This window comes from Roseinatronobacter sp. NSM, from assembly GCF_052379845.1.
In the GTDB taxonomy this organism is placed as follows: domain Bacteria; phylum Pseudomonadota; class Alphaproteobacteria; order Rhodobacterales; family Rhodobacteraceae; genus Roseinatronobacter.
Window position 1 is genome coordinate 1 of record NZ_JBQTCF010000015.1, and the last position, 56,141, is coordinate 56,141.

Annotated in this window: 55 protein-coding genes and 2 pseudogenes (1 of these 57 running past the window's edge); 23 read left to right on the forward strand and 34 right to left on the reverse strand. The window is 59.8% G+C overall.

All coding sequences use genetic code 11. The features are described 5' to 3' along the window. Positions 1-70: 70 nt before the first annotated feature. From tnpC to ACTZWY_RS09705, 3 genes and pseudogenes are all read right to left on the reverse strand, one after another. Positions 71-1,238: pseudogene (gene tnpC / locus ACTZWY_RS09695) on the reverse strand (IS66 family transposase); the annotation flags it as partial. Between the two features lie 281 nt (positions 1,239-1,519). Beyond that, positions 1,520-2,083 (reverse strand): transposase, encoded by a 564-nt coding sequence (locus ACTZWY_RS09700; RefSeq protein WP_444790503.1) that lies wholly within the window; start codon positions 2,081-2,083, stop codon positions 1,520-1,522. 178 nt (positions 2,084-2,261) lie between these two features. Continuing rightward, the gene (locus ACTZWY_RS09705) at positions 2,262-2,585 is read right to left on the reverse strand and encodes a hypothetical protein (RefSeq protein ID WP_444790504.1); all 324 of its coding nucleotides are present in this window, start codon (positions 2,583-2,585) and stop codon (positions 2,262-2,264) included. 595 nt (positions 2,586-3,180) lie between these two features. Here ACTZWY_RS09705 and ACTZWY_RS09710 point away from each other — a divergent pair. From ACTZWY_RS09710 to phnE, 6 genes are all read left to right on the forward strand, one after another. Beyond that, entirely contained in the window at positions 3,181-3,738 is a 558-nt protein-coding gene (locus ACTZWY_RS09710) for a TetR/AcrR family transcriptional regulator (protein ID WP_444790505.1), read from the forward strand. Next, entirely contained in the window at positions 3,735-4,802 is a 1,068-nt protein-coding gene (locus tag ACTZWY_RS09715) for an efflux RND transporter periplasmic adaptor subunit (protein WP_444790506.1), read from the forward strand. Before ACTZWY_RS09710 ends, ACTZWY_RS09715 begins: the two co-directional genes overlap by 4 nt. A gap of 13 nt (positions 4,803-4,815) precedes the next feature. Continuing rightward, on the forward strand, positions 4,816-7,893 hold the full coding sequence (locus ACTZWY_RS09720; RefSeq protein WP_444790507.1) for an efflux RND transporter permease subunit: 3,078 nt from the start codon (positions 4,816-4,818) through the stop codon (positions 7,891-7,893). 128 nt (positions 7,894-8,021) lie between these two features. Continuing rightward, the gene (locus tag ACTZWY_RS09725; protein WP_444790508.1) at positions 8,022-8,906 is read left to right on the forward strand and encodes a phosphate/phosphite/phosphonate ABC transporter substrate-binding protein; all 885 of its coding nucleotides are present in this window, start codon (positions 8,022-8,024) and stop codon (positions 8,904-8,906) included. Positions 8,907-8,993: 87 nt separating this feature from the next. After that, positions 8,994-9,779, forward strand: a complete 786-nt coding sequence (locus ACTZWY_RS09730; RefSeq protein WP_444790509.1) for a phosphonate ABC transporter ATP-binding protein — start codon at positions 8,994-8,996, stop codon at positions 9,777-9,779. After that, positions 9,776-10,567: a phosphonate ABC transporter, permease protein PhnE gene (phnE, locus tag ACTZWY_RS09735; RefSeq protein ID WP_444790510.1), complete on the forward strand. Its 792-nt coding sequence runs from the start codon at positions 9,776-9,778 to the stop codon at positions 10,565-10,567. The genes ACTZWY_RS09730 and phnE overlap by 4 nt, the downstream gene beginning before the upstream one ends. Before the next feature lie 163 nt (positions 10,568-10,730). Here the strand turns inward: phnE and ACTZWY_RS09740 are convergent, their stop codons facing one another. From ACTZWY_RS09740 to ACTZWY_RS09750, 3 genes are read right to left on the reverse strand one after another with little or no spacing between them, the layout of a single operon-like run. After that, positions 10,731-11,678: a GNAT family N-acetyltransferase gene (locus ACTZWY_RS09740; protein WP_444790511.1), complete on the reverse strand. Its 948-nt coding sequence runs from the start codon at positions 11,676-11,678 to the stop codon at positions 10,731-10,733. Beyond that, entirely contained in the window at positions 11,675-12,604 is a 930-nt protein-coding gene (locus ACTZWY_RS09745) for a hypothetical protein (protein WP_444790512.1), read from the reverse strand. Before ACTZWY_RS09745 ends, ACTZWY_RS09740 begins: the two co-directional genes overlap by 4 nt. Then, complete coding sequence (locus tag ACTZWY_RS09750) at positions 12,601-13,278, reverse strand: acetyltransferase (RefSeq protein WP_444790513.1); 678 nt, start codon at positions 13,276-13,278, stop codon at positions 12,601-12,603. Before ACTZWY_RS09750 ends, ACTZWY_RS09745 begins: the two co-directional genes overlap by 4 nt. 65 nt (positions 13,279-13,343) lie before the next feature. Here ACTZWY_RS09750 and ACTZWY_RS09755 point away from each other — a divergent pair, with 65 nt between their 5' ends. The 3 genes from ACTZWY_RS09755 to ACTZWY_RS09765 all read left to right on the forward strand — a co-directional run bounded on the left by ACTZWY_RS09755 (position 13,344) and on the right by ACTZWY_RS09765 (position 16,149). Next, positions 13,344-13,781, forward strand: a complete 438-nt coding sequence (locus tag ACTZWY_RS09755) for a sugar 3,4-ketoisomerase (RefSeq protein WP_444790514.1) — start codon at positions 13,344-13,346, stop codon at positions 13,779-13,781. Between the two features lies 1 nt (position 13,782). Further along, positions 13,783-14,880: a DegT/DnrJ/EryC1/StrS family aminotransferase gene (locus tag ACTZWY_RS09760; protein ID WP_444790515.1), complete on the forward strand. Its 1,098-nt coding sequence runs from the start codon at positions 13,783-13,785 to the stop codon at positions 14,878-14,880. A gap of 309 nt (positions 14,881-15,189) precedes the next feature. After that, positions 15,190-16,149 carry a glycosyltransferase family 2 protein gene (locus ACTZWY_RS09765; protein ID WP_444790587.1) on the forward strand — a complete coding sequence of 320 codons (960 nt, stop codon included), beginning with the start codon at positions 15,190-15,192 and terminating at the stop codon, positions 16,147-16,149. A 199-nt stretch (positions 16,150-16,348) separates the two neighbouring features. On the opposite strand, the gene ACTZWY_RS09770 is transcribed toward ACTZWY_RS09765, so the two are convergent. Next, entirely contained in the window at positions 16,349-16,591 is a 243-nt protein-coding gene (locus ACTZWY_RS09770; RefSeq protein WP_444790590.1) for a hypothetical protein, read from the reverse strand. Continuing rightward, positions 16,552-17,124: an IS4/Tn5 family transposase DNA-binding protein gene (locus ACTZWY_RS09775; protein ID WP_444790516.1), complete on the reverse strand. Its 573-nt coding sequence runs from the start codon at positions 17,122-17,124 to the stop codon at positions 16,552-16,554. The genes ACTZWY_RS09770 and ACTZWY_RS09775 overlap by 40 nt, the downstream gene beginning before the upstream one ends. 235 nt (positions 17,125-17,359) lie before the next feature. Between ACTZWY_RS09775 and ACTZWY_RS09780 the strand changes: the two are divergent. Further along, a pseudogene (locus ACTZWY_RS09780) lies at positions 17,360-17,659 on the forward strand (IS21 family transposase); the annotation flags it as partial. Continuing rightward, positions 17,622-18,038: an ATP-binding protein gene (locus ACTZWY_RS09785; RefSeq protein WP_444790588.1), complete on the forward strand. Its 417-nt coding sequence runs from the start codon at positions 17,622-17,624 to the stop codon at positions 18,036-18,038. The pseudogene ACTZWY_RS09780 and the gene ACTZWY_RS09785, both read left to right, overlap by 38 nt. 452 nt (positions 18,039-18,490) lie before the next feature. Here ACTZWY_RS09785 and ACTZWY_RS09790 read toward each other — a convergent pair whose 3' ends face one another. Genes ACTZWY_RS09790 through ACTZWY_RS09810 form a run of 5 tightly spaced genes read right to left on the reverse strand, consistent with a single transcriptional unit; the run spans position 18,491 to position 22,504 of the window. After that, positions 18,491-19,675, reverse strand: a complete 1,185-nt coding sequence (locus ACTZWY_RS09790) for a vWA domain-containing protein (protein WP_444790517.1) — start codon at positions 19,673-19,675, stop codon at positions 18,491-18,493. A gap of 4 nt (positions 19,676-19,679) precedes the next feature. Next, positions 19,680-19,844 carry a hypothetical protein gene (locus ACTZWY_RS09795; protein WP_444790518.1) on the reverse strand — a complete coding sequence of 55 codons (165 nt, stop codon included), beginning with the start codon at positions 19,842-19,844 and terminating at the stop codon, positions 19,680-19,682. Between the two features lie 20 nt (positions 19,845-19,864). Then, on the reverse strand, positions 19,865-21,211 hold the full coding sequence (locus ACTZWY_RS09800) for a DUF2927 domain-containing protein (RefSeq protein ID WP_444790519.1): 1,347 nt from the start codon (positions 21,209-21,211) through the stop codon (positions 19,865-19,867). Between the two features lie 8 nt (positions 21,212-21,219). Further along, complete coding sequence (locus ACTZWY_RS09805) at positions 21,220-21,660, reverse strand: GNAT family N-acetyltransferase (protein WP_444790520.1); 441 nt, start codon at positions 21,658-21,660, stop codon at positions 21,220-21,222. A gap of 1 nt (position 21,661) precedes the next feature. Next, positions 21,662-22,504 (reverse strand): AAA family ATPase, encoded by an 843-nt coding sequence (locus ACTZWY_RS09810; protein WP_444790521.1) that lies wholly within the window; start codon positions 22,502-22,504, stop codon positions 21,662-21,664. Between the two features lie 211 nt (positions 22,505-22,715). On the opposite strand from ACTZWY_RS09810, the gene dksA reads away from it, so the two are divergent. The 6 genes from dksA (at position 22,716) to ACTZWY_RS09840 (ending at position 27,786) form a co-directional block, all read left to right on the forward strand. Further along, the gene (gene dksA / locus ACTZWY_RS09815) at positions 22,716-23,138 is read left to right on the forward strand and encodes an RNA polymerase-binding protein DksA (RefSeq protein ID WP_444790589.1); all 423 of its coding nucleotides are present in this window, start codon (positions 22,716-22,718) and stop codon (positions 23,136-23,138) included. Positions 23,139-23,235: 97 nt separating this feature from the next. Next, positions 23,236-24,399 carry an FAD-dependent monooxygenase gene (locus ACTZWY_RS09820; RefSeq protein WP_444790522.1) on the forward strand — a complete coding sequence of 388 codons (1,164 nt, stop codon included), beginning with the start codon at positions 23,236-23,238 and terminating at the stop codon, positions 24,397-24,399. A gap of 62 nt (positions 24,400-24,461) precedes the next feature. Then, the gene (locus tag ACTZWY_RS09825; protein ID WP_444790523.1) at positions 24,462-25,046 is read left to right on the forward strand and encodes a retropepsin-like aspartic protease family protein; all 585 of its coding nucleotides are present in this window, start codon (positions 24,462-24,464) and stop codon (positions 25,044-25,046) included. A gap of 70 nt (positions 25,047-25,116) precedes the next feature. Further along, positions 25,117-26,343 (forward strand): tryptophan synthase subunit beta, encoded by a 1,227-nt coding sequence (gene trpB / locus ACTZWY_RS09830; protein ID WP_444790524.1) that lies wholly within the window; start codon positions 25,117-25,119, stop codon positions 26,341-26,343. Positions 26,344-26,849: 506 nt separating this feature from the next. Then, positions 26,850-27,221, forward strand: coding sequence for a hypothetical protein (locus tag ACTZWY_RS09835; RefSeq protein ID WP_444790525.1), 372 nt, complete (start codon positions 26,850-26,852; stop codon positions 27,219-27,221). Between the two features lie 55 nt (positions 27,222-27,276). Then, complete coding sequence (locus ACTZWY_RS09840; protein WP_444790526.1) at positions 27,277-27,786, forward strand: helix-turn-helix transcriptional regulator; 510 nt, start codon at positions 27,277-27,279, stop codon at positions 27,784-27,786. A 70-nt stretch (positions 27,787-27,856) separates the two neighbouring features. Here the strand turns inward: ACTZWY_RS09840 and ACTZWY_RS09845 are convergent, their stop codons facing one another. The 6 genes from ACTZWY_RS09845 to ACTZWY_RS09870 all read right to left on the reverse strand — a co-directional run bounded on the left by ACTZWY_RS09845 (position 27,857) and on the right by ACTZWY_RS09870 (position 32,928). Further along, positions 27,857-28,240: a DUF2237 family protein gene (locus ACTZWY_RS09845; RefSeq protein ID WP_444790527.1), complete on the reverse strand. Its 384-nt coding sequence runs from the start codon at positions 28,238-28,240 to the stop codon at positions 27,857-27,859. Positions 28,241-28,307: 67 nt separating this feature from the next. Continuing rightward, positions 28,308-29,351, reverse strand: a complete 1,044-nt coding sequence (locus ACTZWY_RS09850; protein ID WP_444790528.1) for a DUF2332 domain-containing protein — start codon at positions 29,349-29,351, stop codon at positions 28,308-28,310. Then, entirely contained in the window at positions 29,348-30,052 is a 705-nt protein-coding gene (gene pth / locus ACTZWY_RS09855; protein WP_444790529.1) for an aminoacyl-tRNA hydrolase, read from the reverse strand. The genes ACTZWY_RS09850 and pth overlap by 4 nt, the downstream gene beginning before the upstream one ends. 316 nt (positions 30,053-30,368) lie before the next feature. Continuing rightward, on the reverse strand, positions 30,369-30,983 hold the full coding sequence (locus tag ACTZWY_RS09860; RefSeq protein WP_444790530.1) for a 50S ribosomal protein L25/general stress protein Ctc: 615 nt from the start codon (positions 30,981-30,983) through the stop codon (positions 30,369-30,371). A gap of 172 nt (positions 30,984-31,155) precedes the next feature. Next, a complete protein-coding gene (locus tag ACTZWY_RS09865) occupies positions 31,156-32,325 on the reverse strand; it encodes an alpha-hydroxy acid oxidase (protein ID WP_444790531.1) in 1,170 nt (389 codons plus the stop codon). A gap of 78 nt (positions 32,326-32,403) precedes the next feature. Beyond that, positions 32,404-32,928, reverse strand: a complete 525-nt coding sequence (locus ACTZWY_RS09870) for a CoxG family protein (protein WP_444790532.1) — start codon at positions 32,926-32,928, stop codon at positions 32,404-32,406. 155 nt (positions 32,929-33,083) lie between these two features. Here ACTZWY_RS09870 and ACTZWY_RS09875 point away from each other — a divergent pair, with 155 nt between their 5' ends. Beyond that, entirely contained in the window at positions 33,084-33,749 is a 666-nt protein-coding gene (locus ACTZWY_RS09875) for a GntR family transcriptional regulator (protein ID WP_444790533.1), read from the forward strand. A 384-nt stretch (positions 33,750-34,133) separates the two neighbouring features. Here ACTZWY_RS09875 and ftsH read toward each other — a convergent pair whose 3' ends face one another. The 12 genes from ftsH to ACTZWY_RS09935 form a co-directional block, all read right to left on the reverse strand. Then, on the reverse strand, positions 34,134-36,053 hold the full coding sequence (gene ftsH, locus ACTZWY_RS09880) for an ATP-dependent zinc metalloprotease FtsH (protein WP_444790534.1): 1,920 nt from the start codon (positions 36,051-36,053) through the stop codon (positions 34,134-34,136). Positions 36,054-36,206: 153 nt separating this feature from the next. After that, positions 36,207-37,481, reverse strand: coding sequence for a tRNA lysidine(34) synthetase TilS (tilS, locus tag ACTZWY_RS09885; RefSeq protein ID WP_444790535.1), 1,275 nt, complete (start codon positions 37,479-37,481; stop codon positions 36,207-36,209). Then, entirely contained in the window at positions 37,472-38,305 is an 834-nt protein-coding gene (locus tag ACTZWY_RS09890) for a tetratricopeptide repeat protein (RefSeq protein WP_444790536.1), read from the reverse strand. Before ACTZWY_RS09890 ends, tilS begins: the two co-directional genes overlap by 10 nt. A gap of 4 nt (positions 38,306-38,309) precedes the next feature. Continuing rightward, a complete protein-coding gene (gene pal, locus ACTZWY_RS09895; protein WP_444790537.1) occupies positions 38,310-38,849 on the reverse strand; it encodes a peptidoglycan-associated lipoprotein Pal in 540 nt (179 codons plus the stop codon). 57 nt (positions 38,850-38,906) lie between these two features. Beyond that, entirely contained in the window at positions 38,907-40,232 is a 1,326-nt protein-coding gene (gene tolB / locus ACTZWY_RS09900) for a Tol-Pal system beta propeller repeat protein TolB (protein ID WP_444790538.1), read from the reverse strand. After that, positions 40,229-41,389: a cell envelope biogenesis protein TolA gene (locus tag ACTZWY_RS09905; RefSeq protein ID WP_444790539.1), complete on the reverse strand. Its 1,161-nt coding sequence runs from the start codon at positions 41,387-41,389 to the stop codon at positions 40,229-40,231. Before ACTZWY_RS09905 ends, tolB begins: the two co-directional genes overlap by 4 nt. A gap of 22 nt (positions 41,390-41,411) precedes the next feature. Beyond that, on the reverse strand, positions 41,412-41,882 hold the full coding sequence (gene tolR / locus ACTZWY_RS09910; protein ID WP_444790540.1) for a protein TolR: 471 nt from the start codon (positions 41,880-41,882) through the stop codon (positions 41,412-41,414). Between the two features lie 3 nt (positions 41,883-41,885). Next, entirely contained in the window at positions 41,886-42,584 is a 699-nt protein-coding gene (gene tolQ / locus ACTZWY_RS09915) for a protein TolQ (RefSeq protein WP_444790541.1), read from the reverse strand. 103 nt (positions 42,585-42,687) lie between these two features. Next, complete coding sequence (ybgC, locus tag ACTZWY_RS09920) at positions 42,688-43,092, reverse strand: tol-pal system-associated acyl-CoA thioesterase (RefSeq protein WP_444790542.1); 405 nt, start codon at positions 43,090-43,092, stop codon at positions 42,688-42,690. Between the two features lie 27 nt (positions 43,093-43,119). Further along, the gene (locus ACTZWY_RS09925) at positions 43,120-43,791 is read right to left on the reverse strand and encodes an orotate phosphoribosyltransferase (protein WP_444790543.1); all 672 of its coding nucleotides are present in this window, start codon (positions 43,789-43,791) and stop codon (positions 43,120-43,122) included. 9 nt (positions 43,792-43,800) lie between these two features. Then, the gene (gene pyrC, locus ACTZWY_RS09930; RefSeq protein ID WP_444790544.1) at positions 43,801-44,838 is read right to left on the reverse strand and encodes a dihydroorotase; all 1,038 of its coding nucleotides are present in this window, start codon (positions 44,836-44,838) and stop codon (positions 43,801-43,803) included. Between the two features lie 90 nt (positions 44,839-44,928). Continuing rightward, positions 44,929-45,936: a hypothetical protein gene (locus ACTZWY_RS09935; protein WP_444790545.1), complete on the reverse strand. Its 1,008-nt coding sequence runs from the start codon at positions 45,934-45,936 to the stop codon at positions 44,929-44,931. A 475-nt stretch (positions 45,937-46,411) separates the two neighbouring features. Between ACTZWY_RS09935 and ACTZWY_RS09940 the strand changes: the two genes are divergently transcribed. After that, positions 46,412-47,422, forward strand: coding sequence for a hypothetical protein (locus tag ACTZWY_RS09940; RefSeq protein ID WP_444790546.1), 1,011 nt, complete (start codon positions 46,412-46,414; stop codon positions 47,420-47,422). A 55-nt stretch (positions 47,423-47,477) separates the two neighbouring features. Here ACTZWY_RS09940 and rsmA read toward each other — a convergent pair whose 3' ends face one another. The 3 genes from rsmA to mnmA all read right to left on the reverse strand — a co-directional run bounded on the left by rsmA (position 47,478) and on the right by mnmA (position 50,557). Further along, on the reverse strand, positions 47,478-48,338 hold the full coding sequence (gene rsmA, locus ACTZWY_RS09945) for a 16S rRNA (adenine(1518)-N(6)/adenine(1519)-N(6))-dimethyltransferase RsmA (protein ID WP_444790547.1): 861 nt from the start codon (positions 48,336-48,338) through the stop codon (positions 47,478-47,480). Continuing rightward, entirely contained in the window at positions 48,335-49,300 is a 966-nt protein-coding gene (pdxA, locus tag ACTZWY_RS09950; protein WP_444790548.1) for a 4-hydroxythreonine-4-phosphate dehydrogenase PdxA, read from the reverse strand. Before pdxA ends, rsmA begins: the two co-directional genes overlap by 4 nt. A gap of 117 nt (positions 49,301-49,417) precedes the next feature. Further along, positions 49,418-50,557 carry a tRNA 2-thiouridine(34) synthase MnmA gene (mnmA, locus tag ACTZWY_RS09955; protein ID WP_444790549.1) on the reverse strand — a complete coding sequence of 380 codons (1,140 nt, stop codon included), beginning with the start codon at positions 50,555-50,557 and terminating at the stop codon, positions 49,418-49,420. Positions 50,558-50,698: 141 nt separating this feature from the next. Between mnmA and sciP the strand changes: the two genes are divergently transcribed. The 4 genes from sciP to recG all read left to right on the forward strand — a co-directional run. After that, positions 50,699-50,977, forward strand: coding sequence for a CtrA inhibitor SciP (sciP, locus tag ACTZWY_RS09960; RefSeq protein ID WP_444790550.1), 279 nt, complete (start codon positions 50,699-50,701; stop codon positions 50,975-50,977). 87 nt (positions 50,978-51,064) lie between these two features. Beyond that, on the forward strand, positions 51,065-51,781 hold the full coding sequence (gene ctrA, locus ACTZWY_RS09965; protein ID WP_444790551.1) for a response regulator transcription factor CtrA: 717 nt from the start codon (positions 51,065-51,067) through the stop codon (positions 51,779-51,781). Between the two features lie 329 nt (positions 51,782-52,110). Next, positions 52,111-54,231, forward strand: coding sequence for an NAD-dependent DNA ligase LigA (ligA, locus tag ACTZWY_RS09970; protein ID WP_444790552.1), 2,121 nt, complete (start codon positions 52,111-52,113; stop codon positions 54,229-54,231). Position 54,232: 1 nt separating this feature from the next. Continuing rightward, on the forward strand, positions 54,233-56,141 hold the 5' portion of the coding sequence (gene recG / locus ACTZWY_RS09975) for an ATP-dependent DNA helicase RecG (RefSeq protein WP_444790553.1). It continues 182 nt past the right edge of the window; 1,909 of the gene's 2,091 nt are visible here — the first part of the coding sequence; it begins with the start codon at positions 54,233-54,235; the stop codon falls past the right edge of the window.

Consider the following 56,141-nt stretch of genomic DNA (forward strand, 5'->3'; position numbering starts at 1 on the left):
TGCGTGTTGCGTTCATTAGCATTCACGCGATCCACTTAAACCGTAACCGCATGATTGTGCTCGCAGTAGATTAGGTGGCCTCGGCATTTGGGGCCGCGAGGGGCGACCAGTTCCATGGCAGCCGTTCGCCCAGTCGGTTGATCTTGTGATCGTGGATGCGGGCGAGGATGTCAGCCAATTAGGCCTGTGGATCAAGGCCGTTCATTTTGGCGGTTTCGATCACGGTCATTGCCCGGGCCAGCGTTTCCGCACCTGTGTCTGCCCCGGCGAATAACCAATTCTTTCTTCCGATTCCAATGGGTCTGAGGGCGCGTTCCGCCGGATTGTTATCAATCGCCACCCGACCGTCTTCGAGGAACAGGCTGAACGCGGCGCGTCGGCTGAGGCCATAGCGGAAGGCCTTGGCCAGATCACCCTTGCCGGGGATCAACGCAAGCTGGCTTTCGGCCCAAGCGAAGAAGGCGTCGACCTTGGGGGCGCTGTGTTTCTGGCGTGCAGCAAGGCGGATATCCGCGGGCTGACCAGTGATTTCACGCTCGATATCGTAGAGCGTGCCGATGCGGTCCAGTGCCTCGTGGGCGATGGCGGATTTGGTTTTGGTCCATTCGTCATGGAAATCACGGCGCAGATGCGCCCAGCACGCGTTCGTTGGGCGGGCCTTCCCCCGGAAGGCCCGCTGATCCTCCTCACCACGCAGCCGGGGTGTTCCGTCAGGGTCCGGATCATAGAGTTTGGCATACCCCTTGTAGGCATCAGCTTGCAGGATGCCGCGCGTGTTGGCCAGATAGCGATGGACGTGTTCTTCTTTCCAATCCAGCGCAAAGGTGTAGACCGCCCCGGGGGGCGCGGTGCCCGCCCAAGGGCGCTGGTCGCGGATATAGGCCCAGATCCGGCCCTTCTTCACGCCCTTACCGAGGCCTCGATCGCGCAAGGATTTGTCCAGAACGCGGATCGGGGTGTCATCGGCATGCAGCAGGTCGCTGGCCATGACATCGGCCTCGATCCGCTCGATCAGCGGGGCCAGCACCTTCATCGCGCGCCCGCATCAATCGCCCAACGTGCTGTCGGGAATGTCATTCGCCATTGTTCTTGAACCAATGGCGCACAATGGCGCATCCCATGCGGGCGAAGATTTCGTTCAGGCGATACAGGGGAAGGTGGTCATCGTATTTCGAGACCAAGATGTAGGCCAGCAGCGCCGCGCTTGCTATGCTGCCGGGGTTGGGTCTGCTGGGCGCGTGTGGATGCCCCCTGTTTGGCAAGCATTATCTTCGATTTTCGGCGGGGTCTGCGATCGGACCTGTGTCAGGCCTTTTAGTGTGGCCTTCTATGACGCCACGAGTGGGTCATGCTGTTCGGCAGGCTGGGGTCACATCGGTTCACAGAGCGTGCCGGGCGCTCGAGGCTCGGGTCTGAATTTCCCTGCCTTGACCTTCGAAGTCCGTATCGCGTGCTCTTCGTCGGTCGCTTACGCTGGCCTTGCGGCCATGTCGTGCCTTTCTCCTTTCGTGGGATCAGGTCACGCCATTCGATAATTCTTCTGCTTTGTCGAAAGCGCCCAGATCATGCGCGCCGTTCGCGATGCGCTTGAACCCGTGGCGCTGCACCGCTCACTGTTCGCCAAGGCAACGGCCGCCACCATCTTCGGTTTGCGCGCCACGAGCGCGGCCAGCCAGCGGTTCGCACTCCCGCCCTTGCGGACCACCCAGCGGAACGCGCGCCTTTGGCGCGACGCGCCGACGATCAGCAATCGACGGATGTCAGTCTGCCCCATCTTGGCGCGACTGATCCCAGTCTGGCCTTTCCGCCCGTCGACCTTTGTCGCGGCAGTGCGGGCCGGAACGCGATCCGTCCGAGTGACGGACCCCACACCCAGCCAGGCGGCGAAGTTGCGGCCGCTGTCAAATGTATCAATATCAGGGGCGAATGCCGCGACAGCGCCTGCGGTGACAGGGCCGATGCCTGGGATGGTGCAAAGCCTGCGCAATTGCTCATCTGTCTTTGATGAGGTTTCCAGCTCACCTGCAAGCCGGTCAATGACTTCGGTGAGATGCGCTATCTGCTCAACATAGATCGATCCCATGTGTCGGACCGGCTCGGGCAAGTCTGTGGTCTCGTCAGCAAGGGCATTCTCAAGCAGCCTGAGACTTGCGGGCCCTTTGGGGGCGACCAGCCCGAACTCAGCCAAATGGCCGCGCAATGCGTTGATCAGCTGCGTGTGCTGTCGCACCCTGCATTGATGCGTGCGGAATGGCCGTTCATCAGGGTGCCATCGGTTCAAGCCCGATGGACGGCGCACGGCCTTGGGTTGCCGCGCTCTTTTCTGCCTCACTCTGGCGCTTTACAAACGGCTTCATGTAAGCAGCCGGCACAAGCCGAACCTCATGACCACGGCTTTGCGCAAATCTTCCCCAGTGATGCGAGGTGGCACAAGCCTCCATTGCCACAATGCAGGCCGGGTGGTCAGCCAACCGAGTACGCGTCATAGCGCGGTTGAATACAACCACCCCATCTGGCCCAACTGCACAGACCTGAAAGCGGCCTTTGGCCAAGTCGATCGCCAAAATACTGATCTTTGATGTCATCGATGTGCACTTCACTAAGCGAATATAGAACCGTCATGGTAAACGATGCCGGCGGGTGGGGGCATCCACCGCATCAGTTCACAATGGCGACGGCGAGATCAGTCTTTTTGGGCAAAATGACTTGACGGGGACAGGCCCGTTACCGAAGGCTGGGGCCTAGCCAAACCGCTCGGAACCGGTGACCGTGTTGAACATCCAAGCTGCCAGTTCACGACCTATCTGGCCGCAGACAACAACCCGCCATCTCCCCCGAAATAATTCTAGAAACAGATGCTTCGAACTGGGCAAGAGTTCACGAATAATCCCCGTGCGTAAACCTTCATAAGCGATCTTATCCGGTCAACCGCCCGCTGATGTTATAGCCCCACGGGGTTTATGCACCGCTTACGGTTACTCGGCCAATAGTCAAGCCAAGGGTACCGCGAATTCCATCTGGCATGAACTGACAGATGCGCGCCCCCGTCTGCAACCGGGGCCCGCGCATAAGCTTCGCACCCCCGACACGGGCATTAAGGCCATACCAATGGTGATCTGGCAGGCTTGACAAGGCCATCTGATGATTCTACCAACCAGTCGGTAAGTTTGGAGATCGACCATGCGCAAGGCAATTTCCCGCAGCAAGATTCTTGATGCCGCATCCGTGGTGGCACAACGCGACGGCGCGTCGCGTCTGACGATTGAAGCGGTCGCAAAAGAAGTGGGGCTTAGCAAGGCAGGGTTGTTGTATAGTTTCCCCAGCAAGGACGCGCTTATGCAGGCGCTGTTGCAAAAGATGATTGACGAATTCGGGTCAAATGCCTGTTGTGCGCGGACCGGCCTTGAAGGGGACCAGACGCCGCAAGGGAAGATGCACAATAAGCTTCAGTCCTTTCGTCGCCTGATGGAAGAAGACACGCATCTTGCCCATGCCGTGCTGATTGCGGGAACGCATAACCCTGAACTGCTGGAACCGCTGCGCGCGCATATCACCCAGGAACTGGACACTATGCTGCACGGCATGCGCAACCCGGTGGCCGCGCTGGTGCTTTTGTCGGCGCTGGACGGTATGCTGTTGCAACATCTGCTGGGCCTTCCGCCGGTTGACCCTGATATGCGGCGCCAGATGCTGGAGCATATCGAACAATCGATTTCTGGTCTGGAGGGGCGCATATGACCGCCCCCTTGCGCCAGATTGCCCTTCCGGTATTGCTGTCCTTTCTGCTGGCGGGCTGTATGCCCGATGCCAGTGCCGACACATCGGACACAAACGCCCAGCCTGCGCCGCTGGTCGTGCCGCTGATCACGGTTGCGCCCGATACCACCACCAGGTCGCGCAGCTTCGTGGGTCGGGTGCGGCCGCGCAGCACTGTCGATCTGGCCTTTCAGGTCGGGGGGCAGTTGATCGAACGCCCGGTTTCTGAAGGGGACCGCATCGACACAGGGGCGCTGATCGCGCGGCTTGATCCGGTGTCCTATGAACTGGCCGTTGCCCGCGCCGAGGCCGTGAATGCGCAGGCTTTGGCCGAATATGACCGCGCAAACACGCTGGTGGACCGCGTATCGACCCGCGCGCGCCTTGACACCGCCGAGGCCGAGCGCGCGCAGGCCCAGATCGCGCTGGCCGAAGCCCGCCGCGCGCTGGACCAGACAAGGATTACCGCGCCTTTCCCCGCGCTGGTCGCGCGGACGCTGGTTGAAGAATACGCCAATGTCACCCCCGCCGTGGCCGTCTTGCGGTTGCAGGACATCAGCGAAATGCAGGTCGTCATTTCCTTGCCCGAAAGTCTTGCCGCGATTGCGCGCAGCACTGCCGATGCCTTCAGTGTCAGCGCCAGTTTTCCGGCATTGCCCGACCTGACAGCAGCGCTGGAACTGCGCGATTTCGTAACCGAGGCCGACCCCGTGGCGCAAACCTATGATGTCAGTTTTGCCATTGCGGGGCCGCTTGACCCGCGCTTGTTGCCGGGGATGACTGCGAATGTGCGTATCGCGCCCAAGAATGACACTGGCCGAATGACCCTGCCCACAGGCGCGATTGACACAACCGGCCCTGATGGCCCGCGCGTGTGGCTGTATGATGCGCAGGCCAGCACAGTCCATAGCCGCCCTGTCACCCTTGGCCTGCCGCAGGGGGGGGCGGTTGTCATTGATGACGGTTTGCAGGCGGGTGACGTGGTGGTGGCCGCAGGCTGGTGGCAACTGACCGAAGGTGCGCCCGTGCGCCCGGGCAATTTGTAAGGGGCGGAAGATCATGCGTTTTTCCATTTCTGCGGCGGCCATCCGCCGCCCTGTTTCCGTGTGGATTGTGATCCTGATCTGTGTGTTTGGCGGGCTGTGGGGGTTTGGCAATGTCGGGCGGCTGGAAGATCCGGGCTTCACGCTGAAAACCGCGCTGGTTTTCACGCCCTATCCCGGTGCCACCGCAGACGAGGTTGAAACCGAGGTCAGCGAGCATCTGGAAAGCGCCATCCAGCAAATGCCGCAGCTGCGGCGGATTGAATCGAAATCCATGCCCGGCCTTTCGCAACTGACGGTTGAGATTGAAGACACTTATGGCCCCGACCAGATGCCGCAGGTCTGGGATGAACTGCGCCGCCGCATTGGCGATGCGCAGGGCAGTTTGCCAAACGGCGCGCTGGACCCTGTGATCAATGATGATTTCGGGGATGTGTACGGGCTGTATTATGCCGTGTCTGCCGACGGGTATTCGCCGCGTCAAATCCGCGAAATCGCGCGTCAGTTGCGGCGTGGGCTGGTCACAGTGGACGGGGTTGCCAAGGTCGATATTTCTGGGCTGATCGATGAAAATGTCGTCGTCGAAATCAGTTCCACCCGGCTGGAAACGCTGGGCCTGCCGCCTGCCCAACTGGTCCAGTCGATTGCCAATGACAACGCTGTGTTGCCGCAGGGCGATGTTGTCAGTGACCTGTCGCGGCTGCGTCTGGGCCTGCCGCCCGGTTATGCGACGCCCGAAGGGATTGCCGCGTTGCGCGTCGGGCAGGCGGGCACAACAGGCCAGCTTGGTCTGGCCGACATTGCCACAGTGCGGCGTGAAATTTCCGAAACACCGGACCTTGTTGTAACGCATAACGGCATGCAGGTTTTCACGCTTGGGGTTTCGGCGGTCACGTCGCGCAATGTGGTGGCGGTTGGTCGCGCGGTCGAGGCGCGGCTGGGCGAACTTATGGCCGAATTGCCCCCCGGCGTGGACTTGCACCCCATTTATGAACAGCACAAGGTTGTCGATCAGTCGGTGTCAGGCTTCATCGTCAGTCTGGCGCAATCTGTGGCCATTGTCGTGGCAGCGCTGATGATTGCGATGGGCTGGCGCGCGGGGGTTGTGGTGGGCACAACGCTGTTGCTGACGGTTATGGCAACTGTCATGTTCATGGCCCTGTTGGGCATTGAAATGGAGCGTATTTCCCTTGGCGCGCTGATCATCGCCATGGGCATGCTGGTGGACAATGCCATCGTCATTGTCGAAGGGATGGTGATTGGCATCGACAAGGGCAAACCCGCACAACAGGCCGCCGCCGAAACCGAAGCCGCCACCGGAATTCCGCTGTTGGGGGCAACAGTGATTGGCATCATGGCGTTTTCGGGAATTGGCCTGTCGCCGGATGCGACGGGGGAATTCATGTTCTCGCTTTTCGCGGTCATTGCCATTTCGTTGCTGCTCAGTTGGGTTCTGGGGGTCACAGTGACCCCGTGGCTGGGGGCATGGCTGTTGCGCCCGTCCAAAGGGGCGGGGGGCGACCCCTATGCGGGCCGGTTCTATAAGGTTTATGGCGGGATTTTACGCGCCACCCTGCGCGCCCGCTGGCTGGTCATTGCCGCAGTGGTGGCCATTACAGTAGCTTCGGTGATGGCGTTTTCGGGGGTGAAACAACAGTTCTTTCCTGCATCGACCACGCCGTTGTTTTATGTGCATTACACCTTGCCGCGTGGCGCGGATGTGGCGGCCACACAGGCGGATATGGCGCGCATTGCCGAATATCTGGCAACTGCGCCGGGGGTTACGGATGTGACCACCTTTGCGGGGGGCGGGGCCAGCCGGTTCATGCTGACTTACCCGCCTGAACAACCTGATCCGTCCTATGGTCTGGCTGTTGTGCGCACCCGAAGCGCTGCGGAAATTCCCGCACTTGCGGAGGATCTGCGCCGCAGCCTGCCGCAGCAATTCCCTGCTGGCCATTTGCGGGTGGAACAACTGGTCTTCGGGCCGCCCACGGGCGCAGATGTTGCGCTGCGCATCTCGGGTGATGATCCGGCGGTGCTGCGCGCGCTGGCCGCACAGGCCCAGCAGATCATGCACGAGGCGGGGACGCTGCGCGATCTGCGCCATGACTGGCGGCAACCGGAACTGGCCATTGTGCCCTTGGTTGATGAAGCACGCATGCGGCTGGCCGGGGTCACACGCAGCGCCATCGCCGATACAATCCTGTTTGGCAGTTCCGGGCTACGGGCCGGGTCCCTGCGCGAGGGGGACACGCAATTGCCGATCCTGCTGCGCCGCCCTGAAGCTGAACGCACCAGCCCCGGCGGCCTGATTGACCTGTCGGTGTGGTCCGAGGGGGCGGGCAGCTACGTCCCGATGAGTCAGGTCGTGGACCGGATTGAGATTCGCGCCGAAGAAGCGCTGATTCATCGCCGTGACAGGGTGCGTACGCTGACCGTGCAGGCCGATGCTGCAACCGGGCTGACGGCCGATCAGGCGTTTCGCACAGTGCGCGCCCGGATAGAAGCCATGCCATTGCCGCCGGGTTACAGCCTTGCCTGGGGCGGGGAATATGAAAGCGCCGCTGAAGCGCAAGCATCACTTGGGGCGCAACTGCCGCTGGGTTTTCTGGTGATGTTGGTGATTTCGGTGTTAATGTTCAACCGCGTCAGGCAACCCGCGATCATCTGGCTTGTCGTTCCCATGTCGGTTACAGGCATGTCGCTTGGCTTGCTTGTCACGGGCCTGCCGTTCACCTTCACGGCGCTTTTGGGGCTTTTGTCGCTTTCGGGGATGCTGATGAAAAACGCCATCGTGCTGGTTGAGGAAATTGACGCAAGGCGCGCGGCGGGCGACGCGCCCTTCGCGGCACTGGTGGATGGGTCCGTCAGCCGGTTGCGGCCTGTGTTGCTGGCGGCAGTGACAACCATCTTCGGGATGCTGCCCTTGTTGCCGGATGCGTTCTTTGCATCCATGGCGGTAACAATCATGGGCGGGCTGGCCTTTGCCACAGTGCTGACCATGATAGTGGTGCCAGTTTTGTATGCGCTGATGTTTGGCATTCGCGCAGGTGTCCGCGCCGCGCCGGCGCACCCGACCCCCGCCACATGACGTTGCCCCCCCCTTGCGCCCGCGGGCGCAAGGGGGGGCGGGCGCAAGGGGGGGCGTGGAACTGTCACAGGACTGTTATGTTCCCTTGGTATGGCCTGCCCGGCAACAGCAAACCGGGAGATACAGATATGAGCACATTCAGGCTTCACGCCGCAACGGCAGCGATTGCCGCCATATGTTTTGCAAGCGCGGCAACCGCGCAATCGGTGGCCGATGTCTGTCCCGCGCCGCTGCGCATGGCCGATACCGGCATAGAGGGGATGGGCGACCTGACCGAAGCCTTCGGCCCCTTCGCCGAAACCTTCGAGGAACTGACAGGCGTTGAACTGGCGCTTTATTCGCTGTCCAACCGCACCGCTGCGGGCACCGCGCTTCAATTCGATGAAGTCGAGTTTGTTTTTGCAGGACCGTCCGAATTTGTGCTGTTCCAGCAACTGGCCGAAATGGACATCCTGTTTTCCATCGTGCGCCCGCATTACGGGTCCAGTTTCGTGGTCAAGGCCGATAGCGACATCCAGACACTTGCTGACCTGAAGGGCAAGCGCGTCGCACTGAAGGATGTGGGGTCTACCTCGGGGCATATTTTCCCGATGATGCTGATGGCCGATGCCGGGCTGGACCCGGAACGCGACGCCGAAATCATCATGGCCGGGGATGCCCGAATTCAGGTGCTGATCAACGGCGATGTTGACGCGATGGGCGGCGGCAACAAGGACTGGGACGCGGTGCGCCGTCAGGACCCCGACACGGAATACCGCCTGCTGGCACAGACCGACACGCTGCCCGGTGATCCTGTTGTGATGCGCGCGTCCCTGCCACAGGACTGCCGCGACGCGCTGCGCGCCACACTGGCCGAACATGCGGACGTGTTGTGGGACAGCCTGACAGCCACTGATCGCAACGCCGACAAGTTCATCGAACGCGACGCCTATATGTCCTTCGAGACGGACCCGGCAATCTATGATGTCGTGCGCATGGCCTATGAGGTCGCGGGTATTGCGCTGGACGATTGATCGCGGACGCAGTGCCATCACGGGCGGCCACCCTTCGGGATGGTCGCCCTTCTCCATGAATTGACCGTCACACAGAAAGATTGTCCAATGACATCAGCCATTTCATGCCGCGATGTGCGTGTAAGCTACGGTCCCCTGAATGTTCTGCGTGGCGTGTCCTTTGACATTCCGGTGGGGCAGGGGGCCGTGCTGCTGGGGGCGAATGGCTGTGGAAAGTCCACATTGATGCGCAGTCTGAACGGGCTGGAAAAGCTGCAATCAGGGCAGATTGTCATCCATGGTGACAGCCTGACAGACGCCACGCGCCGCGATTTGCGCAAGATCAGGCGCGCCATGGGCTATGTGTTCCAGCAATTCAACCTTGTCCCACAACTGAGTGCCTTTCAGAATGTGCTGTTGGGGGCGATGGGGCGTCACCGGCTGGGCATTCTGGCCTGCCTTGGGTTGACTGCACCGCAAGGCGAACGCGCGCGCGCCATGGCCTGTCTGGAACGTGTGGGCATGGCGGATCGCGCGCGCCACCGCCCCTCGGAATTGTCGGGCGGCCAGCAACAGCGCGTGGCCATCGCGCGCATGTTGATGCAGGCGCCCAAAGTCGTGATTGCCGACGAACCCATTGCCAGCCTTGACCCCAAGGCCGGGCGCGAGGTTCTGGACCTGCTGTGGCAGATCGTGCGCGAAGAAGGGCTAAGCATGCTGTGCACACTGCACCAGCTTGATCTGGCACAGGAATATGCAGACCGCATCATCGGCATGAAGGCCGGAAGGATCGAGATTGACGCCGCCATTGCCGATACGGACACGGCCCAGATGAACGCACTTTACAGCGGCATGACCCGCGTGGATGCCCAACCCGCAGGAGAAGCCGCATGAGCAAGACACCCTCCATCCCCCCGCGCTTTCGCGCGCCATCCGCGCTGACATGGGTGTTGGTCGTGGGCTTTGCCGCGTTTTTCATACAGGGGTTGATCGCGTCCAATATTTCCATTGACCGGCTGGTGCGTGGGGCCAACAACCTTGTGCGTTTTATCGGGCAGGCCGTGCCGCCTGATTTTTCACGCGCGCCCAATATTGCCGATGCCATGCTGGAGACGCTGAATATTGCCATTGTGGGCGTTACCTTCGGGTGTTTGTTGTCCATTCCGCTTGCCTTGCTGGCTGCGCGCAATACGGCACCCAATGCCGTGATCCGCACTGCGGCACGGTTCATCATTTCCGTATCGCGCACCATCCCGGACCTGATCTGGGCGTTGATCTTTGTTGTGACGGTGGGGCTGGGGCCGCTGGCGGGTATTCTGGCCATCATCATGGACACAATCGGCTTTGCCGCACGGTTTTATTCAGAGCGGTTCGAGGAAGTCCAGAAAGGCCCGTCCGAGGCGCTGACCGCCACGGGGGCAGGCCGCTTGTCGGTTATCTTCGGGGCCATCCTGCCCGAAAGCTTCGCTTCCATGACAGCAACATCGCTGTTCAGCGTGGAAAAGGCCATCCGCTCTGCGGTAACGCTGGGGCTTGTGGGCGCGGGCGGTATTGGTGTGGAATTGTCAACCTCGATGCGCCTGTTCCGCTATGATCAGGCGGCCGCGATTATCCTTGTCATTCTGGTGGTTGTAATTGCGTTTGAACAAATATCGTCAAGCATCCGCAAGCGTATCATTTGACATGGCGCAAACGCGGGTATTAGGGCATGTCACGAAAAACTTGTGGCCATTATTGGGCAACACGCTTTCAAAAATCATGCAACCGCAAAAAGGGGGGCAGGGGACGCATGGGCGCCAACAGACATAACGCATTTGCGCGGCAGGGGTGATGAACCGCAGTGTTTCAAACGACGGGTAATTCGTATTTCGTGAAAACCACACTTCGGGCGCCAAACATTTCTTTTTGTCGGCATAATCCGGCATTCAGCGTCTTGCCACCGTCTGTCGTTGAAATCCCGAAACTGAACCAGCGCCGCCCTGCAAACTCTGCCTCAGCGATATGCGCCATGATAAGATCAAGCGCGCCCAGATCCCTGCCTGTTTCAGTGGTCGCCATGTATTGGGCATGAAGCGTATTTTCGCAATCAAAGACGACAATTCCCCCTACAATTGCTTGACCGTCAAACGCTTGAAACAGAAGAATATTCCGAGGAAATCTTTGTTTCAGGATGTGTATTTCATCAAGGGAATGTGTCGGCGCAGCTTGATGCGCCTGCTTCAGCCTGTTTGTCAATATATCCCAGAATTGCGTGAAGTCATGCGTTTCACAAACCAGAAGGCCAGATGCAGACGCTTTTCTTGCACCATGCTTTTTGGATTTCGACAGCCCCGGTCCGTGATTTATATCGATGACCGATGCAAGGTCCACGCTTACTGTGCTGGCACCATGCACAGATAAGGCATACAGGTCTTCTTCCGCCGGATATTTATGGAAGATATGAGGGATAGATTTATAAAAAAGTCGGTCCATGTCATGGGATTTAAGATAGTCTTTGAGTTCTGAAAAAATATCGCACATTAAATCTGCAGACATTGCCTTGCCTGTCACAAAACCACCATATGTCAAACCGCCATGCGATTGCAGAATTTTTCCTGACTGGTTGGCAGGCAAAAGCGCGACAGGCTTGTCTTTATAGGTGACGATCAAAGAATGATCACTGAAGCGGTCACTATGATAGTTCAAATAGTTGCGATCATGAAGGAATGTGCCATTCTTTGACGTGGCGACAAAATTGTTCCAAAGTTTCGTGTCATCCGTATGAAAACGCTTGATACGCAGCCCGTTGGTCATGCTTGAACCCGTTTCGCATACCCAACCCCGGTCCGTCCCATATCGTTTCCATTATAAAACAGGAATTCCGTGTTGTCGGGCGTCCTAAGGTAAGCGGGATAACAGGTCATCTGATCATCCCATGCGCCCTGTGCGCCGCGTGGCAGCTCCACGTCATCGGTGCGCGTGAAATTAACGCCATCAGATGAGATAAATCTATGGCTTGCATAGTTTTTCTGAAAAGTGTCAGAGGTAGCGCGCAATTCCCATTTGCCATCCAAAAGGCGATTGGCGCGCGGGCGACCTATGCGGTATTCATGCGGGTTTGGTGTGATAATTTTTTGCGCTTTAGAATTGTCAAAATGTAACCCGTCGGGGCTGGTTACTGTCCAACAATCATATTTTGGATAAAGGATATTATCAATAGCCTGCCATCCTGACCCGCGCGACATCCATGCCCGATACCCACCTTCCGGCAGTTTGGCGATGGAATGCAATGCACCGATAAACGGGCCGTCAGGGCAGCGGTCAATAACAGGTGTCGCGCTGTAGCGTTCAAAACTGTTGCCACGGTCACGGCTTATCGCAACCCCGGTGAATGCCAGAAACTTTGCTTTCGCAACCAGTTGGAACCCTATGTAATACAAGCGTAATTCCGTTTTGGATACGTCAAGAATTTCACCAAGAATGACGCCATTATCGTCAAACATTCCTGGTGCGCCAAGGTCCAGAACGGGCGTTTGCGACACGGCTTTTATGTTACGCGGATCACGACTATCAACGTCGATCCAGCCGATGCGGCTTATTCCGCTATTGTCGCGCATGCCGCCAAAAATACGGATTGTTTCATCGTCGCGCAGCCAAGGGCATGGGGTCATAAAAGAATGCTGTGCCCAAGCTTCCTTGCCATTGGGGCAGTAAATCAACCCTTGTTTTTCCCACGTCATTCTTCTGGCCTGATCTTGTAATACTTGTAGGAAGAAACCCTGGAGGGCTGGGCGGGATGCCCGTTCAAAATTAGTCCGGATTCGGTAAAGGACTTGTTAACCACCGCCGCCATTCCCACCAATGTATCCGGTCCAATCGATACATGATCTGCAAAACTTGAATTCACGCCCAAGAAAGAGCGCCGCCCGATTGTGCAATACCCCGAAATGACCACATGTGACGATATGAAACTATAATCGTCAACCTTGCTTTGATGGCCAATGTGATTACCCGACCAAAGAACGCATCCATCCCCAATTCTGACTTCGTGTTGAATGACGTTATTTTCAAATATAAAAACATTCTGTGCAAGTTCTGCTGTCCGCCATACCATGGCCCGCGGGCTTATGAAATTCGCCAGCGTATACCCCTTATGACGGGCAAGGCCAATCAGCCGTTCGCGCACCCGGTTCAGTTTTGTCGATGTTACCGCCACATGCGCGTGCGTTTCAGATGGCGGGAAAAGTTTTTCGGCATCTTCAAATGCGACAACCGGAAGGCCGAACTTCTGCGTTTCGTTCATATACTCTTGCTCGACGGCAAAACCCACAACCGTATAGGGGCTGTCAACGGTGAAGTATTCATAGGCGATATCGGCAAATTCGCCCCCCCCCACAATCAAGAGATTATTCACAATGAACCCACCTGTTAACGTCCCATTATAAGGGGTATTGTAGTTTATACTTCCGGCTGTATAACGTGGTCCACCAGAAGAAGCGAGATGACGCCTTGGCCCTGCAAGATTGTTACATTCTGAACCTCCCCAAGATTGAAGATTCCAGAGGTAACCTAACCTTTGTGGAAGGTGGGGTCCACCTCCCATTTGATATCAAGCGGGTCTACTACCTGTATGATGTTCCCGGCGGCTCTCATCGTGGGGCGCATGCGCATCGAAATTTGCATCAGTTCATGGTCGCCATGTCCGGCAGCTTCGATGTGATCCTCAGCGATGGCCATCAGGAACGCACGTTCCATCTGAACAGGTCATATTTCGGGCTGTATATCTGCCCGATGATGTGGCGAAATCTGGATAATTTTTCATCCGGGGCAGTGTGCATGGTCATGGCATCCGCGCGATATGATGAGGGGGACTACATCCGCGACCATGGTGACTTCCTGCAAGAAGTGGCACGCTAGGATGAATGTTCCGTTTCTGGACCTGAAGGCTGCGTATGACGAATTGCGCGCGCCTGCGGAGCAGGCAATGTTGGCGTCCATCCGGTCCGGTTGGTATATTCTGGGACCGGATGTGGAGCGTTTTGAAGAAGCGTTTGCGCAGTATTGCGGCGTCAACTTTGCCATAGGTGTGGCGAACGGGTTGGATGCGCTGCGTCTGGCGCTGCTGGCTGTCGGTGTGGGGCCGGGGGACAAGGTTCTGGTGCCGTCGAACACCTATATTGCGACATGGCTGGCGGTGACCCAATGTGGCGCAACCCCCATTCCTGTGGAACCTGATCCCGCGACCTGCAACATTACTGCCGAAGGGATACGCCAGTCCATGCAGTCGGGCGTGAAGGCCGTGATTCCCGTGCATCTATACGGGCAGCCTGCGGACATGGGGGCAATCATGCCTGTGGCAAGGGCGCTTGGTCTGAAAGTCATCGAGGATGCGGCGCAGGCCCATGGCGCAATGCTGGACGGGATGCGCATAGGGGGGCATGGCGATGTGGCGTGCTGGAGTTTTTATCCCGGTAAAAACCTTGGTGCGCTGGGTGATGGCGGGGGGTTGACCACCAATTGCCCGCAAATCGCAACCACGCTGCGGATGCTGCGCAATTATGGTTCAGATGTAAAATATGTCCATGAGTTGCAAGGGCTGAATAGTCGGCTGGACCCTGTTCAGGCGGCGTTTCTGTCGGTCAAGCTTGGCGTTCTTGACGAATGGAACGCGCGGCGCGCAGCAATAGCGCACAGGTATCTTGAAACGCTGCGCGATACGGCGCTAACCCTGCCTGTGGTGATGCCGCATGCAACGCCGGTATGGCATTTGTTCGTTGTGCGCCATCATGACCGTGATGAATTCGCAAAACGGCTTGCCGAATGTGGTGTCAGCACATTGGTTCATTATCCAATTCCGCCGCATGCGCAAAACGCTTATGCAACGCTTGGCTTGACGGATGCTGATCTGCCGGTTGCAGCCACACTTGCCCGCGAAATGATAAGCTTGCCGATCGGGCCGCACCTGACGGACGCACAATGCGAGTTTGTAATTGAAAGCGTATTAAGGAGTATCTGAGCAACAGGAGGCGGGAAATTCGCTGTCGACATGTCCCAAGATTTGACGGCGGGGTGTATGCGAATTCCGATGCGCACCAAATTGTCCCTCTGTGCCGCGCCATCGCCTCGGGCATAGCTGGTTCTGACAAGCCCCCACTGGATTGGGCACTGCCGCGCAACTGTCCGTTTTCAGGGTGGCGGAAGGCCGCAGGTCCGCGTGCCATGCGGTGCGTCAAAGCTTGGACTATGAAGGAACATACGACCGAAGCAGGGCTGAAATTCCAGTGCAGTTTCCAAGTATTTGACACCAACAAGAATGGCAATCCCAATGCAACCCACATGTTCCATCGTATGCACGACATATAATCACGCGAAGTTCGCAAGTCTTTCGCTTGCGTCCATTTTCAAGCAAGATTACCCGAATATTGAGATTGTTATTGTTGATGACGGGTCTACAGATGGGAATGTCGACGTAATTCGTGAAACCCTCAAATCGTCCCCTTTTCCATATGTGTTGATCGCCCAGGACAACACTGGAAACATTCCCATGAACGTGAATCGCGGGATTGCTGCTGCGACGGGTGATTATATTTCATTTCTATCACTTGATGATATTATCTTTGAAGATGCGATTTCATCAAAGATGGAGATCGTTAAAAACAGACCCGATACTGTTTTTGTCGCAAATACATGCAACACTGAAATAAATGATGCGGGCGCGACAACCAAAGTTATGTTCAAGTCACCACTTTATGAAGTTGATGTCCCGAATGTTGAGTTTTTGTTGGAAACGGAATATGAAAAAATTGGAACATTCTACTTGCAGGCTGTCATAATAAAGGCTGACGCTATTCGCGCCTTTGGGGGAATGGACGAAGATATTTCAGGGGATGATCTGATTTTACGGACCAAGTTGTTCAAATATATGATCGCCCATGGCACCCGAAATTTTGCCTTGATACACGAACTAGCCTTGGCATATCGCAAGCATGATGCCAATTTACACAAGAATGTCTGGAACCAGATTAAAACTGTGGCGGATTGGCACGCAAGATATTTTCCTGACCGGCCCTTTCCAGGCACCGGGCGGTCATGGGTGAAAATGTTTGTTAACCGATCCCTAAAGGCGGGAGATAAGCATGCAATACAGAAGGCGCGTGACTATAGCCCGGTTCTAGCGGATATTATTGATCAACATCTTCGATCGTGGAAATGCAAAATGCGTGTGTTCAAAAACGTTGTGAAATCTGCGTTTGCAAATGTCAGAAATGTTGGAAAAACTCCATGACAACTCAGTTCAATCCATCATTTGAAACTTTATGATCATGTATTCTGGAAGGCGCCCGCCCACACTGCCCCTTGTTGCGGGGCTTTGGGTGTGAAAAAGCTGAAAAGGGGCATCGTCGTCCCCCTTTTGGGGCCGAGGCGGGGGGCGACGCGATCCCCTTGTGTAGGGACAAAAACCCTCCATTGGCATATCTCGCAACTCATTCCGCAGGCAGCCAGTGAGCATCATCGTCGTTCTGCACCTCAGCCATCACCTTGGCAATGGTTGTGCCGCCATCTTCTGCCAGACGGTCGACGCAGCTGCGCACGAGGAACCCTGTCCCAAGCTCCTCGGATAGGCAGTAGAGTTCGTAAATGTCGCTTTCCCGATCTCTGACATGCACGCAACGCTCTGACGCCCCAGTCAATTCAGTGGACAGGCGCAGATTGTCGAGCCAGCGCAAGCTTTCCTTTGTTCAATCGGCACTCGGGTCGGGTTGATCTTGCGTTTGAGGGCGGCGGTTCCCTTGAACTTGCTGCGCGACCAGAATTGCGCCGTCGTCAGCCCGAGCGGCAAACCCTCTGGCGTGATGGCCATGCTGGCATGCATCAAGAGCCCGCAGACCGCATGTTTCTGAAACCGTCCTTCCTTCAGCTTGCGTCCGGTCGATATCTTCGTGAACCCCACCTTCTCTGGAGCCGAACGCTTGAAGGAGAATTCTGTGGTGTCCTGCAGGATCAGGATGGGACCATCAGTTGCTCGAATACGCAGGGCAGAAGCGGCAAAATGGCCCTCGAGGATGTTGTCTTCGCTGATATTGCCATTGGAAAAGAAGCGATAGGCGGCCTTGGTGTTCGACCAGTCCTGAAACGCCGTCGGCAGCGATTCTTCCGGCCGGTCCCCAAGGGCCTGGAGCATTGCTTCGAGCCGCCGGTTCAGTCGGACATCTCCCAGATCGCATCCGGCAGTTTCCGTTTCCACCCAAGTCTGTCCCATGTCTGCACCTCAATCATTTGGTGCCACATGACGAATCATGATCGGGTCATTTCGAGCAAGACCAAGACTGTCGGGTGAATCACTTCGTCGCACCACACTTATGGGTAACTGCAAGCCGATTGCCACCGCCTGCCTTGTGTTGGCCTGATAGCCTAAGACACGTGCATAGCGACGTCGTTTGCGACGTCTCTTATGTGCGGAGGGGTCATGCGAGGCGAAATTCTGGGGGGCTGCGAAGCTGGGGCCATCGGTGGCTGCGTCTTGTGACATCGTGATGAAAGACAGGCCGCATCCAGAGCAGGGCTTCCGGACCTGCCTGGGCATACTGTCGCTGGCCAGAAGCTTCGAGCCGCAGCGGATTGATGCTGCGTGCCGCCGCGGGATCAGCATCAAGGCCCGGTCGGTCCCATCCATCCGTTCCATCCTGAAGACCGGCCTTGATCAGGCTTTCATGGAGCCAGAACCCGAAGAACTGCCGCTGCAACACCCCAACAGGCTTGGGAAAAAGCTGGATTGCCTGCGCCCTCGGGAATAAGGCCTGCCGCGATGATCGGCGCGTCGTCCCTCACCGCGTGCCCCGCCTGTTCCAGATGCTGGCCATCGCCAGGGGCGACGGACGGCGTGCCCGTGTCCTCAAGGCAACCGAACGCACTGAATTGCAGATCCTCGACGAGTGGGGGCTGTCAGTTCTGACATCAACCGAGCGTCGCAACTTGCTTGAAATCCTCGATGATCGCCAAGGTCGTGGCGCGACGGCGGCGGTGGGGACGCCCCCTGTTTGGCAGACAGCCGCGCGCGCAGGAGTTTTCCTCGCCATCCGTGCCAGGCAGTGTGATCAAGGGGTCTTACCTGTCCAGACGCACCAGAAATTCTGGTTCAGCGGGTGGAGATGCCCTCTATATCAACGGCGTTAAAGACGGCATGGACATCGAAAAGCGGCGGTCTGAATTCCTGCGCGAAAGAGAGAGAAAAAAAAAGATACTCACTTCACGATGGCGCGCAGGCATAACACCATTCGGCAAAGTCCGGCGTCAGTCGGGGACTTTTGGTATCAAACCCCCTGAAAAGCGTAGGTTAAACACTGTGAAAGCACACGTTTGTAGTGGTTCTTGGCCTTTTGCTGCCCTTCTCCATTGGCTGAAGCCCGCGCTGTCGGCGGGCCGGGGTCTGCCGATCCCACATATTAGGAATGCAGTTTATCCCGGCGGCACACTCCTGACATCAATCGCTTGGCGCGCCTTCGGGTCATCGGCAGGCCGCGGGACGGCCCGCCGATGGCGCGGCGGCCTGCGGCCTTTGCTCCGCGCCTTGGGTGACTGCTTCAGGCCAAAAGGTCACCCCGCTTTCAGCCCTCCTGCCGTCTGGCCTAGCGCCCAAGTTCCCTGATCCCGCGCGTGATCCCGTCCAGCGTCATGGGCACCATGCGCCCCTCGAATAATTTGTCAATCATCCCGATGGACTGGGTGTGGTTCCAGTGGTGCTGCGGTGTCGGGTTGATCCAAAGCGTATCTGGCCATTGTGCGCGGGCGCGGTTCAGCCAGACTTGGCCCGGTTCTTCGTTCCAATGTTCATTCGCGCCACCCTGATACAGGATTTCATAGGGCGACATGGCCGCATCACCCACGAAAATACATTTCCAGTCAGGGCCATAGCTGCGCAGCAAATCCCAGGTTGCAATACGGTCGCTCCAGCGGCGGGAATTGTCGCGCCAGACAAATTCATACAGGCAGTTGTGGAAATAATAATGCTCCAGATGTTTGAATTCGGCGCGCGCGGCGCTGAACAATTCCTCCACCGCGCGGATATGGTCATCCATGGACCCGCCAATATCCAGCAACAACAGTATTTTAACAGCGTTCCGCCGTTCGGGCCGTGTCTTGACATCCAGCCAGCCCTGTTCTGCGGTGGCGCGGATTGTGCCGTCCAGATCCAGTTCTTCTGCGGCCCCGTCGCGCGCCCATTTGCGCAAGCGCTTCAGTGCCACCTTGATGTTGCGGGTGCCCAGTTCCACAGTGTCGTCCAGATTGCGGAATTCGCGCTTGTCCCAGACCTTGACCGCCCGCCTGTGGCGCGAGGAATCCTGCCCGATGCGCACCCCTTCGGGGTTATAGCCATAGGCCCCGAAAGGTGAGGTTCCGGCCGTACCAATCCACTTATTGCCCCCCTGATGGCGGTCTTTCTGGTCCTTCAGGCGCTGCTTCAGGGTTTCCATCAGCTTGTCGAAACCGCCAAGCGCTTCAATCTGCGCACGATCTTCCGCGCTCAGATGTTTTTCGGCCAGTTTCCGCAGCCAGTCAGCGGGCAGATCGACCGCCTCCAGAACCTGATCTAGGGAAACATCCTCCAGCCCCTTGAAGCTGGACGCAAAGGCGCGGTCAAACCGGTCCAGATGGCGTTCATCCTTGACCATGGCCGCGCGCGCCAGATAGTAGACCCCCTCCACATCATAGGTGGCAAGCCCGGCCTGCATCCCTTCCAGAAAGGCCAGAAATTCGCGCAGGGAAACCGGCACGCCATGGTCACGCAGGGTCTGGAAAAAGCGCAAGAACATGGGGCTAGAGCAGCTTTTCCAGCCCGATTGTGGCAAATAACCCCACCAACGCGCCGACAATGCTGCCAACGGCGGCATACTGGGCCTTGTCCAGCCGGTTGCCGCCGCGCTTATGTGCGCTGCGCAGGCCCAGAAGCGCACCGGCCACCAGTCCGAAAATCACGATCATTGCAGTTCTTCCTTCTGTTTTCAGTTCCTGCGCGCAAGGGCTTGGATTTCTGCGCGCCGGTTTTCTGCCGCTTGCTGCGAGCCGAAGCCATACAGCGCATAGGGAACAGAGTCACGGCGCAGCGTGTCCGCCGCCCCGCGCTGGTCCAACTGTTCCAGTGATTGCGCGCGCAACAACATCAGCGAAGCCAGCAAGGCCCCGTTTTCTGTCTGGCGCGCTGCGGTCATGGCCGTGTCTGTCAGCTGCAAGACCAGATCATGTTGCCCGCTGGCCAGCGCCTGCGCGCCAAGATGCAGATGAACATGGGCGCGGTGAACCTGCGTGCCTGGCCGCAGGCCATAAATGCGCGCCGCCAGGATCATGGCATCCAGCGCCTGCGCGCCATCTTCCGGCGGGGCAAACCGCGCGGACAAAAACAGGCTGAAGGCAAGGCGTTCATCCTGCCAACGCTGGTCCAGCGCGATGGCCAGCGCGCGCTGCGCGTAGCGGAAACTGGTGCGGCGCGATGGTGCGCCCAACGCGCCTTCAATGGCGCGTGTCCATGCCGTGGGGGTGGGAACCGGGTCCAGCGGGGCCGTGGTGTTTGCGCCGGCCGGGTTATGGCGCGCCAACAGCGTGGGCAGGCGGTCGGCCACCTGTTCGCGCGTCATGCCGGGCTGCAGTGCAGGGTCATTCCAGACGCGCAGAACCAGCATGTCAAAGCCTGTCAGAACCGTTTGGAAATTGTCATCATTCCAGACAGTTTCGCCAATGCGGAACAAGTCGTTCAGCGGGCCAAGCGCTTGGGCAATTTCTTCGTGAAGGCAATCGCGCATGTCCTGAACTGTGCTGTCGGCGGGCACAATAACCAGCGCGCGGTCACGGCGCACAACGCGTGTCCAGTCCAGTGCGGGCGCGCGCGGATTGGCGCGGAACTCGTCCCAACTGGTGATGTTGGGCAACACAAAACAGGCAGCATTTGGCACCGCACGGCGCAGTTCGGCGCGCGGGACGAATTCAACCGCGATCTGGCCTTGCCCATTGATGCGCCCGATATTTAGCCCCGCTTCGCGTTGCAGGCGCGCGATCAGCCTGTCGGTTTCAACAATGCCCAAAGGGGGCACCTGTCCGTGCAGCGACAGCGTGACCGCCCCTTCAAAGCGGGAAAACTGCGCAATTTCGCGCCCCGATTCCAGCCTGAAGCCCAGTTCCAGAATATCTTGCGCAATCTGGGCATTGCTGCGTTGGGGCCTGAAAATGCGCGGCGCGCCAAACAGTGCCGCGGAACTGAGTGCGCGGGTTTGCAACGACAGGTCAATTGACGGTTCCGGTGCAGGGGTCGGCCCCATGGCGCAGCCCGCCAGAAACAGCGCCGAACAGAGCAGCATCACGCGCGTCATACGGGGCGTTTGTATTTGATGAACGGGGTCACTTCACCAAGCTTGTCATAAAGTTTGCGCGCTGTCGCGTTGAAATCCTGTGTCATCCAATACACGTTTTCCACACCGCGCGCATCAGCTGCGCCATAGACGGCCTCAATAAGTGCCCGCCCCGCGCCCACGCCGCGCGATTCCGGTGTGGTGAACAGGTCTTGCAGGTAACACACCCCGTCAGGATGCCAGCAATGGGCGTGAAACAGGTAGTGCACCAGCCCGATGGCCTGCCCCTGATGCCATGCCAGATACCCGCACGGGCTGTGCGGATCATCCGACAGCAGCGCCGCGAAAGTAGCGTCATACACATTCAGCGGCAGCGAGGTGTCATAAAAATCCAGATAGGCATACCAAAGCTGCGCCCATTGCGGTTTGTCCTGTGCGGATACCGGTCGTATGTCCATATCAGCGTCCCTGCCTGCGTGCCATGAACGCCAGTCGTTCAAACAGATGCACATCCTGTTCGTTTTTCAGCAACGCCCCATGAAGCCGGGGCAGGGCATCTGGCCCGTCGCGCTTCAGGTCTTCGGGCGTCAGGTCTTCGGCCAGCAACAGTTTCAGCCAGTCCAGCACTTCTGAGGTGGAGGGCTTCTTTTTCAACCCCGGCGTGTCGCGCACTTCCAGAAACTGCGTCAGGGCCGTGGTCAGAAGTGCGGGCTTGATATCGGGGAAATGCACATCGACAATCGCCTTCAGTGTGTCGATATCCGGAAAACGGATATAATGGAAAAAACAGCGGCGTAAAAAGGCGTCTGGCAGGTCTTTTTCATTATTCGATGTGATGATGACAATGGGGCGCTGGCGCGCGCGGATCATCTCGCCTGTTTCATAGACAAAAAACTCCATCCGGTCGAGTTCCTGCAACAGGTCGTTGGGAAACTCAATATCGGCCTTGTCGATTTCGTCAATCAACAAGACCACGCGCCCCGTTGCCTCGAATGCTTGCCACAGCTTGCCCTTGCGGATGTAATTGCGCACATCATTGACGCGCGCATCGCCCAGCTGGCTGTCGCGCAGGCGCGACACGGCGTCATATTCATACAGGCCCTGTTGGGCGCGGGTGGTGGATTTGACGCCCCATTCTATCATCGGCAGGTCCAGCGACGCGGCAATCTGGCGTGCCAGTTCAGTCTTGCCCGTGCCTGGTTCGCCCTTGACCAGCAGTGGGCGTTCCAACGTGATGGCGGCATTGACGGCAACGCTCAAATCATCGCTGGCGATATATGATTTGGTGGAGGTGAAACGCATGTTTTGGTTGTTTTCCCTGCAGTGTGGCGCATCCGCTTTGTGCAAACCTAGCTTGCCCGGCGATGCGCGGCAAGGCAGGTTTCACAAAGGGTGCGAAAGCGCGTGACATTCCCCGGCCCTTCCGGTATTTGCCCGTCACAGCGCTGAATATGGGTGCAAGATGGATGAAGACCTCAAGACCTATCATTCTGCACAGACAGGGGAACGGGGCATGAAGCCAGAGACATTCCTGCCGGATGATTACCGTCCGGCCGAAGACGAGCCTTTCATGAATGACCGTCAGCTGGAATATTTCCGCAGAAAGCTGATGGTGTGGAAAGAAGACATCCTTAAAGGATCGCAAGAAACGCTGGCCGATCTGGCCAATAGCAGCCGCAATATTCCCGACATTGCGGACCGCGCGTCAGAAGAAACCGATCGCGCGCTTGAACTGCGCACCCGCGACCGGCAACGCAAGCTGATTTCCAAGATTGATGCCGCGCTGCGCCGGATCGAAAGCGGGGATTTCGGCTATTGCGAGGTGACGGGCGAGCGGATTTCGCTAAAACGTCTGGACGCGCGCCCCATCGCCACAATGACCTTGCAGGCCCAGGAAGCGCATGAACGCAAGGAACGTGTGCACCGCGACGATTGATCTTGCGGCACAGGGCCAGACTGCGACACCGGGTTCCCTTATGGACCCGGTTTTTTTATGTCAGGGGGGATGCGGGGCTGTCGGTTAGGGGGATGATGTGACGCTTGCAGGGTTGGAAGTCATTGTTATCGGCGGCGGTATTGCGGGGTTGGCCGCTGCCGCAAGGCTGCGCCAATGCGGCGCGCAGGTGCTGCTTCTGGAACAGGCGGGCGGGTTTCGTGAAGTGGGCGCGGGGTTGCAGATCAGCCCCAATGGCGCGCGCGTGCTGGGCGCGTTGGGGCTGGACGGGGCGCTGGCGCAAGCGGGCATGCGCGCGCGCGCTGTGGTGTTGCGTGCAGGTGCCAGCGGCCAACAGGTCATGCGGCTGGACTTGCCCCCCGGCGGGGCGGGGTTTCACCTTGTTCACCGTGCGGACCTGATTGCGCTGTTGGAAAGCGCCCTTGACGGGGTTGAAACCCGTTTTGTGGCGCAAGTGGCACAGGTCACGCCTGACGGTCCGCGCCCCAGTGTGACCTTGCAAGGCGGCGCGCGTTTAAGGGCGGATCTGGTTCTGGGTGCGGATGGGTTGCATTCGGTGCTGCGCCCCGCGCTGCATGACGGCGCGCCCGAATCCCCGTTTTTCACAGGTCAGGTGGCGTGGCGTGCGCTGATTCCCGCCACCGACCACGCCCCGCCCGAAGCGCAAGTGTTCATGGGGCCGGGGTGCCATCTGGTCAGCTATCCGCTACGGGGGGGGCGCTTGCGCAATATTGTCGCAGTGCAGGAACGCCGCGAATGGGTGTCCGAAGGGTGGAACCATCCCGATACCCCCGAAAACCTGCGCGCGGCCTTTGCGGGGTTTGGCGGTCCGGTGCCGGACTGGCTGGCGCAGGTGCAGCAGGTTTTTCTGTGGGGGTTGTTCCGCCATCCTGTTGCGCGCCACTGGCACAAGGGCCATGCGGCCATTCTGGGTGATGCGGCCCATCCCACGTTGCCCTTCATGGCGCAAGGCGCGAATATGGCGCTGGAGGATGCGTGGCAATTGGCCCAATGCCTGCAACAGGCCCCGATTGACCGCGCGCTGGCCCAATACCAGACTGCGCGGCGCGCGCGTGTGGCCAAGGTGATCGCGGCTGCGAATCGAAATGCGCGCAATTACCACCTGCGCCCGCCGCTGGCGCCTGTTGCACATGCGGGTTTGCGGCTTATGTCCAGACTGCGCCCTGATGCGGCATTGCGGCAGTTTTCGTGGATTTATGATTTTGATGTCACGCGCCCGTGACAGACGCTGGTTTTCACGGACGCGCCCCCCAAATATAAGGGGCACGCACAACGAGGGGCCGCATGGACAGTGATCAGATTGCACGGATGGTGTATCTCGGGGTCTGGGGCACCGTTCTGATCGGGTATTTCCTGATCGCGCGTCAGCAAAATATTGGCCAGACATTGCGCCACGCGCTGTTGTGGGGGCTTATTTTTGTGGGCGTGGCTGCGGGCTATGGACTGTGGCAGGATATCGGCCAGACCAATCGCGTATCTGTCACCGGGGATGGGGCGATTGTGCTGCGCGCCGCGCGGGACGGGCATTTCCATCTGGATTTGCAGGTCAATTCCGAACCCGTCCGATTTATCATTGATACGGGCGCGTCCGATCTGGTCTTGTCGCGCGCTGATGCCCAGAAGGTGGGGCTGGCACCGGATACGCTGGCCTATCTGGGGCAGGCGCGCACGGCCAATGGCACTGTGGGGCTGGCGCGGGTCAGTCTGGATGAAGTGATCCTTGCGCAGGGTGATCTGGAAATCCGCGATACGCAGGTGCCCGCCTTCGTGAATGAGGGCCAGTTGGATGTGTCGCTGTTGGGAATGGGGTATTTGCGCCGCTATGCGCGCATTTCCATCGAAGGCGAGCGGCTGATTCTGGAAAGATAGGCGAGATGTGCTTGTCTGGACAGGCGCGCAGCGCTAGGACTCATCTCGAAAACCGATTGAGGAAACGCGCATGCCTGATGATCTGATCAACTCTTTCATGACTGGCCCGGACGAACAGGGACGGTTCGGCATTTATGGTGGCCGTTTCGTTTCGGAAACCCTGATGCCGCTGATTCTGGAACTGGAAGCCGAATATGAACGCGCGAAAACTGATGACAGTTTCTGGGCGCAGATGGATGACCTTTGGAAGCATTATGTGGGCCGCCCGTCGCCCTTGTATTATGCCGAGCGCCTGACCGAACATTGCGGCGGTGCGAAAATCTATCTTAAACGCGATGAGTTGAACCACACTGGCGCGCATAAGATCAACAATGTTCTGGGTCAGATCCTGCTGGCCATGCGCATGGGCAAATCCCGCATCATCGCGGAAACGGGCGCGGGGCAGCATGGGGTTGCGACCGCGACAGTTTGCGCGCGCTTCGGGTTGCAATGTGTGGTCTATATGGGGGCACATGATGTGGAACGTCAGGCCCCGAATGTGTTCCGTATGCGCCTGTTGGGCGCCGAGGTGGTGCCCGTCAAATCCGGGCGCGGCACATTGAAAGATGCCATGAATGACGCGCTGCGCGATTGGGTCACCAATGTGCATGACACGTTTTATTGCATTGGCACGGTGGCAGGCCCGCATCCCTATCCGGCGATGGTGCGCGATTTCCAGTCGATCATCGGCAAGGAAACCCGCGAACAGCTGATGGAGCGCGAAGGGCGCTTGCCCGATACCATCATTGCCGCCATTGGCGGCGGGTCCAATGCGATGGGCCTGTTCTATCCGTTCCTGGACGATAAGTCGGTCAATATCATCGGGGTCGAGGCTGGTGGGCGCGGTGTTGATGACCGCATGGAGCATTGCGCAAGCCTGACAGGGGGACGCCCCGGTGTGCTGCATGGCAACCGCACCTATCTGCTGCAAGATGACAATGGTCAGATTCTGGAAGGGCATTCCATTTCAGCAGGGCTGGATTACCCCGGTATTGGGCCGGAACATGCCTGGCTGAAGGATATGGGACGCGCGCAATATGTCTCGATCACCGATGCCGAGGCGCTGTCCGCCTTCCAGACCTGTTGCGCGCTGGAGGGGATCATTCCCGCGCTGGAACCCAGCCACGCCTTGGCGCATGTTCTGAAAATCGCGCCGGACCTGCCTGCAGACCATCTGCTGGTCATGAATATGTGTGGGCGCGGCGACAAGGATATCTTCACAGTAGCCAAGCATCTGGGCTTTGATATGGGTGCATAAACTATAGTTTATGGCCCAGATATAAACCCTTTAACAATGGATTAACCTTTTGCGGCGGGGTAGCGCTTTGGTGCCGGGTGCAATTATTGAATCGCCCCGGCAGCTTGTTGTCCGAGTGCGCTGAGTTCCAGCCCGCAAGGCCAGAAGTTATTTGTTTCAGCCCAACGGGTAATCAGTTGTAAAGAGTGGTCGATGTATGCGTTGTAAAAGTAGCGGGCTGATTTAAGTCGATATGACGGTGCGCCTTATCGGGAAACCGGGTGGCGTGTTTTTAACCAGCTGGCTTTTGCTTGCGTAACCAGTGTTAAGAGTGCCCCCGCACCCGGCGGCATGTGCTGTTGGGTGCGGGTGTTTCTGCCTGAAGGATGTTGCCCAAAACCGGAACCTTGTTTTGAGCTTCGCGAACATGCCAGATCACTTGATTGACGCATGTCCTGTGACCACGACTGCATGAAACATGCTGTGGCGGTCGATTATTGCTGTTGGGCGACGGAGATTGCGCGCAAATGCCTGCACTGCCGCTTTATGTCAGTATTTTCACGCTGTGTGTGGTCCTTGCGGGCGCGGCGCCTGCGCGGGCGCAAGATGACGCGCGCGTGCGCATTACCCCGGATATGGTGCGCGATGCGCTGCTGGGGCAGGGCTATTCAGTTGAATCGATGACGCGCACGCTGCTGGGGCGGGTGCGCGTTGTGGCATCTTCGGGGCCGGTATGGCGTGAAGTGGTGATTGACCTGTCATCTGGTCAGATTTTGCGCGACTATGCTGTTGAATTTTCACCAAATGACATTCCTCATCGCACCAGTGACGCGATGCCGCGCGGGGGCACCATGCTGGATGACGACGACCTGTCCGGGATCAGGGGGCCGTTCGAATGACATTTAGCCCCAGTCAGTTGGTCGCCCTTGCGACGCCCGTGAAGGGGGATGCGCGGTGACACCAAAATTTGTTATCCTGATCATGGTCTGTATTCAGGCAATCGGCGCGCTGTTCTTTATCAGTGATATAGCGATTTCCCTTTTGGGAATCGAACGCCAGCCCATCGACTGGAAGTTGCGCGAGATGATGGAAATTGGCGCCGCAGTCGCGCTGATCATCGGCTTGGTCATGTCCGGGACCCTGCTGGCGCAATCCCAGATCAAGCTGGGGCGCGCCGAAGCACGGTTGCAGCGCGCGTCAGGCGCGTTCATTGACCTGATGGAACAGCGCTTCGCTGAATGGGGCCTGACGCCTGCCGAACGCGACGTGGCGTTTTTCGTGCTCAAGGGGTTCAGCATTCACGAAATCGCAACCTTTCGCAGCACCTCTGAAGGGACCGTTAAGGCACAGACCAATGCCATCTACCGCAAGGCGCAGGTAAATGGGCGTGGTCAGTTGCTAAGCCTGTTCATTGACGACCTAATCGTTGACGCCGCCCCCCACCACCAGACCGGCCAGAAATAACGCACTGCCGCTATGCGGCCTTGCGCGCAAAACTATTGTAATCGCAAGGGTTTGGGGCGCGCCACACTTGCTATTCCAAGTCGGTGGCATATTTCTGAAGCACGAAAAGCGGCACAATTTGCAAGCTGTGCTGATGTGTCGATCGCAGCCGCACCAGCGGGGCAACGTTTTCTTCATGCGCCTGCAGAAAACGCGCGGCACATAGGCACCAGTAATCGCCGGGCTTCAGGCCCGGAAAATCAAACTCCGGGCGCGGGGTGGACAGGTCATTGCCCAGATATTTGGAATAGGCCAGAAATTCAGCTGTCATTCTGGCGCAGACGGTATGGCGCCCCTGATCCTGCGCGCAGGTATCGCATGACCCGTTTCTGAAAAACCCTGTCACCGGGTCGTGCGAGCAGTGCTCCAGCGTGCCGCCCAGCACATTCAACGATGGTTCCATCCGAACTGTCATGACCTTCTCCCTGAGTGATGCCTTTTCGTGGGGCGTCTAAGCGTTGGCCCGAAGGGCATATGATGGGCTAAACTGGCAGGGCTGGCGCGCGCCAATCCACCCATGCGCCGTGATAATCCGCGCGCCCCAAATCAATACACTCCCCCGAGGGCCAAAGTTCAAGCGTAAGCTTCGCACCCGGTCCGGCGCCGTCATCTTCCATGGACAAATGCGCAAGCGGTTCATCCTTGCGCAGTTTTGCACCCGCGCGCGCCAACAGCGCTTGACCACGTTCCTGCAGGTTCGTCCCCATATATTGCCACATGATGGTATGATACACTAGATGAAGTGACTGGGGCAGGGGGCGCGACAGGCGGTGTTCCAGCCAGTCAATCGCGCATCCGCGCGTAATCTGCGGGCGCAGATTTGCGGCAAGGTCCAATGCGTGGCTGGTCCGGTCCAGCCGGTCGCGCTGGTCCGCCCAGATATAGCTGAGCAGGCGCAGACGGTCTGTCACCGGGTCAAGCGGGTTCAGATCGACCCCTTCGCGCGCCCGAATGACTGGCCGGACCATGGGCGGGGGGGCGCCGTGCCAGTCGGGGGCCAGCGTCAGTGCCGCATCGGTTGGCCCATGATGCTGGCCGTCAATATGCAGGGCGTAATGGTCCCAGATCAGGTTCAACCCCGCACTGCTGCCCAGTTCCGACAGCACCAATGGCCGACCAAACGCTGCCGTCAGCCATTGTGCCGCGGCAATGATGACACTGGACCGGCGCAGTTCGTTGGTCTGGGGCGCATGGTCCAGTGTCGCAAGGATGGCAGACTCATTCAGGCGGAAAACAGCCTCGATCGCGCGCCAAAGCTGGATGTCGGGCACTGTGTCGGGGGCGTTATACAAGCGCGCCAGTATCGGGGCCTGCCCGCCCAGCACAAGATGATGCAATGCGCCCGCCAGACGCAAGGCCACCGCATCGGGGTGCAGGCGGTGTGCGGGCCAGTGCAGCACCCTGTCTGCGACTGCGCGCCCCGGTGTCAGCCGGTCGGCCACCAGCCCCAGCACCCGCCCCGTCAAAGGAGAGCCGAGCGCGGCGCAAGCTGCGGCCTGACGGCGCGCATGATCCCGGAATGTCATTTGAAGCGGTCCATCAACCTTTGCAGGGGCGTGCGTCCGTCGGTGGGTTCGGGCGTATCCTTTGGCGCGAAATTGCGCGGTGCGGTGGGTTTTGGCGCAATTGGTTTGGGGCTGATGGCAGGACCACTGCGTGGCGGGGATGTGCGCTGCGCAACCATATTGGAAAAGCGCGCGTTATCCCCTGCCGCCAACGCCACCGCGCCATCTGCGATGCCCGCAAGAAGCGGGTCCAGCCAGTCCTGATCAGATTTTACGAAATCTGACAGGACATAGGCCGAAACGCGGTCCTTATGGCCGGGATGACCGATGCCCAGTCGCACGCGCGCATATTCCGACCCTGCATGGGCGTGGATGGACCGCAACCCGTTATGCCCTGCATGACCGCCCCCCTGTTTCAGGCGCAGTTTGCCCGGCGCAAGGTCCAGTTCATCGTGGAACACCACCAGATCGGCCAGTTCCAGTTTGTAAAACCGCATCACTTCGCCGACAGATTGCCCCGAAAGGTTCATGAATGTGCCGGGTTTCAGCAAGATCACGTTTTCCTGTCCCAGCCGCCCTTCGGCCAGTTCGCCCTGAAATTTCGTGCGCCATGGCGCGAATCCGTGCTGGCTGGCAATACGATCAAGCGCCATGAAGCCGATATTATGCCGGTTTGCAGCGTATTTTGCCCCAGGATTGCCCAGACCAACAAATAGTTTCATGCGACAGTTCCCCTATATGCAGTGCAGCATAATAGCTCATCGCGTTTGTGAAAAGCGGTCACTGCGCGATTGTTTGTTCCGTATCTTCTGAATTAGCAGAGATACTCCTGCAAATATCTTAATTCAGAAATCGGCAGATGTATGGCTTTTCAAGGGAAACTGGCTGTTGCTGCAGCTGTGCACCAGTCAGATTATCGTGATGGCCCCTGCTGTTTTGGGCAATGCCAGGCCCTTGGTGGTGGGCGTTCTGGCCACAATGAAAAACGAGGCACCTTTGCAGGTGCCTCGGAAATGTCATCCAGATGTCAACGCTGCCTTATTCTTCAGCAGCCGCGTCTTCTTCATTGTCGGATGCGACCAGCGCGCGCGGTGCTGCGATGTTTGCAATCACGAAATCGCGGTCGATTGTGGGTTTCGTTCCATCGGGCAGGGTGATGGCCGAGATGGTGATGGTGTCACCGATTTTCAGACCCTCAAGGTCGAAAACCAGTTTCTCGGGGATGTCCCCGGCCAGCACATTCAGTTCCACTTCCGGGCGCACAACAGTCAGCATGCCACCGCGTTTCAGGCCCACGCATTTTTCGTGGTTGATGAATTCAACCGGAATAAACAGGTTGATACGGCTTGTGCGACGCAGGCGCATCAGGTCCACATGTTCCGGCAGGCCATTGACGACATGGCGCTGAATGCCACGGCAAATGACGCGCACATCGTCCTGACCTTCAACCTTCAGGTTGAACAGTGTTGACAGGAAACGGCCTGCTTTCAGCTGCTTGATCAGGTAATGGTAGTTGAAATTCACAGGCAGCGGGTCGGAACCGCCCCCATAAACAATACCGGGTACTTTATGCTCACGACGAGCTTGACGAGCGGCCCCCTTGCCTGTCCCCGTCCGTACCTCGGCCAAAAGATCCGGGATCTCACCAGCCATTGGAATTCTCCATATGTTACAAGTTGAAATGCCCGCCTCCAAGGGTGCGGGCCATAAGTCAGGCGGCTATAGGGCAGATTCGGCCTGTTGAAAAGGGAAAAAGGCCGCTATTGCCGCAACACCCGCCTGCAACAGCGAAGCCGGTTTGCCCGTATCTGCGCTGCAAACGGCGCTACAACAAAATGGTCGGGTCGCCGAAACCCTGGGGCACATACAGGTTCTGTGGTCCCAGATTGCGCACATCGGTTTCCCCACACAGCGCCATGGTGATATCCAGTTCCTTATGGATGATTTCAAGCGCGCGTGTGACACCGGCCTGTCCCATCGCGCCCAGCCCATAGGTGAAGGCCCGCCCGATATAGGTGCCCCGCGCCCCCAGCGCCAGCGCCTTGAGCACATCCTGACCGCAGCGAATGCCGCTATCAAGATGCACTTCCACCTTGTCGCCCACCGCGTCCATGATTGCGGGCAACATGCGTATGGAACTGACCGCCCCATCCAGCTGGCGCCCGCCATGGTTGGACACGATGATGGCATCTGCGCCAATATCTGCGGCGCGGCGGGCGTCTTCGGGGTCCATAATCCCCTTGACGATCAGCTTGCCGCCCCACCAGTCCTTCAATTGTGCGATGCGCGCCCAATCCAGCGAGATGTCGAACGCTTCTGCTGTCCATGTCGACAAGGAAGATGGGTCGGTCACGCCCTTGGCATGGCCCACGATATTGCCAAAGAAGCGCCGCTTGGTGCCCAGCATTTCCAGCCCCCAGGGAATTTTGGTCATCATATTGGCAATGGATCCGGGGGTCAGTTTGGGGGGCGCGGACAATCCGTTTTTCAGGTCCTTGTGGCGTTGGCCCAGAACCTGCAAATCCACCGTCACCACAATGGCCGAACATTGCGCCGCGCGCGCCCGTTCAATAAGGCGGCGCATGAAATCGTCATCCTTCAGGGTATAGACCTGAAACCAGAAGGGTTTGGTGGTATGTTCGGCCACATCCTCGATGGAACAGATGGACATGGTGGACAGGGTGAAGGGCACGCCAAACGCTTCTGCTGCGCGCGCGGCCTTGATTTCGCCATCGGCGGATTGCATGCCCGTCAGGCCCACGGGTGCCAGCGCCACGGGCATGGACACATCCTGTCCGATCATGGTTGATGCCGTGCTGCGGCCCGACATATCAACGGCCACGCGCTGCTTCAGGCGGATATGGCGAAAATCGCTGATATTCTCCCGAAAGGTCTGCTCGCTCCAACTGCCGGATTCGGCGTAATCGTAAAACATGCGCGGGGTGCGTTTTTCATAGATGCGGCGCAGATCCTCGATATTGGTAATTACCGGCATGGCGGCCCCCTTCAAATTGGTAAGAATTAATTACCTGAGTGTCGGGGGGCGCGCAAGCAGCGCGACAGGTTGATGACGCTAGCCCAGAATGCGTTTCACCCAGCCCTTGCGGTGCTGCGCGGTGTCATCGTCGGTGGGGGGCGTGTCGGCGGGCGCTGCCGGCCCTTCGACCTGTTCCTGAAAGCGGGTGAAGAAATCTGCGGCCATTCGGCGGGCAAACCCGTCCACAATGCGGCTTCCAAGTTGGGCAAGCTTGCCGCCGACACTGGCATCAACGTCGTAATGCAGCAATGTCGCGCCAGTTGGCGTTGGTTCCAGCCGCACGCGCGCCTGACCTTTGGCAAAACCGGCCGCGCCGCCTTTGCCTTCGCCCACAAGGGTGCAGCTTTCGCCGGGGACCATATCCTGCATGGTGACCACCCCTTTGAAGGTTGCCTTGACAGGCCCCACTTTTTGCACAACCACTGCTTCAAACCCGTGTTCGGGCGTGCCTGCCAGTTCCTGACAGCCCGGCACACAGGCCTTCAGCACATCTGCGTCAAACAGGGCGTCCCAGACGCGGTGGGCGGGGGCGTCGATCTGCCGGGTGTCTGTCATTTGCATGTGGTCTGTCCCTGTTTGCCAAATCCTTGTCGCACCTTACGGCATATGCGCAAAACCGGGAATCAGGCTTTGGTCGTATCGACCTTGGTCTTATCGCGTGTCTGCTCGCATGGGGTGGATTGACGCCATGGGCATTTTGTGATCACAATTCGGACATGCAAAAATCCGTTCTGCGCCCGTCCGTTGTGTCCGAAGCTGCGCCCTTGTCGGCGCATGACAGGGTGTATCGCGGGTTGCGCCAGCAGATCATGCATGGGGAATTGCCGCCCGGACATGCACTGACTTTGCGCGGGATTGGCAAATCCTTCGGGGTCAGTATGACGCCCGCGCGCGAATCCGTGCGCCGCCTCTCGGCAGAAGGGGCGTTGACGCTGTCGGCCTCGGGGCGGGTGACCACGCCGGAGCTAAGCAATGAACGCATAGAGGAACTGGCCTCAATCCGGGCGCTTCTGGAACCGGAACTTGGCAGCCGTGCGTTGCGGCGCGCGCATCTGGCGCTGATTGACCGGATGGAGGTGATCAATGACGCCAATGCGCGCGCTGTCAATCGCCGCGACCCGGTGGAGTATATCCGCACCAATCTGGAATTTCACCGCACCTTGTATCTGCGCGCCCAAAGCCCTGCCATGCTGGGGTTGCTGGAAACCGTATGGCTGCAGCTTGGCCCCACCATGCGCGCGCTTTATACGCGGTTGCAGCGCACCACTGCGCCGCCACACCACCGCATGATTCTGGAAGCACTGCGCGCGGGTGATGATGCGGCCTTGCGGCTGGCGCTGCGCACGGATGTGACCCAGGGGTTGCGGCATTTGCAGGCGTGATATTCAGCCCGTCGGGTGTGGTATCGTATTTGGGTGAGCATTCTGTTGCAGTCGCATCTGGCCTTTTGCGGACACCGGGAATGCCCCAAGGCGCGGAGCAAAGGCCGCAGGCCGCCGCGCCATCGGTGGGCCGTCCCGCGGCCTGCCGATTTCGCCAGTTCCACGCCAAGCCTTTGAACTCAGGAGTATGCCGCCTGCATAAACTGCATTCCTAAAACGTCGGATCGGCAGACCCCGGCCCGCCGACAGCGCGGGCTTTGTCCAAGGGCGAACGTCGGCAAAAGGCCATACTCAGCCATCGCCATATATGCTCATCGCAAGGCACGGGCGCCGAACGACAAAGCCCCGGCACATGGCCGGGGCTTCGCGTGATGTTATTGGCGTTTATGCCGAAGGTTCCGGCTCCATCCCGCCATCTTCGTCACCGCGCTTGCGGCCGCGCGTTTTGGGAATCGCCGCAACCGAGGGGGTGCCGCTGCCGGTGCTGTCGGCGTCGTCATCGCCGCGGTTCAGCGGTTCACCGCGCATGACACGGGTAATTTCCGGCCCTGTCAGCGTTTCATATTCCAGCAGGCCTTGCGCAAGGTTTTCCAGCTCATCAGCGTGATCGGTCAGAATGCGCTTGGCGGTATCATAGCCTTCCTGAACCAGTTGGCGCACTTTGTCGTCAATCATCTTCTGGGTCATGCTGGAATGGTTCGACCCGCCACCATAATTGCCAAGATAGCTTTGCTGTTCATTGGCATAATCGACATAACCCAGTTCGGGGTCAAAGCCGAATTGGGTGACCATGGCGCGCGCAATCTTGGTGACTTGCTGAATGTCGCTTGCCGCACCGGATGTGACCGCATCTTCACCAAAGGTCAGTTCCTCGGCCACGCGCCCGCCCATCGCCATGGCGATCTTGGATTTGTATTTGCGGTAGCTGACCGACAACTGGTCGCGTTCGGGCAGCGACAGAACCAGACCCAGCGCACGGCCGCGCGGGATGATGGTTGCCTTGTGGATAGGGTCATGTTCGGGGACATGCAGGCCGACGACAGCATGGCCGGCCTCATGATAGGCGGTCAGTTTCTTTTCATCTTCCGACATGACCATGGACCGACGTTCCGCGCCCATCATGACCTTGTCCTTGGCAGACTCAAAGTCCTCCATCGTGACGAAGCGGCGGTTGGACCGCGCGGCCATCAATGCGGATTCATTGACCAGGTTCGCCAGATCAGCGCCCGAGAAGCCCGGTGTGCCGCGTGCGATGATGCGCAGGTCGACATTCGGCCCCAGTGGCACCTTGCGCGCATGCACGCCCAGGATACGTTCGCGCCCCTTGATATCGGGGTTGGGCACCTGCACCTGACGGTCAAACCGGCCCGGCCGCAACAGCGCGGGGTCCAGCACATCGGGGCGGTTGGTGGCGGCGACGATGATGATGCCTTCGTTGGCTTCAAACCCGTCCATTTCCACAAGCAACTGGTTCAGCGTCTGTTCGCGTTCGTCATTGCCGCCGCCATAGCCCACGCCACGCGACCGGCCCACGGCGTCAATTTCATCAATGAACACGATGCAAGGTGCGTTTTTCTTGGCCTGCTCGAACATGTCGCGCACACGGCTGGCACCGACACCCACGAACATTTCCACGAAATCCGACCCCGAGATGGTGAAGAAGGGCACGCCCGCTTCGCCCGCGATGGCGCGCGCAAGAAGCGTTTTACCCGTGCCCGGAGGGCCGACCAGAAGCGCGCCTTTGGGGATTTTGCCACCCAGACGGCTGAATTTCTGCGGCTGGCGCAGGAATTCAACAATTTCTTCCAACTCGTCCTTGGCTTCGTCAATGCCTGCGACATCATCAAATGTGACGCGCCCGCTTTTTTCGGTCAGCAGTTTGGCCTTGGATTTGCCAAACCCCATTGCGCCACCCTTGCCGCCCCCTTGCATGCGGTTCATGAAATAGATCCACACACCGATCAGCAACAGGAACGGCAGCCACAGCATAAGCGTGGACAAGAAGCCCGATTGCTGTTGCGGACGTGCCTCGACCGGGATGCCGGCGTCCAGCAAGCGTTGCGTCAGGCCGGTGTCATCGGGGCGCACAGTTGAATATTGCTGCCCATCGCTGCCCACAAAAACAATGCGTTCGCCATCAATCGTAACCCGGCTGACAGCGCCCGAATCGACGCGTTGCACGAAATCAGAATAATTAACACTGCGCGCTGAAGATGTGCCTTGATTGTTGCTGAACATGTTGAAAAGCATGATCATCAGCAAGAACAGCACGATCCAGAAAGCGAAATTCCGTGCATTACCCACGGGCGTCTCCTTTGGTTTCGGTCAGGTGCGCGGGTCACGAAGCAGCCCGAGAGCGCGATTTCCGCGCACCATATACGGTGGTATCACGCGAAAACCGCGCGCTTCTTCCCCTTGTTACATAGCGATCAGAGTTCTGCAATCAATCTGCGCGGGTTAAGAAAGTTGTGCGCGGGGCCAAAGATCACGGGTTTTCGCCTGCCAGCCGCAATCTGGCAGGGCCAAGGGTGCGGCAACAAGTGTTTTATCCTGCCAGATTGCAGGACTGGCCAGCAAGGACGCATAGGGCAAGCGCCAGCCGTCGCGCGGGCGGCATTGATCCGCGCCAGCGGGGCCAAGCGCGGCAATATGCAGCAGCGGCGCGGTTTCGGGCAAGGGGGTGGGGGGCAGGACATGCCAGCGCCCGTCCCATGTGCTGCCCAGTGGCGCGCGCAAGTGCGCGACAGCTGTGTATTCGCGGGTGATGCGCAATTGTCCCTTGCTGCGCGCCAGCAGGCACCCATGCAGCGTTATGCGCGCTGCGCTGTCCAGGGCGGCGGTCAGCGTGTCCAGTCGGGGCCTGTAGGGATTGCCCGAAATGGCCTGCAGCGCGCGCGCAACCAGCCTTGTGCGGGTGTCCTGGGGCAGGGCGTCCAAGGCGGGCGCGTCAAAGATGTAATCGCCATATTCCACCCGCAGAATTTGGGCCGCCTGCGTGTTGGTCAGAAATTCAAGGCTGTGTGCCGCCGCGCGCATGCGGTGGGCGGTCTGCGCAAGGCGGTCCATGTCCAGCCCCAGCGGGGCAAGCAGCGCCAAGGCTTGTCGCGCCTTGACCCGGTCAAAACCGGGGTCCAGATTTGACGGGTCGTCCACCCAATCTTCTGCCAGGGCGCGCAGATAGTCGCGAAGCTGCGCGCGCCCCAGATCCAGAAGCGGGCGCAGCCATGTGGTGCCATGCGCCACATCCCGCGCGGGCATTGCCGCCAGCCCTTCAACGCCAGACCCGCGCGCAAGGCGCATCAGCAGGGTTTCGGCCTGATCATCGCGGGTGTGGCCCAGCGCGATGGCGTCCAGCCCCTGCGCCTGCGCCCAGCGGGACAGCAGGTGTTTTCTGGCCTGTCGCGCCCTGTCCTGCAGGTTGCCCCGTCTGTCCCATCCGCGCCAAACCAGCGTCTGGTGTGACAGGCCCAGTCTGGCCGCGCATTGCGCCACCATCGCGGCTTCTTGTGCGGATTGGGCGCGCAACCCGTGATCTACCGTGGCGATGTGCAGCGTGATGTTGTGCTGGCTTGCCCATGCGTGCGCCAGCCGCAGCAGCGCCATGGAATCGCCGCCGCCCGAAACGGCCAAACCCAGCCGCGCAATGGGCGCATTTGCACAGAATGCCTGCATTTGTGTCGCAAACGCATCTTGCAAGGCGCAGGGTTGCGTATGGTGCGCGCTCAGGGGCATTCTTGCAGGCGGTGGGCGTCGCGGCCCTGTTGGGCTTGCGCAGTGTCGGGGAACCGCGTGAAAAGTTCCTCGAACATCACACAGGCTTCGGCTTGCTGGCCCAGTTGTGCAAGGCTGTTGCCCAGTTCCAGCAGGGCATGGGGGGCGTCCGGTCCTTCGGGGTTGGCCAGATACAGGTTCAACCATGTTCGTGCCGCGTCAGACTCTGCGCCGGCGTCGCGTTGGGCCTGTGCCAACAGGGTGCTGGCTTGCGCGCCAAGTGGGCTGCCTGGATAGGTTTCCAGAAACACTGACAGCGCCGTTGTTGCGCCGTCCGTGTCGCCCGCGTCCAGCAATGCGCGCGCAGCATCGAAGGCCGTCTGTTCGCCTGCGGCAAGCTGCGGTGCCGGGCCGCCATCACGCGCCGCGCCCGCATCGCCGCCCAGCGGGGGCGTGGGGGGCAGGGCCGATGTATCGCCGCCTTCCAGTTCAGTCAGGCGGAATTCCATGTCCCCAATCCGGTTGGACGCGTCATCCACAACCCGCCGGACACGGAATTCCAGCGCTTCCGCACGCGCAGTCAGGCTGGCCAGTTCGTCGCGGATGCGCTCCACTTGGTCAATCAGGCTGCCATCGAACCCTTGGGCTTCGCCCGCGCTGCCTGCACCAGATGACAGGTCAGCCGCCAAGCCCGCGACCAGCCCACTTAACGCGCTGATTTCACTGCGCAGTTGCGCAAGGCTGTCGGCTGGTTGGGTGGTTTGCGGCGCATCCTGCGCCTGTGCCGGGGCCAGAATTGGCCCCAGCATCAGAACTGCGATTGTCGTTACTCGCAACAGACGCATGATTTTATCCTGTCAGGCCGCCGGAAATAACCGTGACAGCGCGGCGGTTGATATCCCAGCAGCGCTGCGCGGCACAGGCTTCGACGGGGCGTTCCTTGCCATAGCTGACGGTGCGCATGCGTCCCGCGCTGACGCCCTGGCTAACCAGATATTGCAGCACCGCATTCGCGCGGCGTTCGCCAAGGGCCACGTTATATTCACGCGTGCCGCGTTCGTCAGCGTGCCCTTCGACGATGATGGCATATTGCGGGTTGGAATTCAGCCAGCGTGCCTGCGCGCTGAGTGTGTCGCGCCCTTCAGGTGTCAGGCTGGAACTGTCCACAGTGAAAAACACACGGTCCCCGATGCGCTGGTTGAAATGCGCAATGGACGCCGGGTCGTTGGGGTCGCCCAGTTCGCCGGTGCTGATGCCGGTGCCAAAGCCGCCATCATTGCCAAACCCGTCAGCGCCGCCGCCACCGAATGTGCCGCCCGCGCGCGGGTTGTTACAGGCCGCAAGCGCCAGCGCGCCCAGCAAAAGAAGTGATTTTGTGGTCAGGTTCATGGTCTATCCCTTGGAATTCTGGTTTCGTTTTCAGGTTGTGGTGTCAGATTGGGGGCATTACGGGCGCAACGGGCCCCATGCCGGGTCAGATGCCGGTCCTTGTGTCGGCACCCGGCGCAAGTTGCGCCCTGTAATGTCGACGGAAAACAGCGACGGGTCGCCGCCCTGCGCCTCTCGGGTGAACATGACGACGCGGCCATTGGGCGCCCATGTCGGCCCTTCGTCAAGAAACGACGCCGTGAGCAGGCGTTCTTCCGACCCGTCAGTGCGCATCACGCCAATATGGAACCGGCCCGCGTTTGATTTGGTGAAGGCAATCAGGTCGCCACGCGGCGACCAGACAGGTGTGGAATAGCGCCCCTGCCCGAAACTGATGCGCCGTGCTTCGCCGCCGGTGGTGGACATGACATAGATCTGGCTGGTGCCGGAACGGTCTGATTCAAACGCGATGAAGCGCCCGTCCGGCGAAAAGCTGGGCGCCGTGGCAATGGCGGGCGAATTTGTCAGTTGCTGTTGCTGGCCGTTGCGCAGGTCCATAAGATACAGGTCCGTGTTGCCGCCCCGCGCCAAGGAATAGACCAGCGATTGCCCGTCTGGCGCAAAGCGCGGCGAGAATGTCATCGCGCCTGGCTGGTCGCCCACCATCTGGCGTTGCCCGCTGGCAAGGTTCAGCACCACAATGCGCGGGCTGCCGGATTCGTAGCTGGTATACACCACGCGGTCCCCTGTGGGCGACATGCGCGGTGCAATGACAAGGGCGCGCCCGTCTGTCAGGTATTCAACAGTCTCGCCGTCCTGATCCATGATCGCAAGGCGCTTGGTGCGGTTGCCGCGTGGGCCGGATTCGGCCACGAACACCACACGGCTGTCGAAATAGCCATCCTCGCCGGTGATGCGGCTATAGACGGCATCGGACACTTTATGGGCCATACGCCGCCAGTCATTGACTGTGCCTGCAAATTGCAGCCCCTGGCCCAGTTGCTGCCCGGACACCACGTCATAGACGCGGAACTTCACATTCATCCGGTTGCCTGAAACCGACACGGCCCCTGTGATCAGGGCCTGAACATTGATGGCGCGCCAATCCGCAAAGCCAATCCCAGCGTCAAAACTGGTAATGCGCGCGATATGGGCCTGGGGGGGCACTTCGCGGAACAATCCGGTATTGGTCAGGTTCGCGGCCACCACGCGCGCCAATCCGTCAGTATATCTTGTGCCGCCGCTGTCTTCGGCCACGAAAGCGGGAACCGCAATCGGCATCGGGTCAATCACGCCTTCGGTAATCTGAAGTCGCAGGGGTTGCGCCTGAACCGGCGCAGGATTGGCAAACACCGTGGCCAGCGTCAGGGCAATCAGGGGCAGAATCTGGAAAAACCGTCTCATCTGAGTCTCATGCCTTCGGGGTTGAATGTGATTTCTATATCACGCCATGCGTCATATTGCTCGGGGGGCAGGCCGTAACCATCGCCAGCACAGCGGATGATTGCGCGCCGGGCCACCTCGAATGCCTGATTCACCGCCGCTTCCGACCCGCCAGAGGACCCGACAACGCGGATTGTGCCCTGTTCGGGCAGTGCTGACGGGGTCATTGAAAACCCGACTGTGACCGTCACCTGCAGCGCTTCGGACGACAGCGCAACGATATTCCAGCATTGCTGGATTGCCAGACGCAGCGCATCGGCCTGACTGGAAGACAGGCCCGTGCTGACCGGGCCGGGGGCCGCGCTTTCGGCCAATGCAGCGGCCAACGCATCATTGATGGCATCCGCAGGCGGCGCTGCGGGTTCGGGGTCAGGCTGGGGCTGGGGGGCGGGTGTCGGGGCTGTTGCGGTTTGCGCAGGTTCAGGTGCGGGCGCAGGACGGTCCGGCCGCGGGCGCGGGCGCTGGCTGATATTCGGCGCTGCTGCTGCGCGTTCGGTGGAACTGTCATCGGTTTCGGTTGCCTCGGTCACGATTTCAGTCGTGGCTTCGGGCGGGGCGGTTTCGGGTTGGTCCTGCAACGGGGTGGATTGATCTTCACCCCGATCGGGTGTCGCGGCCGGTTGCGCGGCCAGATCGGTCTGGGCGTCTTCGGGCGGGGCCTCGGTCGGGACGGGGGCCACGCGGTCCACAGGGCGCGGACGCGGGCGCTGACTGGCCCCCGGTGTGGTTTGCGGCGAAAAGATTACCCCCGTTGACGGGGCCGCAGGTTCCGGCTGCGGCTGCGGTGCGGGTTGCGGTTCCGGCTGCGGTGCGGGTTCCGGGGATAGCGGTGCGGGCGGCGTGATGTCCGGCTGCGGCGCAGGTTCGGGCTCCGGTGTCGGTCTGGGTTGGGGCGCGGGGGCCGGTGCCGGTGCCGGGGGGGCGCTGGCAGGTGCGGACAGGGCGGCGAATTCCTCGGCGGAAATCAGCGCGACATCGGTTACCGGAATGCTGTTTGCACGGTCGGGGGCCTGAAACAGGTCAAACAGCATAACCCAGGCGATCAGCGCGATATGCGCCACCCCCGAGACTTTCTGCCCCGTGTCCAACCGTGATATGATGTCTACAGCGACTGCCATGTGCCAGACCGGCTTTCTCAGATCAGTTTGGCTGCCCGTCGAAGCGCGGGCCGCCTTGTTCGGTCACCAGACCGATATTGTTGAACCCCCCCGAATTCAGCGCCCCCATCACCTGAACAACCCGTTCATAGGGAATCGCCCCGTCCGCGCGCAGATATACGCGGTTGTCACGCCGTTCGGCGGCGATGGCGCGCAATTGCGGGATCAGGTCGTTCAGGCTGACTTCGGTGGACATGATGGTTACAGTGCCATCATTGCCAAGCGTGACAGATAGCGGTTCTTCCTGTTCGGCAGGCAAGGCGCCCGCCGATGTGCGCGGCAATTCCACAGGCACACCCACTGTTAGCATGGGGGCTGCGACCATGAAGATGATCAGCAACACCAGCATCACATCGACAAACGGGGTCACGTTGATTTCGGACATGCGCGCGGCCCCGCCGCGGCGCCTGCGCCGCCCCGTCCCGCCGCCTTTTTTCAGGAATTGCGCGCCCATGGATCAGGCTGCGTCCATCTGGCGCGACAGGATTGTGTTGAATTCATCCGCGAAGGCTTCGTATCCGGAAATGATTTCGTCAGAATCATCGGTCAGCTTGTTGTAGAAGATCGTCGCGGGAATAGCGGCCAGCAGGCCCAGACCAGTTGCCAGAAGCGCTTCGGCAATACCGGGGGCGACAACAGCCAGATTGGTGGATTGCGCCAGCGCGATTTCTTCAAACGCGTGTTTGATCCCCCAGACCGTGCCAAACAGCCCGATGAAGGGCGATGCAGACCCTACGGAGGCCAGAAACGTCAGTCCCTGCGTCAGTTCGCGTGATTCCTTGCTGATGGCCACATCCATGGACCGGTCGATGCGCGACACGGCGCCGGGAATAAGCGCCCCGTCGGCGCGGTGCGAGCGGCGCCATTCGGTCATACCGGCGGCAAACACCCGCTGCGGCGATGTGGCGGGCGCAGGACCGATCTGGTCATATAATTCGTCCAGCGGTTCGCCCGACCAGAAGGCGGCTTCGAATTCCTCGGCTTCGGCGCGGGCCCGCCGGTAGCGGATGTGTTTTTGAACGATGATGCCCCATGACCAGAAAGAGGCCAGGATCAGGCTGATCATCACCAATTGCACCGTCAGTGTGGCGCGCGCAAATAACGCAACCAAAGAGAAATCTATCTCCTGCGTCATGCTCAGAGTTTGTGGGTCCATTGTCTGCTCACTCAAAATGCGCCGCTTCTTGGGCGGCTTGCTTTGACGCAAAGCATACAGGAATAAAAGCGCCTTACCAACACAAGCGCGTTATACCTTGGGTTTATATTGTAATAATTTCGCTCAAACTGGCAAGCAACCGCGCAGGAAGCGGTTGTGGGCGGCCTGTATCGGCCAGACATACCAGCGTGACCTGTGCTTCAAACAGCAGCTTGCCCGCACGCAGCACGCCTTGGCGCAATTCCAGCCGCGCGCCGGAATGGGACACATAATCTGTTGTGACATCCAGCAGGTCATCGAAACGGGCCGGGGCGTGGTAATCTGCCACCACGCGGCGCACGGCGAAAACGCCGCCGCCAGTGGCCTTAAGCTGCGCCTGATCGATGCCCAGTTCGCGCACCCATTCCGAACGCGCGCGTTCGATGAATTTCAGATAATTCGCGTAATAGACAATACCCGCAAGGTCAGTGTCCTCGTAATATACACGAATCGTGATGGAATGCGTCATGCCGCAGGACCCCCATGCCCGCAGGCGTCACCTTGTTGCCGCCCAGTCGCGGGGCGCACGCAAGAAGCTTTCCACTGCATCCAGCGTTTCAGTGTCGAAATCCCCGCCACGGCGCGCTTCTGCCAGAACGTCCCACCATGTGCACAGGTAGTGCAGCTTGACACCATGTTCGGCAAGGCGGGGTTCGGTTTCGGGGAAAATACCGTAATAGAAAATCACCGCCGTATGGGCACATTCCGCGCCTGTTTCACGGATGGCGTCTACGAAACTTAGCTTTGATCCGCCATCGGTTGTCAGGTCTTCGACCAGCAGCACACGCTGCCCCGCGCTCATCGCGCCCTCGATCCGGGCATTGCGCCCGTAGCCTTTGGGTTTCTTGCGCACATAGGTCATGGGAAGCGCCATACGTTCCGCCACCAGTGCGGCAAAAGGAATGCCCGCGGTTTCGCCGCCCGCAACATTGTCAAACGCCTCAAAGCCCGCATCTTCCAGCACACGGCAGGTCAGAAAATCCATCAGCGCGCTGCGGATGCGCGCAAAGCTGATCAGCTTGCGGCAGTCAATATAGGTGGGGGCCTGCAACCCGCTGGCAAAGGTGAAAGGGTCGCGCGCGTTGAAATGCACGGCCTTGATGTCCAGCAACATGCGCGCGGTCATGCGCGCAACAGTCTGGCGGTCAGGGAAACTGGAAGGAATCATATGCGTGCCTTATTCTGCGACCCGCCAGAACAGCGGGAAACCGGGGTCAAAGACCGTGACCGGCCCGGTGCCGGTGTCGATCCTGGCGGGATAGGTGACGGGGCTTTCGCGGCGTTCCAGCGTCAATGTGGTGTCATTGACGGGCAGGCCATAAAAGGCCGGACCATGGCGCGACACAAACCCTTCCAGCTTGTCCAATGCGCCCGCATCCTCGAACACATGGGCCAGAATGGACATGGTGTTTGTCGCGGTGAAACAGCCCGCGCAGCCGCAGGCCGATTCCTTGGCGTCATCGGTATGGGGGGCACTGTCGGTACCAAGGAAAAACCGCGCATCCCCTGATGTGGCAGCGCCCACCAGCGCCAGACGGTGGGTTTCGCGTTTGGCCACGGGCAGGCAGTAATAATGCGGCTTGATCCCGCCCACCAGAATATGGTTGCGGTTGATGACCAGATGATGGGTTGTGATCGTCGCGCCCAGATTTTCCGGCTGGCTTTGGACATAGGCCACAGCATCGGCAGTGGTGATATGTTCCATCACCACGCGCAATTGCGGTGTCGCGCGGCGGATGGGGTCCAGCACGCGGTCAATAAACACGGCTTCGCGGTCAAAAATATCGATGGCGGGGTCGGTCACCTCTCCATGGGTCAGCAAGGGAATTCCGGCCTGCGCCATGGCGTCCAGCACAGGGCGCACGCGGTCGAAATTCTGCACACCGGAGGCGGAATTCGTGGTGGCCCCGGCCGGATACAGCTTGACCGCCGTGATGATGCCCGCAGCATGCGCGGCAACCACATCTGCGGGGTCGGTGTCTTCGGTCAGATACAACGTCATCAGGGGCGTGAACCCCCCGCCCGTCACATCCAGAATGCGCGTCCGGTAGGCGCTGGCCTGTGCGCCAGTCACCACAGGCGGCACCAGATTGGGCATGATGATGGCGCGCGCAAAATGGCGCGCAGTTTCGGGGGCCACGGCCTGCAACATTGCGCCATCGCGCAAATGAAGATGCCAGTCATCAGGGCGGGGTATGGTCAATATGTGCTGCATGCGTGATCCCTAGCCAAAACCCGCCCGCAGTTCCAGCCCGAATACGCCAGAGCCTGCAGGATTTTGCACATCTGCCCAAAGGCCGTCATTTCATGCGCGCGAAAGCTGTTTTTCCGCCCTTGCCAGATATTTGCGCAGCTTGCGGCTGTCGGATTGGGCCAGCGCGTGGCGCGCGGCCGTCACCGTCCGCGCGGGATGGCTGCCCTGTTTCGCGCAGCGCTTGGTCAACCGTGTCAGATAGGCCGCATCCGTGCGCCGTGCCCGCATCAGCGTGTGAAAGACCGCAGGCGTCATTTTGCCTTGGGCTGTCGCGTCAATCATGGGGTCCAATGCGCCCAGACGGGCCAGCGCGGCGGCGGTGTTCTTGCCCAGATCCGGGCTGCGCAACAAGGTTACGAAGGGGCGTCGAAACAATGTGGCATGCATCAGGTCCAGCGGTTGTGCCGGGTCATGGACAATAAACGCGTTGCGCCCCCCGTCCAGCATGGCAGGCGCAAAGCCGAAACGGCTGCGGAAATCCAGCCGCCGCGCCCCCATGAAGCGCCGGTCCCAGCCTGCCAAGGTGGGATCAAGTGTGGCCTGCGGGGCAATCGCCAGCACTGTGGCCCCCGCCGCCGCCAGACTGTAGGCGCAGGCGGCATACCCGCACATGCCTTCGCCGTAAAACAGCACGCGGCGAAAATTCTCGAAAAAGCCGGAATCGATCTGGGCATCGAAATAATCGTATATTTCAGGGTCGCGGAACCAGCGGGGCTGACGGGCCAGAATGCTCAGGCTGGACCAGCCGCGCGCCTGCGCATGTGTAAACCCCATGGGCCGGTGGTCGGGTTGGCGCGCGCGAATGGTCGCAATGCTTTCAAACGTGACCAGCAAGGTGTCGCCCGCATCGGCATAGAGCGCGGCATGATCCGCCCCCAGCGGGGTGAATCCGCCCGCCACGGGGTCCAGCTCATCCCCGATTTCGTCAAGACGCGCCAGCCACTCTGCCTCGGTTGTGGCGCTTGTCAGGTCAATATCGGCACCAATACCCGTGTTTTGCGCGGTTTGAGCCACCGGGGCATCAAGAAGCTGCAGGTCGTCTTGAATGTTGCCGGACATGGTTAATTTTCCCCGAATGACTGATTGCGCCCAATACACACGACGATAGGCGAAAAGCCATGCCTTCAAAACCCCTTGTATGGCGTTCACGCGCATGTTGATGCAGCGGCTTTGTCAGCGGCGCGTTGCGGTGGCAACAATCCTGTGTGCATGTGTCGATTGCGTGATGCGTGGAAACAAAAGCGCCGTCAGGCCGCAGGCTGTATTTTCGGCAATATCTGCATTGCAGCTTTGGCGCACGCGCAATAGGGTAGGGTAATATTGATCTGGCGCGTCGGTGTTGTGCCACATGCGCGACGCTGCGCAGGGATCGTACTTTTTTATTGTATCCTTTTGCAAATTAAGACTTGTTGCGTTGGCCGGGCTGCGGCAATGACGCCTTCCGGCAGCTATGCCGGAATGGCAGTCTGGTCTTGCTGGCGCAAAACCCGACTGTAGACGGACCTGAACGGGAGGATCTATGAGGCAACAGGATATGCCTTGGCGTGCCCTGCGCCAGTTTGGCCAGCGCCTGCTATGTGGTGTAGCGGCCCTTGGTGTGGTGTGGGCAACGCCGCATGTGGCTTATGGCGAACCACTGCCGGGTAGCGCCCAGCCACAGTTCCAGCGCGCGTTCAACAGCTGGCTGGACGATGACGAAGCGCAGGCCATTCCGGCACTGGCAGGCCTGGCGCAGGATGGGAACGGGGCTGCGCGCGCGTTGTTGGGACTGATCGACAAGACATCGGCCTTGCAAGGGCCGTGGATCACTGCTTTGTCGCGGGCAGACCGCATTTTGGCTTTGCGCGCGCCCGGTGGTCTGTCAGGCCGCAACTGGATGACGCTTGCCGCGCCCGACAGCGCTTATGCGCGGCTTTGGACACTTCTATGGCAACTGGATGGCGGGCTGGAGATTGCGCAAGCCTTCGTCGCGCTGGACGATCCGCGCGCGGTAAACGAAGCGCTGGTCACCCTTGCCAGCCGTCGGGAAGGCGGGTTTCCCGCTGATGTGCTGGGTGCTGACTGGTTCCCTGCGTCGCTGTCCTATCTTGTTGAAGGCTGGCCGGATGTGGCAGGCGCTGCCGGTGCCCCCCATCCCGGCGACCCGCAACAGCGCATGGCCGGTCACGCCATCAATGACGGTGACCTAATGGATTGGTTGGCCCAATCCGCGCTGGCCGTGCCGTTGCGTCAGGTCTGCGCTGTGGAATGCCCCGATCAACCGGCGGCCTGCAGTCTGGCGTTGTATCAGGGGTTGGGCAGCTACCCTGCGCTGGCAGTGACGGGCAGCCCGGTTGCGCAACTGGTCCCAACCGAGGATTTCTTCAAAACGCCGCGCGGGCGGGCCAGCCTTGCACGGCGCATCATGTTGATGCGGTCGGCACGCATGCGCGAAGCGGACCTTGTGCGGCTGGGCGATGTCAGCAGTTGCGCGTCGGAGTGGTTGCGTGGCGAATACGGGCGCTATGCCTATTCCTTACCCACAGTGCCCTTACCCGTCGATTAACGCATTCGGCCCCCAATGCCGCCCCTGACATGTCACCGGCTAATGGGCGGCGGGGTCAGGGTGCGCGCACTGTGCCCGCGCGCGCGGCAGCAAGGGCACGGGCAAGGGCACAAAACCCTTCCAGCCCGATTTCTTCGGCACGGGCTGTGGGGGCAATGCCCACCTGTTGCAGCAAATCCTCAATCTGCGGGTGCAGGCCGCGCAACGCTGCGCGCAGCATTTTGCGCCGCTGGTTGAACGCCGCCGCGACCAGCGTTTCCAGAATGCGCGCATCTGCCGCAAAACGCGGTTCCGCCAGCCGCGTGATATGCACGACTGCGGAACTGACCTTGGGCGGGGGCGTAAACGCTTCGGGCGGCAGGTGCAGAACCACCCGCGCATCAGCGCGCCATTGCACCATCAACGCCAGCCGCCCGTATGCCTTGGACCCGGGGCGCGCGACAATGCGTTCGGCCACTTCGCGCTGAAACATCAATGTCAGACTGTCCCAGAAGGGCGGCCATTGAACAGGTGTCATCCAGCGGATCAACAGTTCGGTGCCCACATTATAGGGCAGATTGGCCACCACCTTGACCGGCGGGGTCAGGTGCGCCAGCGCGTCCACCGCCAGCGCGTCCCCTTCAATGACCTGCAACCGGCCCGGATAGGCCCCCGCGATTTCCCCCAGCGCGGGCAGGCAGCGGGGGTCTTTTTCAATGGCCAGCACCTTGCGCGCCCCTTCGGCCAGCAACCCGCGCGTCAACCCGCCGGGGCCGGGGCCAACTTCCAGAATGTCGCAGTTTTGCAGATCACCGGCCGCGCGCGCAATCCGCGCGGTCAGGTTCAGGTCCAGCAGAAAATTCTGACCAAAGCTTTTCTTGGCGCGCAGATCATGGGTGCGGATCACATCGCGCAAGGGGGGCAGGGCGTCGATCATGCAGCCCGCCTTTCGGCCATGGACTGCGCCATGCGCAACGCTGCAATCAGCGATGTGGGGTCGGCCTTGTCCTGACCGGCAATGTTATAGGCGGTGCCATGGTCAGGCGATGTGCGGATGAAGGGCAGGCCCAGTGTCACATTCACGCCGCCTGCGAAATCAATCGTCTTGATGGGGATCAGCGCCTGATCATGATACATGGCAATCGCCGCGTCATATTGCGCGCGCGCGCTTGCATGAAACATTGTATCGGCCGACAGGGGGCCTGAAATCACCATGCCCTGCGCGCGCAGCCGGTCCAGAACAGGGGTAATCACAGTGATTTCCTGTTGGCCCATAGTGCCGCTTTCACCCGCATGCGGGTTCAGGCCCGCCACCGCCAGCCGTGGGGCTTTGATCCCGAAATCGCGTATCAGGGCATCATGGGTGACGCGCAGGCAGCGCTCCAGCAGGTCTTGCGTCAGTGTGGCGGGAACGTCCGACAGCGGAATATGGATGGTGACGGGAACAACGCGCAGCGCCTCGCAGGCCAGCATCATCACCACATCGCCGCCGCCTGCCAGATCGGCCAGAAATTCCGTATGGCCGGGAAAGGCAAATCCCGCGCCAGCCTTCAGCGCGGCCTTGTTGATAGGGCAGGTTACCAGCCCGCTGGCCGCGCCAGCGCGGACCAACGCCACCCCTTGGCGTATGGCGTCCACCACGCCGGGCGCATTGGCGGGGTCCGGCTGTCCCGGTTGGGCCTGTGCCGCGAAGCTGACTTCCAGCACCGGGAACTTACGACCCGCCATCTGTTCCGGCGCGCTGACCCGTTCGAATTCCGTGCCTTCGGGCAAATGGCGCGGATCACCCAGCCACACGAACGGACAGCTTGCGCCCGTGGCGTGCCACGCCTTCAGGGCGATTTCCGGCCCGATCCCCGAAGGGTCGCCGCAACTCATGACCAATGGTGCCAACCCCATGCGCGTGCCCGTCCTTTTTCCAAAGCCTGCCTTCCCTACCGCTTGGCGGGGCAGTAGGGCAAGCCCATCCCTTGGCCCTATTGCCCGGTTTTATCCGGGCGCGCGGTCAAGGCGGCCTTAGCGCCCCTTCCATATCCAGCCGCCCCCAAGGACACGGCTGCCCTCGGGCGCGTAGAACACGCAGGCCTGACCGGGGCTTATGCCTTCTTCGGGGGTCAGCAGCTCGACCTCGGCTTCGGTGTCGGACAGGGGGCGGATGATTGCGGGCGCGGGCGGGCGCGTTGAGCGCAGCTTGACGGACATTTCCCATTCCGCCTGTTCGGTAAACGGGCGGTCCCCCAACCAGTTGATTTCGCGCACCGGCACTGTGCGGGTGGCCAGCGCCGCTTTTGGCCCGACGATCACGCGCCGCGCGTCCGGGTCCAGTTTCACCACATAAAGCGGATCGGCCAGCCCGCCGATGCCCAATCCCCGCCGCTGCCCGATTGTGTAGTGGATCACACCATTATGCTGGCCCAGCACTGTGCCTTGCATGTCCACAATCTCGCCGGGGTCTGCCGCGCCGGGGCGCAGTTTTTCAATGACGGCGGCATAATTGCCATCGGGCACAAAACAGATGTCCTGACTGTCGGGCTTGTCGGCCACGCTTAGCCCGTGGCGCACGGCCAGCGCGCGGGTTTCCGCCTTGGTGCGCAAATGCCCAAGCGGGAAGCGCAGATAGTCCAGTTGTTCGGGCGTGGTTGAAAACAGAAAATAGCTTTGGTCGCGCACGGGGTCTGCGGCGCGGTGCAGTTCCGCGCCGAATTCGCCTTGCATCCGTTGGATGTAATGCCCTGTGGCCATGCAATCCGCGCCCAGATCGCGCGCGGTGTCCAGCAGGTCGCGGAACTTGACCCGTTCATTGCAGCGGATACAGGGAACCGGCGTGGCACCCGCCAGATAGGCATCGGCGAATTCATCAATCACCGAGTCGCGGAATTTGGATTCGTAGTCCAGAACATAATGTGGAAACCCCATTGCCTCGGCAACGCGGCGGGCATCATGAATGTCGCGGCCCGCGCAGCACGCGCCTTTTTTGGCCAAGGCGGCGCCGTGGTCATAAAGTTGCAATGTCACGCCAACAACGTCATACCCTTCGGCCGCAAGTTCCGCGGCCACCACAGAACTGTCGACCCCGCCCGACATGGCGACGACAACGCGCGTTTGTGCAGGGGGCTTGGCAAAGCCCAGGGAATTCAGGGGCGGGTCAAAGGGCATTGGGGGTATCTCCGGCAGGGTCCGGGCAAAATATAAGAAAATGCAATGTATTCTCAAGGGGGCGTGGGCAAGTTCGTAAACCCGCAATTAAGACTGTAGCGCGATTATTCCAGCAAAAGAACAAGCGGAATAGGGGTTCGCATGTATATCAAAAAGGTCGAGGGGCCGCGCGCAGTGACATTGCCGGATGGCCGGGTTCTGACATTGGCCGATCTGCCCCCGGCCAATACCCGTCGTTGGGTCGCCAGTCGAAAGGCGCTTGTGGTGTTGGCCGTGCAGTACGGTTTGATGGCCCGCAAAACGATTCTGGAGCGCTATGACCTCAGCGATGAGGAGTTCGATTTGTGGGAAACTGCGGTGTCCCAACACGGTGTTGACGCATTGAAGGTGACAAGCTTGCAAAAGTATCGACAACCATAGGTTGTTGGTGTTATTTTTCAGTATCGGTAACAGAGAATTAACGAATTTCTATAAATGTGGTGAAAGCTGCGACAAAAGGAGAACCTCATGCGCGTTTTGCTCGTTGAAGACGATCCCACCACATCAAGAAGTATCGAATTGATGCTAACACATTCAAATTTTAATGTATATTGCACGGATATGGGGGAAGAAGCGATCGAATTGAGCAAGATTTATGATTACGATCTGATTTTGCTGGATTTGAACCTGCCCGACCTTGGTGGATTGGATGTTCTGCGCCAGATACGGCTATCCCGTGTGGATACCCCCATTTTGATTCTGACCGGCGAAACCGACACGGACACAAAATTGCGCGGCTTTGGCGGCGGGGCGGATGATTACCTGACCAAACCATTCCACCGCGAAGAACTGGTCGCGCGCATCCATGCCATTGTCAGGCGCAGTCAGGGGCATGCGCAATCGGTTATTCGCACTGGCAAGATTGCCGTTAACCTGGATGCCAAAACCGTGGAGGTGGGCGAGAAGATTGTGCACCTGACCGGCAAGGAATATCAGATGATCGAACTTCTTAGTCTGCGCAAGGGCACCACGCTGACCAAGGAAATGTTCCTCAACCACCTGTATGGCGGGATGGACGAACCGGAACTGAAGATTATTGACGTCTTTATCTGCAAATTGCGCAAGAAACTGGCCGAAGCAACCGATGGCGAAAATTATATCGAAACGGTCTGGGGCCGCGGGTATGTGCTGCGCGATCCCACAGCTTTATCCCACCCTGCACCAATCAAGGTGATGACGGCCTGAAAAGATGATTGACCTGCTTTTGCGGGTCGATCTTAGGTGCTGAATTTGCAAGCTGCATACGGGTTTTTACGCATTTTCAAAATAGGTTGACTGATTTCTTCGGGTGCGAAAATGCTGTAAGATGACAGGTTAGAACATTTCGATTGTTCCGCAAAACCGGGCAATGTTTTAATATGTTCTCCGATATGGACACGCCACATCACTGGGCGCGCCCCTCGCGTGGGCGGGCCGTGTTCGGGCTGGACCTGACGGGCGCTGCCGCCTATCACTTGCCGTGTGAAACATGACAGTCAACGCGCGGGGGAAGGGCAGTGTCCAGCACATCAGACATGGGTGATTTTCAGACTGTCGCCATATCCAGCCTGACACAACAGCAGGCACAACAGGAACTGGCCCGTCTGGCAGATATTCTGAACCGCGCGGGCGCAGCCTATCACCGTGACGATGCGCCCCTTATGCCGGATGCGGAGTATGACGCTTTGCGCAGGCGCAATGCGCAGATCGAACGGCGCTTTCCCGAATTGGTCCGCCAGGACAGCCCCGAAGCCAGCATTGGCGCAGCCCCCGCCGCTGGATTTGGCAAAATACGCCATGTGCGGCGCATGTTGTCGCTGGCAAATGCATTCTCGACTGAGGATGTGGAAGATTTTGTCACCGGCATTCGCAGGTTTCTGGGCCTTGGCGCTGACGCACCGCTTGCCTTCACGGCAGAACCCAAGATTGACGGCTTGTCCCTGTCCCTGCGCTATGAGCGGGGCGCGCTGGTCCATGCTGCCACGCGCGGCGACGGTGAAACCGGCGAAGATGTAACAGCGAATGCCCGCACCCTGCCGGACATTCCCGCCCACCTGCCGGATTGTCCTGAAATTCTTGAAATACGCGGCGAGGTTTACATGACCCATGGTGATTTCGCAGCCCTCAACACACGGCAACGCGAAACCAAGGGCAAGGTGTTCGCCAACCCGCGCAATGCCGCCGCCGGGTCCTTGCGCCAGTTGGATGCGCAGATTACGCGCGCCCGCCCGCTGCGGTTTTTCGCCTATTCCTGGGGCGAGACATCGCAGGCTTTGGCGGACACGCAAATCGGCGCGATCGAACGGCTGGCCCAGCTGGGCTTTTGCACCAACCCGCAAACCCGTTTGTGCCAGTCCGTTGCGGAAATGATTGCGGTTTACGCCGCCATCGAATCACAACGCGCCAGTCTGGGCTATGACATTGACGGGGTTGTTTACAAGCTTAACGATCTGGCCCTGCAAGACAGGCTTGGGGTGCGCTCCACAACGCCACGATGGGCGATTGCGCATAAATTCCCCGCAGAACGCGCCTGGACGCGGTTGGAGGCGATTGAAATTCAGGTTGGCCGCACCGGGGCCTTGTCGCCTGTGGCACGGCTGGCCCCTGTGACTGTGGGCGGGGTGGTTGTGTCCAACGCCACGCTGCATAACGAAGATTACATCATGGGCCGTGATTCGCGCGGCCAGCCGCTTCGGGATGGACGTGATATTCGCGTGGGCGACTGGGTTGAGGTGTATCGCGCAGGCGATGTGATTCCCAAAATCCGAGATGTGGACCTAAGCCGCCGTGCGGGCACCGCGCCCGCCTATGTGTTCCCCGAAACCTGCCCTGAATGCGGCAGCCCTGCGATTCGGGAACCCGGTGATTCGGTGCGCAGATGCACAGGCGGCATGATCTGCCCGGCGCAGGCTGTGGAGCGGCTGAAGCATTTTGTCAGCCGCGCCGCGTTTGATATTGAAGGGTTGGGCGCAAAGCAGGTCGAAAGCTTCTGGCGTGATGGCTGGATCGCCACGCCAAAGGACATTTTCACCCTGAAGGACCGCTTCGGTCCCGGCCAACCGCGCCAGTTGAAAAACCGCGAAGGCTGGGGCGACAAATCGGCGGCCAACTTGTTCACTGCCATTGACGAAAAACGCGTGATTCCGCTGGCGCGATTCATTTTCTCCTTGGGAATTCGGCATGTGGGCGAAGCCACAGCCAGTATGCTGGCGGGCCATTATGGCAGCTGGGACGCGCTTCGCGCAGCGCTGCACGACGCCCAGGACCCAGAAAGCGCGGCCTATCTTGACCTGCTGTCCATCGATGGCGTGGGCGAGGTGCTGGCAACATCGCTGATCACGGGGGTGGTGGCCGAAGTTGCGGAAATTGACGCATTGGCGGGCCTGTTAACCATCACCCCCCCCGAGGCGCGTGCCAGTGACAGCCCCATCGCGGGCAAGACGCTGGTGTTTACCGGCACATTGGAAAAAATGACCCGCGCCGAGGCAAAGGCCCGCGCCGAAGGGTTGGGCGCGAAGGTGGCGGGGTCCGTTTCGGCCAAGACAGATTTGCTGATCGCCGGGCCGGGCGCGGGGTCCAAGGCCAAAAAGGCCGCCGATCTGGGCGTTCAGGTCGTGGACGAGGATGGCTGGCTTGCCATGATCGGCGCGCTCTGACATGTCGGCGCGCCCTGAAATTCTGTTCCCGCTTTTTGCGGAACTGGAAACCCTTGACGGAATTGGCCCCAAAACATCCAGAAATTTCGCGGCGCTGAATGTGCAAACCCCGCGCGATGTGCTGTTTCATCTGCCCCATGCGCTTGTTGACCGGACGCGGCGCGCCACGATCCGGGGCATGGACTATCCCGGTATTGCCACAGTTGACGTGACCGTCCTGACCCATCAGCCGCCCTCCGGGCGGGGCCGCCCGCACCGGGTTCATGTCCGCGATGATGCGCAGGATTTCCAGCTGGTGTTCTTCCATGCGCGGGGCGAGTATTTGCAAAAGCTTCTGCCTGCCGGGCAGCGGCGTTTGGTGTCGGGCAAGCTGGAATTGTTCGACGGTATTGCGCAAATGGTGCATCCGGATCATGTGCTGCATCCCGATGACGCGCAGAACCTGCCTGCGGCGGAACCTGTCTATGCCCTGTGTGCCGGTGTCACGCAGAAACTGCTGATCAAGGCAACACAGGCCGCGCTGGCCCGCGCGCCGCAACTGGCCGAATGGATTGATCCTGCCCTTCTTGCGCGCGAGGGGTGGCCGGACTGGCACAGCGCAATTGTTGCCGCGCACAGTCCCGCCGCGCTGGCCGATGTCCTGCCATCTGCCCCGGCGCGTCTGCGGTTGGCCTATGACGAATTTTTCGCCCATCAGTTGACGCTGGCACTGGCGCGCGCGCGCCAAAGGCGCAAGGCCGGGCGCGTCAGTGTGGGCGATGGCCGGTTGCAAAACCGTGTTCTGGCGGGGTTGGAGTATGCGCCCACGGGTGCACAACGCCGCGCCGTTGCTGAAATCGCGGCGGATATGGCCGCGCCTGTGCGCATGAACCGCCTGCTGCAGGGCGATGTCGGCGCGGGCAAGACGCTTGTCGCGCTGATGGCGCTTCTGGTCGCGGTCGAGGCTGGCGGGCAGGGCGTCATGATGGCCCCAACCGAGATACTGGCACGCCAGCATCTGGAAAGCCTGCAGCCGTTGGCGCAAATCGCCGGTGTGCGGCTGGACATTCTGACGGGGCGCGACAAAGCGTCGGAGCGTGCGCAAAAGCTTGCTGCACTGGCCGAGGGGCGAATTCAAATTCTGGTGGGCACGCATGCGGTCTTTCAAAAAGGCGTAGATTTCGCGGATCTGCGCCTTGCGGTTGTCGATGAACAGCACCGTTTCGGTGTCGCGCAGCGTGCAGCCCTTGCTGCCAAGGGGGCGGGCGCGGATGTGCTGGTCATGACCGCAACACCCATCCCGCGCTCGCTGGCGCTGGCGCAATACGGCGACATGGATGTATCGGTGCTGGATGAAAAACCACCGGGGCGCAAGCCGGTCCAGACCGCGCTTGTGTCAACCGCGCGCATGGATGAAGTGGTGGCCCATCTGCGTCAGGCCATGGCAGAAGGGCGACAGGCCTATTGGGTTTGTCCCTTGGTCGAGGAGTCGGAGCTGGTGCATCTGACCGCCGCGCAATCACGGTTTGAGCATTTGCGCGCGGCGTTGGGCGACGGGGTTGTGGGGCTGGTGCATGGCCAGTTGCCCCCCACCGAAAAAGACGCGGCCATGGCCGATTTCGTGGCCGGGCGCACCAAGCTTCTGGTGGCGACCACTGTAATTGAGGTGGGGGTGAATGTGCCCAATGCCTCGATCATGGTGATTGAACGCGCCGAGAGTTTTGGGCTGGCGCAGCTTCATCAGTTGCGCGGGCGGGTGGGGCGCGGCAGTGCGGCGTCAACATGCCTGCTGATGTATGAAGCCCCGCTGGGCGACACCGCCGCGCGGCGCCTGAAATTGCTGCGCGACACCGAAGACGGGTTTCGCATTGCCGAAGAAGATATGGCAATTCGCGGCGCAGGTGATCTGATCGGCACTGCGCAATCGGGCC

Excerpts from the sequence above, each read along its gene's own strand:
- pth (WP_444790529.1), bottom strand. The coding sequence starts at position 30,052 with ATGAAACTATTTGTTGGTCTGGGCAATCCTGGGGCAAAATACGCTGCA.
- ACTZWY_RS09720 (WP_444790507.1), top strand. The coding sequence starts at position 4,816 with ATGCGTTTTTCCATTTCTGCGGCGGCCATCCGCCGCCCTGTTTCCGTG.
- tolQ (WP_444790541.1), bottom strand. The coding sequence starts at position 42,584 with ATGGACCCACAAACTCTGAGCATGACGCAGGAGATAGATTTCTCTTTG.
- ACTZWY_RS09850 (WP_444790528.1), bottom strand. The coding sequence starts at position 29,351 with ATGACATTCCGGGATCATGCGCGCCGTCAGGCCGCAGCTTGCGCCGCG.
- ACTZWY_RS09805 (WP_444790520.1), bottom strand. The coding sequence starts at position 21,660 with ATGGACATACGACCGGTATCCGCACAGGACAAACCGCAATGGGCGCAG.
- ACTZWY_RS09875 (WP_444790533.1), top strand. The coding sequence starts at position 33,084 with ATGCAAAAATCCGTTCTGCGCCCGTCCGTTGTGTCCGAAGCTGCGCCC.
- ctrA (WP_444790551.1), top strand. The coding sequence starts at position 51,065 with ATGCGCGTTTTGCTCGTTGAAGACGATCCCACCACATCAAGAAGTATC.
- ACTZWY_RS09790 (WP_444790517.1), bottom strand. The coding sequence starts at position 19,675 with ATGTTCTTGCGCTTTTTCCAGACCCTGCGTGACCATGGCGTGCCGGTT.
- trpB (WP_444790524.1), top strand. The coding sequence starts at position 25,117 with ATGCCTGATGATCTGATCAACTCTTTCATGACTGGCCCGGACGAACAG.
- ACTZWY_RS09845 (WP_444790527.1), bottom strand. The coding sequence starts at position 28,240 with ATGACAGTTCGGATGGAACCATCGTTGAATGTGCTGGGCGGCACGCTG.
- ACTZWY_RS09810 (WP_444790521.1), bottom strand. The coding sequence starts at position 22,504 with ATGCGTTTCACCTCCACCAAATCATATATCGCCAGCGATGATTTGAGC.
- ACTZWY_RS09800 (WP_444790519.1), bottom strand. The coding sequence starts at position 21,211 with ATGCTGCTCTGTTCGGCGCTGTTTCTGGCGGGCTGCGCCATGGGGCCG.
- ACTZWY_RS09835 (WP_444790525.1), top strand. The coding sequence starts at position 26,850 with ATGCCTGCACTGCCGCTTTATGTCAGTATTTTCACGCTGTGTGTGGTC.
- ACTZWY_RS09705 (WP_444790504.1), bottom strand. The coding sequence starts at position 2,585 with ATGACATCAAAGATCAGTATTTTGGCGATCGACTTGGCCAAAGGCCGC.
- ybgC (WP_444790542.1), bottom strand. The coding sequence starts at position 43,092 with ATGACGCATTCCATCACGATTCGTGTATATTACGAGGACACTGACCTT.
- phnE (WP_444790510.1), top strand. The coding sequence starts at position 9,776 with ATGAGCAAGACACCCTCCATCCCCCCGCGCTTTCGCGCGCCATCCGCG.
- tilS (WP_444790535.1), bottom strand. The coding sequence starts at position 37,481 with ATGCCCCTGAGCGCGCACCATACGCAACCCTGCGCCTTGCAAGATGCG.
- ACTZWY_RS09740 (WP_444790511.1), bottom strand. The coding sequence starts at position 11,678 with ATGACCAACGGGCTGCGTATCAAGCGTTTTCATACGGATGACACGAAA.
- ACTZWY_RS09745 (WP_444790512.1), bottom strand. The coding sequence starts at position 12,604 with ATGACGTGGGAAAAACAAGGGTTGATTTACTGCCCCAATGGCAAGGAA.
- ACTZWY_RS09825 (WP_444790523.1), top strand. The coding sequence starts at position 24,462 with ATGGACAGTGATCAGATTGCACGGATGGTGTATCTCGGGGTCTGGGGC.
- ACTZWY_RS09940 (WP_444790546.1), top strand. The coding sequence starts at position 46,412 with ATGCCTTGGCGTGCCCTGCGCCAGTTTGGCCAGCGCCTGCTATGTGGT.
- ACTZWY_RS09860 (WP_444790530.1), bottom strand. The coding sequence starts at position 30,983 with ATGGCTGGTGAGATCCCGGATCTTTTGGCCGAGGTACGGACGGGGACA.
- sciP (WP_444790550.1), top strand. The coding sequence starts at position 50,699 with ATGTATATCAAAAAGGTCGAGGGGCCGCGCGCAGTGACATTGCCGGAT.
- ACTZWY_RS09935 (WP_444790545.1), bottom strand. The coding sequence starts at position 45,936 with ATGTCCGGCAACATTCAAGACGACCTGCAGCTTCTTGATGCCCCGGTG.
- ACTZWY_RS09925 (WP_444790543.1), bottom strand. The coding sequence starts at position 43,791 with ATGATTCCTTCCAGTTTCCCTGACCGCCAGACTGTTGCGCGCATGACC.
- ACTZWY_RS09760 (WP_444790515.1), top strand. The coding sequence starts at position 13,783 with ATGAATGTTCCGTTTCTGGACCTGAAGGCTGCGTATGACGAATTGCGC.
- ACTZWY_RS09775 (WP_444790516.1), bottom strand. The coding sequence starts at position 17,124 with ATGGGACAGACTTGGGTGGAAACGGAAACTGCCGGATGCGATCTGGGA.
- ACTZWY_RS09730 (WP_444790509.1), top strand. The coding sequence starts at position 8,994 with ATGACATCAGCCATTTCATGCCGCGATGTGCGTGTAAGCTACGGTCCC.
- ACTZWY_RS09725 (WP_444790508.1), top strand. The coding sequence starts at position 8,022 with ATGAGCACATTCAGGCTTCACGCCGCAACGGCAGCGATTGCCGCCATA.
- ACTZWY_RS09715 (WP_444790506.1), top strand. The coding sequence starts at position 3,735 with ATGACCGCCCCCTTGCGCCAGATTGCCCTTCCGGTATTGCTGTCCTTT.
- ACTZWY_RS09795 (WP_444790518.1), bottom strand. The coding sequence starts at position 19,844 with ATGATCGTGATTTTCGGACTGGTGGCCGGTGCGCTTCTGGGCCTGCGC.
- pdxA (WP_444790548.1), bottom strand. The coding sequence starts at position 49,300 with ATGGGGTTGGCACCATTGGTCATGAGTTGCGGCGACCCTTCGGGGATC.
- ACTZWY_RS09765 (WP_444790587.1), top strand. The coding sequence starts at position 15,190 with ATGCAACCCACATGTTCCATCGTATGCACGACATATAATCACGCGAAG.
- dksA (WP_444790589.1), top strand. The coding sequence starts at position 22,716 with ATGAAGCCAGAGACATTCCTGCCGGATGATTACCGTCCGGCCGAAGAC.
- ACTZWY_RS09890 (WP_444790536.1), bottom strand. The coding sequence starts at position 38,305 with ATGCGTCTGTTGCGAGTAACGACAATCGCAGTTCTGATGCTGGGGCCA.
- tolB (WP_444790538.1), bottom strand. The coding sequence starts at position 40,232 with ATGAGACGGTTTTTCCAGATTCTGCCCCTGATTGCCCTGACGCTGGCC.
- rsmA (WP_444790547.1), bottom strand. The coding sequence starts at position 48,338 with ATGATCGACGCCCTGCCCCCCTTGCGCGATGTGATCCGCACCCATGAT.
- ACTZWY_RS09870 (WP_444790532.1), bottom strand. The coding sequence starts at position 32,928 with ATGCAAATGACAGACACCCGGCAGATCGACGCCCCCGCCCACCGCGTC.
- ACTZWY_RS09905 (WP_444790539.1), bottom strand. The coding sequence starts at position 41,389 with ATGGCAGTCGCTGTAGACATCATATCACGGTTGGACACGGGGCAGAAA.
- pal (WP_444790537.1), bottom strand. The coding sequence starts at position 38,849 with ATGAACCTGACCACAAAATCACTTCTTTTGCTGGGCGCGCTGGCGCTT.
- ACTZWY_RS09865 (WP_444790531.1), bottom strand. The coding sequence starts at position 32,325 with ATGCCGGTAATTACCAATATCGAGGATCTGCGCCGCATCTATGAAAAA.
- ligA (WP_444790552.1), top strand. The coding sequence starts at position 52,111 with ATGGGTGATTTTCAGACTGTCGCCATATCCAGCCTGACACAACAGCAG.
- mnmA (WP_444790549.1), bottom strand. The coding sequence starts at position 50,557 with ATGCCCTTTGACCCGCCCCTGAATTCCCTGGGCTTTGCCAAGCCCCCT.
- ACTZWY_RS09710 (WP_444790505.1), top strand. The coding sequence starts at position 3,181 with ATGCGCAAGGCAATTTCCCGCAGCAAGATTCTTGATGCCGCATCCGTG.
- pyrC (WP_444790544.1), bottom strand. The coding sequence starts at position 44,838 with ATGCAGCACATATTGACCATACCCCGCCCTGATGACTGGCATCTTCAT.
- ACTZWY_RS09700 (WP_444790503.1), bottom strand. The coding sequence starts at position 2,083 with ATGGGATCGATCTATGTTGAGCAGATAGCGCATCTCACCGAAGTCATT.
- tolR (WP_444790540.1), bottom strand. The coding sequence starts at position 41,882 with ATGGGCGCGCAATTCCTGAAAAAAGGCGGCGGGACGGGGCGGCGCAGG.